Below are 57671 nucleotides of genomic sequence, written 5' to 3' on the forward strand. Positions count from 1 at the left end.
GATGCCGATATCTGCGCGCGCCGCCACTTCTTCCCGCCGCAATCCCGGCGTACGTATCCGGCCGACGCGGCCAATTCCGAGACGCTTGGGGTCGAGCGCCTCCCGTTTCCGGCGCAGCATCTCGCCAAGTTCCTGCGCCCGTGACGGCAGATGATTGGCGGATATATCGAGCGTACCGTGCATTTCCAGTCTCCAGCCTGACACTGCTTATACCAGTCTAAATAGAGGGCTTGTACCAGTTTAGCATAGGTATAGAAGCCTGTGGACTCTGTTTCAGAAACGCTTTGAGGTCTCCATGTCATCCGCACCAATCCGGCTCGGCCAAGTCGGCCTGATGATCCTGCTCGCCGGGCAATTGCTGCTGCAGCTCGATTTTTCCATCATCAACGTGGGCCTGGCAGCGATCGCCGTGTCGCTGAAGGCCGGTGAAACCGAACTCGAACTCTTTGTTTCAGCCTATGGCGTCGCCTTCGCGATTTGCCTGGCGATGGGCGCCCGTCTCGGTGACAATTTCGGCCGCCGGCGCATGTTCGGCGTGGCTGTCCTGATGTTCTGCCTCGCCTCGTTGCTCTGCGGCGTGGCGACATCCGTTACCTTCCTCATCATCGCGCGTGCGCTGCAGGGATTTGCCGCCGCGCTCATGGTGCCGCAGGTGCTGGCGACGATCCATGTCAGCCTGAGCGGTCGTGATCATGCCCGCGCCGTCGCGCTTTATGGCGCAATCGGCGGCATTGCCTTCATTATCGGCCAGGTTCTCGGCGGCTTCCTGATATCGGCCGATATTGCCGGTTCCGGCTGGCGCAGCATCTTCCTCATCAACCTGCCGATCTGCATCCTGATCCTGGTAAGCATGTGGCGTTACGTCCCCGAAACGCGCGGCCACCGCAAGGTGCCGGTTGACTGGTCGGGCATGGTGACATTGGCGCTGCTGACGCTCTCCGTGCTGGTGCCGACGGCGCTCGGCCCCTCCCTCCATTGGAACTGGCTCTGCCTGCTCGGCTTCGTGCCGACCCTGCCGCTGGCAGCGCTTCTATGGCGCATCCAGCGGGTCAAGGAGGAGCGTAGTGCCTTCCCAATTCTGCCGCCCTCCCTCACCCGCATCTCCAGCATGCGCTTCGGCGGTCTGATCGCGATCATCTTCTTCACCTCGTGGAGCGGCTTCATGTTCGTCATAGCGCTGACGCTGCAGGCAGGCGCCGGGTTGACGCCGCTGCAGTCTGGCAATGCCTTGATCGCGCTCGGCGGGTCCTATTTCGTCTCCGCCGTCTTCGTTACGCGCAAGCTTGCCGGCATGCGCCGCGAGGCGATGCTCGTCACCGGCTGCCTGATCCAGATGACGGGGCTTGTCCTGCTCATCGTGACACTGGACCTGGTGTGGCCACAGCCGAGCATCATCAACCTCATCCCATCAACCGTTCTGATCGGCTTCGGCCAGGCATTGATCGTCAATTGCTTCTACCGGCTCGGACTTGCGGATGTACCGCATGAGCATGCCGGCGCCGGTAGCGCCATGCTCGCCACCATGCAGCAGGTTTCGCTGGGTCTGGGACCGGCGATCCTGGGCGCCGTGTTCGCGCAGGTCCTGCAATATTCGAACCACTACCAGGCAGCTGGCATGACCGCGATTGCCGTCGAACTCGTGCTGATGACCATCCTGCTCGCAGCCACGCTCCGGCGGCTCGCCCGCGAACGTGCCCCGGCCGAAGAGATCGACGAGGCATTGATCGTGGCACCCGACTGAAAGCACCGATAGAATCGTAAAGGCCGGAGCATGGCGAGGCGCCCTGCTCCGGCCTTTCTTCATTCGCCTCGCCATTGGACGTTCAATGGCTCACACTCATCAATTTCCGCTCGCGTCTCCGTTGCGGGCAATAGTGTGCTGAACGGCCAGAACCAGCACCGCCGTAATTGCCAGGCACAGTGCCAGGAAGAACATCGGCGCGGTGGCACTCCCCGTCGCATCGCGGATCCACGGCACGACATTCTGGGCAATGAATCCACCCAGGTTGCCGACCGAATTGATCGCTGCCAATCCGGCAGCAGCGCCGGCGCCCTTTAGAAACTTGGACGGAAGGTTCCAGAAGACGGGCTGCCCCGCAAAGATGCCTGCGGCAGCCAGGCAAAGGAATGCGAATTGCAGGGCATGATTGGTCAGGACGGCGGACGCGACGAGGCAGACAATTCCCACCACGGCAGGACCGATAATATAGGCCGTCTGCGATTTGGCTCGCGCCGCGGCGGCCGGAACCAAATAGAGGCCGATGGCAACCAGCACCCAGGGGATGATGTTCAGGAACCCGTTCGACAGGCTGTCGACACCGAAGCTCTTGACGATGGTCGGCAGCCAGTAGCTCAGCCCGTATGCCGACAGGGGGAATCCGATAAAACAGACGGACATGAGGATCACTCTGGCATCCAGCAGCGCCATCAGCGGATTTCGGCCGTGAGTATCGATCCCGGCATCTTCCGATGCCAAGCGCTGCGCCAGCCATTTCCTTTCGGGTTCGTTGAGAAAAGCCGCTTGCTCGGGTCTATCCGGCAATAGAAACAGTGTCGCAATTCCAGCAAGCACGGCAGGAATTCCAGTCGCGAGAAACACCCACTCCCATCCGGCAAAGCCGAACAGACCGTCGAGGCTGAGAAGCGTCCCACCCAGCGGCGCGCCAACCGCATTGGCAACGGCACTGAAGATCATAAACAATCCGACCATCCTGCCTCTATGTTCGGAAGGATACCAGAGCGTCAGCAGATAGAGGACGCCGGGAAAGAAGCCTGCCTCGCACGCACCCAGCAGGAAGCGCAGGATATAGAACATGGTCGCGTTCGCGGTGAAGGCGAGCGCGATGGTGACGATCCCCCATGACACCAGGATGCGCGCAAACCATTTGCTGGCGCCGAACCGCGTCAACAGGAGGTTGCTCGGCACCTCGAAAATGAAATAACCGATGAAGAAAAGAGAGGCGCCCAGCCCATAGGCATATTCACTGAGGCCGAGAGCGTCGACCATCTGAAGCTTGGCGAAACTGACATTCTGCCGGTCGATATAGGCAATGAGATAAAGAAAGCCCAGCCAGGGCATCAGCCGCCAAGTAATCTTGGCGACCAGTTCGTTTTCGGAAACCATCGATCTCCTCCTTCTTATGGTTTTCAATGCGGATGAATTAGTGACTTTCGCGCGGCACCTTTGCGCCGCGTCCTCCAACCAGAAAGTCGAGGTCAGAACCGGTATCTGCCTGCATGACCGTCCTCACGTAGAGGCTCTGGTATCCGGAAGTCATCGCCGGCGCCGGCTCGCTCCAGACAGAACGCCTTCGTGCAAGCTCTTCTTCCGGCACCTCGAGAATGAGCGTGCGGGCATCAACATCGAGCGCAATGAAATCGCCCTGCTGGACGAGAGCCAATGGGCCGCCGGCGGCCGCTTCGGGGGAGACGTGAAGTACCACGGTCCCATAGGCCGTACCGCTCATTCTGCCGTCTGAGACACGCACCATGTCGCGGACCCCCTTCTCGAGCAGCTTGCTTGGCAACGCCATGTTGCCGACTTCGGCCATGCCCGGATAGCCACGCGGGCCGGCGCCCTTCAGCACCAGAACAGAGTTCTCGTCGACATCAAGATTGGGATCGTCGATCCTGGCATGGAAGTCCTCGATGTTTTCGAAGACCACGGCCCTTCCGCGATGACGCATCAGATGCGGTGACGCGGCGGAAGGTTTCAGCACCGCGCCATCCGGGGCGAGATTGCCCTTGAGCACGGCAATGCCGCCGCTCTCGACGAGAGGGGTCGCTCGGGATCGGATAACGTCGGGATTGTGATTGACGACGTCAGCAATATTCTCGCCGACGGTCATGCCTGAAACGGTGAGCACGTCGAGGTTCAAAAGATCCTTGATCTCGGACATCACGACGGGGATGCCTCCGGCGTAACAGAAATCTTCCATCAGGTATTTTCCCGACGGCATCAGATCGACGATCGTCGGAACGTCGCGCCCGAGCCTGTCCCAATCCTGAAGCGAGAGATCGACGCCGATCCGTCCGGCGATGGCGAGCAGATGGACGACGGCATTGGTCGAACCGCCGACCGCACCGTTGATCTTGATGGCATTTTCGAACGCCGCTTTTGTGAGGATCTTCGAGAGACGCATGTTCTCCTTGACCATGGCGACAGCGCGGCGGCCCGTCATTCGGGCAAGCCGCGCGCGCCGGGCATCGACAGCAGGCCAGGCCGCGTTGGTGGGCAGCGCGACACCAAGGGCTTCCACCATCGACGCCATGGTCGAGGCCGTTCCCATGGTCATACAGTGACCGGGAGAGCGTGACATGGCGCTTTCGGCCTCCATGAACTCCTGCCGGCTCATCGTGCCTGCCCGCACCTCCTCGGAGAATTTCCACACGTCCGTCCCGGAGCCGATCGGCTTGCCACGGAAATTGCCGTTCAGCATCGGCCCGCCGGAGATGACGATCGTCGGCAGGTCGCAGCTTGCGGCCCCCATCAGCAGCGACGGCGTGGTCTTGTCGCATCCTGCCATCAGGATAACGCCATCCATCGGGTTGGCGCGGATCGCCTCCTCGACATCCATCGACGCCAGGTTGCGAAACAGCATGGCGGTCGGGCGGAGATTGGATTCGCCGCAGGAAAACACCGGAAACTCCAAAGGCAGGCCACCGGCTTCCAGAACACCCGCCTTGATGTGGGTAACAAGCTCGCGGAAATGCGCGTTGCACGGCGTGAATTCCGAGAAGGTATTGCAGATGCCGATGACGGGCCGGCCATCGAAGACGTCATCGGGCAGACCGCCATTCTTCATCCAGGACCGGTGTATGAACCCGTCCTTGTCCACCCCGCCAAACCAGGCCTGCGACCTGCGCTTCGGATCCTCGGACATGATAGCTCCTATTTGTATAATGATTTATATTTTTGTTATACAAATGAGCTGGACCCGTCAAGCGGCGCGGAACTTGTGACCACAGACTGAAGAAGCTAGAGATGTCCTGATTTGGGGAGAACGAATGGCTGGCATGAATTCAGGCGCCGACGAAACGAGCCTTGGCACGAGAGAGCGGTTCCACGACGCTGTGGTGCAGGCTCTTGGCGAGCGAATCGTCGGAGGTTCGCTTGCGGCCGGCGCCTCCATCGGCACCGAGCAGGAGCTGTGCGACCAGTTTGGAACGTCGCGCACCGTCATTCGCGAAGCCATCAAGATCCTGTCGGCCAAGGGCCTTCTCGACAGCCGTCCCAGAAGCGGTACAAGGGTCACCGATCATTCCGAATGGCATCTGCTGGACCCCCAGGTTCTCGCATGGCGGCTTGGGGCGATCGATGGCAGCGAAAGAGCGCGTCTCGATCTTTACGAGCTGCGCCAATCCTTCGAGCCGGCCGCCGCCGAGCTCGCCGCCGCGCGGGCGACTCCGCAAACATTGCAGAGGATGAAGCATGCTTTGCTGGGCATGACGCTCGCCTCCAGCGCCGATGAGAAAATCGAGCATGATCTCGCATTTCATACCGCCATTCTGGCGGCCACCGGCAATGCTTTCTATCTCGCGCTGGGCTCGTTGATTTCAGCCGGGCTGAAACATGTTTTCAAGGTTAGCCTCGAGCAAACCGCGAAAGAGGACGAGCGTTGGATCCGCCGTCATCAGAATGTCTATGAAGCCATTGCCGAGGGCAACGGTCAGGCTGCGGCGGAACAGATGAAAAACCTCCTGCGCGAAGCCCAGGAGGTCCAGAAGCTGGAGCCGCCGAAATCCGGCAGTTAAGCGCTACCGTATTTGCAACATGCCGAGCGCCCTGGCATGCTGGGCAATGAGGCTTTGGCCGAACTCCGTTGGGCGCATGGCGGGTGCGCGATCATGGACCACCAGGCCGGCCCTTTCCGCGAAGAGGCGCTTGCCGTAGCACATCAGATGCTCGATCCCCTGCATGACGGTAACGGCGGATGGCAACATGGCCCGGTAGACCTCCTCGGCGCGGCTTTCGTCGTCAACATGAAAGGCATTGTATGCCCTGACCGCGTAGTCGATGAGATCGGGTGCGAGAATATAGCCGGCGCAACCGGCTCGCAGCCCGTCCAGCAACTCCAACCCTCCCCTGCCGTTGAAGACCGGTACATCTCCGCCGACAGCATCCATCAAGGCCTTAACCTCCACCGCTGATCCTTCCGCCTTGAGCACGCGCACATTGGGATGCGCGTTGCGCAGTGCGGCAAGGTCCGGGCCTGTCAGTCCCCGCCCGAGAAAGGCTGGCGCGTTCTGGATTGCCACCGGCAGGGCCGTCGCATCTGCAACGCGGCCGAAGAAGTCGATATATTCCTTAGCCCCGAAAGAACCGACCGGCGGCGGCTGAAGTATGACCCAGTCCGCCCCTGCCCGCTCCGCATGACGGACCTGTTCGATCTGTTCAGCAACCGATGTGCCGAAGATTGTGAAGGCGAGCGGCAGACGCCCGGCATTGTCCTCGGCAAGCCAATCCATCACGATGCGCCGCTCATTGCCCGCCAGCTTGGATACCTCGGTGGCAAGGCCGAGCGCCGCAAGACCATGAACGCCTTGGGCAATGCAGATGTCCGTCTGCCGTTTCATCGCCGCCCGATCCAGTTTCTCGTCTCCGTCGAAGAAGGCGTAGAGGATTGCGTGAATGCCGTGCAGTTTCTCAGGTTCGAATGTCATTCTAGATAACCTCACTGTCTTGAAAGCCGAAGAGCCGGTGTCCCTGTCCGGACGATCGCAATGCCGAGCACACCGCCCACAATCAGCGCCGATGCCACCAGGGTCAGCGCGATGTCATATGTTCCGGTCGAGTCCTTGATCCAGCCGATCACCGGAGGCAGCGCCAGGCCGGCAACATTCGCCAAAGCATTGATCAGCGCGATCGATATGGCGGCCGCGATACCGGAGACGAGTTCGGTCGTGACGGCCCAGAAGATCGGAATAACAGCCCAATTGAGCGCGACGGAAAGCACCAGCAACAGGTAGGAGAGGCGCGCGTCGCCGGCATAGGTCGCACCCAGAAGGCATGCCCCCGCCAGCGCGAGCGGAAGTCCCAAATGGAAGGCCCGCTCGCCGGTCCGGTCGGAATGCCGGCTATTGAAGAACATGAAGACGCAGGCGGCAAGGAACGGCACGGCTGAAAGCAGGCTCACCGCCAAATTGCCGCCGCCGGAGAGGTTCTTGACGATCAGCGGCATGAACAGGGTGATGCCGATCGTGCCAAAGGCCTGCAACAGCCAGAAGAAGGCGAGAAGCCAGACACGAATACTCGAGAAGGCAACACTCCAGGATGCGTGGTGGGATACCGGCGCCTCGGCTTCCTCGGCCGCGATCGTGCGCTCGAGACTATCCTGCTGCGCCGCCGTAAGCCAAGCCGCATCCTTTGGACGATCCGGCAGGAACTTCAGCACTGCAAAGCCCAGGAGAACGGCCGGAATACCTTCGATCAGGAACACCCAGCGCCATCCCGAAAGACCGAGAATACCATGCGCATTGAGCAGCAGGCCCGAAAGCGGCAGGCCGATGACCGATGCGAGCGCGGCTCCGATATAGAAGAAGGACATGGCGTTGGCGCGATCGCGCGACGGATACCATTTCGCAAGATAGTAGATGATCCCAGGCGTAAAGCCGGCTTCCGCCGCGCCGAGAAGAAGTCGCATGCCGTAGAGCTGGTGGGCGCTCGAAACAAACGCCATGCCCGCTGCGACGATCCCCCACGTGATCATGATGCGCGCAATCCAGCGGCGCGCGCCGAAGCGGGTCAGGAGCACATTGCTCGGTATTTCGAAGACGATATAGGTCGCAAAGAATATGCCGGCCGCGAGCCCATACATCTGGCTCGTCAATCCAAGTTCGGCGTTCATGCCGAGAGCGGCCACCGAAATGTTGGATCGGTCGATATAGGCAACGAGATAGAGCAGCATCAGAAACGGCAGAATGCGCAGATTGATGCGGCGAACCGCTTCCGTGTTGGTATCGAGATTCATTTTCCCCTCCCCGCCACCTCCGTGGCGTCCATCAAACATCATACCTTTAACATATGATGTTTGATGAGCAACATGCCATTTGCATTTATTCGCGCATTCTGATTGGTCTGCGTGGCGACTGAGGCGAGGAATCCGCATGACAAAACCGAACAGGACGATGGCACTTGTGGAGGCCCTTGGCGTCCGCATCGCCTCCGGGCAGATCGCTCCGGGCAGCTATCTTCCGTCGGAAACCGAGCTGGAGCATGAGTTCGGCGTCAGCCGCACGGTCGTGCGCGAGGCGGCGAAGATATTGTCGGCCAAAGGCCTGGTGACCGTCAGGCAGCGGACCGGCACGAGGGTCGAACCACGCGAAAAGTGGCAGTGGCTTGATGCCGAGTTGATCGGGTGGCTGTCGAACGGACGCATCTCCCATGCCGAACTGCTGGCATTTGCGGAAGTGCGTGAGATCGTCGAACCCGGCGCCGTGGCATTGGCGGCCCTACGTGCCAGCACTGCTGAACGGGAAACCATCGTGGGCGCATACCGACGCATGGAGGAAAGCCAGGACGATCCGGTCGCAGCCGTTGCCGCGGACAAGGAATTTCACCTCTCCATATTGGCGGCCACGCATAATCCGGTACTGCAAAGTCTGCGCCAGGCGATTGAATCGATACTCGATGCCGTGTTTCCCCATACTGTCGGGGCTTTCTCTTTCAACCTCGAAAACCACCATGCCGTGGCCCATGCCATCATGGCGAAAGACGCGGCCGCCGCCCGTGTCGCGATGGAAAATCTGCTGGGCGAAACCACTAGGTTTCTGGAGAACCTGCCGAAATCGCCGATCAAGGATGCTACAATAGGCTGATATTGCCAGCGATCGCCATGACCTTCCCGATGACCTGTCGCAGTCAATGAAGCTTCCGCTCGGATGGGAATGTGCGCTGCAGGCTGTCACGTCAGAACCACCGTGCTGCGATGAAGGATAGGCTGGCTTGGTCACCTAGAACGGCAGCCGGGCATTTTCCTTGACTTCCTTCATCACGAAAAAGGTTCGTGTCTGGCGCACACCAGGAAGCGCAATCAATTTCTGTCCATGCAGCTTGTTGAAATCCGCCATGTCGCGCACGCGGATCTTCAGGAGGTAATCGAAGTCGCCGGCAACCAGATTGCAGTCGAGCACTTCCTTCATCTCCATCACGGCGCCTTCGAAAGTCGCAAAACTCTCCGGTGTCGAACGATCGAGCACCACGCCGACCATCACGAGCGCCCCCAGCCCGACAGTTGCCGGCACAACTTCGGCGCGGACGCCGGCTATGTAGCCCTCGTCGAAAAGCCGCTGCGTCCGCCTGTGGCAGGTCGCGGCGCTGACATTTACCCGCTCGGCCAGATCGGCATTGGTCAGCCGGCCCTCAGATTGCAGCGCACGCAGGATCTTAAGGTCGATTTTGTCGAGAGCCTGCATGGAAGATTCTTTCATTTTTCTGCCAATCACCTGAAGGAAATCATCATATTGTACGAATTTACCCGAAATTCGGCAATAATTCAGGCAAACTTAGAGAGCACCTTTCGCACACTTTCTCCTATCCTCCCACCATCACCGGCACGGAGGTCATGATCGATGTCATTGCTTGAAAAATTCGAACGCTATCCCCTCACCTTCGGCCCGACGCCGATCGAGCACCTGCCGCGGCTGACCGCCGCGCTGGGCGGCAAGGTCCAGATCTATGCCAAGCGGGACGACTGCAATTCCGGTCTCGCCATGGGCGGCAACAAGCTCAGGAAGCTCGAATATATCGTTCCGGATGCGATTGCCTCGGGTGCCGATACGCTCGTGTCGATCGGCGGCGTGCAGTCGAACCATACCCGCATGGTCGCCGCCACCGCCGCCAAGATCGGCATGAAGTGCGTGGTCATCCAGGAGAAATGGGTGCCGCATTATGACTCGGTCTATGACCGCGTGGGCAATATCCTGATGACGCGTCTTATGGGCGCCGACAGCCGCCTCGTCGATGATGGTTTCGACATCGGCATCCGCAAGAGCTGGGAAGATGCGATCCAATCCGTAAAAGATGCCGGCGGCAAGCCCTACCCGATCCCGGCCGGCGCTTCCGTGCACAAATATGGAGCGCTTGGCTATGTCGGCTTTGCCGAAGAGGTCGCGGCGCAGGAAAAGGAACTCGGCTTCACCTTCGACTATATCGTCCTCTGTGTCGTCACAGGCTCGACGCAGGGCGGCATGATCGTCGGCTTCGCCGCGCAGAACCGGGCGGAAAGCGTGATCGGCATCGATGCCTCGGGCACGCTCGACCAGACCCGTGCGCAGGTCCGCAAGATCGTCGATTCCACGGCAGAGCTTGTGGACCTCGGTCGACCGATCCGCGAAAGCGAGATCGTCATCAACCCGGACTACGCCTATCCGGCTTATGGCGTCCCGTCAGAGGAGACCAACGACGCGATCCGGCTTGCGGCACGCACGGAGGCGATGATCACCGACCCTGTCTACGAGGGCAAATCCATGCAGGGCATGATCGATCTCACCCGCAAGGGCTTCTTCCCGGAGGGTTCCAAGGTCCTATACGCCCATCTCGGCGGCGCACCGGCTCTTAACGGCTACAGCTATTACTACAAGGACGGCTGAGATCGATCAGCGCGACAGACGCTCGCCGACAAAAGGCGAGCGCCTGAGATTACACTCTAGCGAAGTTCGATGATGGCACAGCCATAGGCTTCCAGCGACAGGGCGCCGGATACCGCCTTGCCATTGTCGAGAAGATTGATCCCCGCCGGGACTTCCCTCAGCTCTGCACGCTGATCGAGGTAGTTTTGCAGGAACAGAAGCTGCCGATCGTCGTTCTGGCGCATCGTCACCTCGACACCATCAGGCAGATCGCCGACGAGCGGCGCGATGCCGGCCTCTGCGAAGGTCCTGTCAGCCAGCGCGTCGGTCAGCTCCGGCGTCAGATAGGTGCCGAGATAGAGCACGCGGCCCTTGCCAACCCGACGCAAGGTCGCCATCGGCTGGCCTTCGGCATAACGGTTCGACCATGTCGCCACCGCCTCGACATCATCTGTAACGGCCAGGTTCTCATAGAAATGGGCTGCCTCGATCTCGCGATTGCCGATGGTGAAGCGGCGAACACGCCGATGGGATTCGGCCGGGCGATTGGGGGGGATGACAAGGCCGCCCGACCGGGACATGACGTCGAAAAGGCCCTTGGCGCCGGGTGCCGCCAGCCGGCCGAAATCCTCGACCTTGACGCCGGTCAGCCGGGTCAGTGACGATCCGGGTGCCGCCTCGCGGATGACGTGATTGTTCTCGTCACGCGTGCCGGTGCGCGCGCCGATAATCACCGTACCGCCGTCTCTGGCAAAGGCTTCGAGCTTCTCGGTCCAGCTATCCTTCCACATCACCCAGTGCGGCACATAGAGCAGCTTCAGCCGCGAAAGATCGTCCTCCGGATGGATGAAGCCGCAGGCGATGCCGCGATCGTAGCAATATTGGTGCAGCTGAACGGCGTCATCCTGCGGGCTTGGCAGGCCAATCGAATAGGTCTTGTGCGCTTCCTGATTGTCGAAATCCGAGCCGGCGATACCGACATCCATACGCACATAAGTGCCGAGGATCTTGTCCTTCAAAGCTGTCATCTCGGTGGCAAACTGCTTTGCCTCATCATAGCGATGGCGCGGCACATCATCATGGTCAATGACACCCATCCAGTAGATCTCAGCGCCGAAATGCGCCGGCCGCCAGCGGAAGAACATCAGCCCATCGGCGCCGCGAGCGACCGAGGACATGGCCATGCGCCGCATCTCGCCGGGCTCCGGCGTCAGCGTGCAGAAACCAGGCTGGCTGCCAAAACCGGATTGCTGCTCGGGGACAATGTAATTGCCGGAGAAACCGCGGCAGATATCGAGATGAAGCGCCTGCACCTTGGCGTGGTTGCCGATGCGCTGGAACTCGTCATAGAGCATCGGATAGATGTCATAGCCGACGAAATCGAGGTCGGTGGAGAACTGGCCGCGGAAGTCGATATCGCGAAGGCCGCCGAGATTGTGGAAGATGAACCATTCCGCCTTGGTGGCACGCAGGATTTCCACCTGATCATGCTGAAAGCGTGCCGTCGCGAAGGCGAGAAAGCGGTGATAGTCCTGCAGATGTCCTGGGCTTGGGAAGGTCGGCCCGAACTCGATGGGAAGGACGACCTGGCTGAAATCGTCATAGGCTGTCGCCCAGAAATCACCGCCCCAGGCGAAATTGAGCTTGTCGATCGTCCCGTATTTATCAGCGAGAAAGAGCTGGAATTCCGAAAGCGTCGCGGCCGAGAAGGATTCCGGCATGCTGGTGTTAAGCTCGTTGTCTGTCTGCCAGCCGACAACATGCGGATTGTCCCGATAGTGCTCGGCCATGGCCTTGGTGATGCGCTTGCTATGCTCGCGAAACACCGGGCTTGCGGTGTCGGCATGCTGGCGTGAACCGTGGCTCATCTTACGGCCATTGCCGTCGACGCGAAGGATGTCGGGATGGGCAACCGTCAGCCAGCGCGGCGGTGTTGCCGTCGGCGTGCACATGATAATATCGATGCCGTGGCGCGCCAGTACCTCGATGGCACGGTCGAACAGATCGAAATCGAACGTGCCGAGCTTCGGTTCAAACAGATGCCAGGCGAATTCGCCGAGACGGACGATATTGAAGCCGGCTTCGGCCATGCGCTTGGCATCACGCTCCCAATAGCTCTCATCGACATGTTCCGGATAATGCGGTGCGCCGACGAGGAACCTGTCGGTCTTGATGGTTCGCCATACGGAAAGGTCGGTCTTGCTGCTGCTTGCTGACACGGTATCAGGCTCCTGAACTGTTATTTGTCGAGTATTGGCTTGCGAACCGTGATGGTCCGCTCGTCCTGGGTTGAAAACAGATAGATCTCGCGCGGATCGATGCTGAGGCCGACCGGCGCATCGGCATTGATGCCGGCGACATGACCGACCTGCACGGTTATGTTGCCGGTGCCGCTTTCGGAGCTGACGCATTGCAGCTCGCCGGCATCGACATAGAGGATGGTCTCGCGGCCCAGATGCTCGACGAGGCGCACGCGGCCGGCAATCGCTGCACCGGCCGATGGGGTATCGGCAACCGCGATGCTTTCCGGCCGGATGCCGAGCGTCAGCCTCGCACCCTTATCGACCGAGAAGCCGGCCGCCAATTCGACAGCGACGGGCGCCAGACCCGGAGCGGAAACCGTAACCGAGTTTCCGGAGACCTGGTCGACCGTGACAGGAAAGAAATTCATCCGCGGCGCGCCAAGGAAGCCGGCGACGAAGAGATTGACCGGATTGCGGTAGAGTTCGAGCGGTGAGCCGATCTGCTCGATGATGCCGCGATTGAGAACGACGATGCGGCTTGCCATGGTCATGGCTTCGATCTGGTCATGCGTCACATAGACCATGGTCGCGCCGAGTTCGGCGTGCAGGCCGCTCAGTTCGACGCGCATCTGCGTGCGAAGTGCCGCATCCAGATTGGACAGCGGCTCGTCGAACAGAAAGACATCCGGGGAGCGAGTGATGGCGCGACCGATCGCAACGCGCTGGCGCTGGCCGCCGGAAAGCTGCTTCGGTCGCTTGTCGAGCTGGTCCGTTATCCGGAGGATCTTGGCGGCGCGGGCCACCGCCTGATCAATCTCTGCCTTCGGCCTCTTCGCCATGCGCAGGCCGAAGCCCATATTCTCGGCAACCGTCATGTGCGGATAAAGAGCATAGGACTGGAACACCATGGCAATGCCGCGATCGCCAGGCTCGGCCGTGCTGACATCGCGGCCATTGATCATGATCTGGCCGGAAGAGATCGTTTCCAATCCGGCGATCGATTTCAGCAGCGTGGACTTGCCGCAGCCAGACGGTCCGACCATGACGATGAACTCGCCCTGCTCGACGGAGAGATCGATGCCGCGCAGCGCATGATAGGCGCCGTAATTCTTGTTGACGTGACGAAGTTCGAGACTGGTCATGCTTCAAGGCTCTCAAGGAAAGGATTGGCACGAAGGGCGGCGGAGACGATGACGAAGCTGCTCATCCTTTCACCGCGCCCATGGTGAGACCGGCGATGAAATGCCGTTGCATGAGGAAGAACATCACGACGGGAGGGACGGCGACGACGATCGTGCCGGCCGAAATCAGGTTCCAGGCGGAAACCCATTCGCCGCGCAGATTGGCAAGCCCAGCGGTGACCGGCTTCACCGTGTCGCTCACCGTCAGCACCACAGCCCAGAAATAGTCGTTCCAGACGAAGGTGAAGATCAGGATCGCCAGCGCCGCCAGAGCCGGCCGCACCAGGGGCACGACCACATGAATGAGCGTCTGGAAGGGCGTCGCGCCCTCGGCCCTTGCCGCCTGGAACAGCTCGTCCGGCAAGGCGGCGATGAAGTTGCGCATGAACAGCGTCGCAAAGCCGGTCTGGAAGGCGATATGGAAAATGACCAGCGCCGCGGTGGTATCGTAAAGGCCGATGCGCACCATCAGATCGCGCACGGGGATCATCATGATCTGATAGGGCAGGAAATTGCCGCCGACGAACAGGGCGAAGACCAGCATATTGCCGCGGAAACGATAGCGCGCCAGCACGAAGCCGGCGAGCGTGCTCAAGGTCAGCACGCCGATGACGGCGGGTATGGTGATCGTCAGGCTATTCAGGAAATAGCGCGCCATCGGCGTCTGGGTGAAGACGGAGGTGTAGTTATCCACCAGGCCGAATTGCGTCGGCCAGCCCCAGAGGTTTCCGCCCATCACGTCCTGCGTCGAGCGGAACGAGGTCAGGATGATGGCGAAGAGCGGGCATAGCCAGAGGATCAGGATGGCGAGCACGACGATGAAATAGAAGCGGCGACGCCAGATGGCATCCTCGGGGATCGGGCGCGGATACATCAGGCCCCTCTTTCTTCGATGCGAATGATGCGCGTGAGATACCAGACGATGAATACCGCCATGATCACGAACAGGACCGAGGCGATCGCAGCGCCATAGCCGAAGCGATAGGAGAAGATCGATTGCTCGAACATCTGGTAGGCAAGCACTTCGGAGGAGCCGAACGGGCCGCCCTGCGTCATCACGGAGACCATGTCGAAGGACCGGAGCGCGCCGACGACGGTGACCGCAATGGCGATGAAGGTAACCTGCGTCAGCTGCGGCAGGACGATATGGCGCAGCATGTTCCAGCCTCTCGCCCCATCGACACGGCCAGCACCGATCAGCTCCTCGCTGAGGCTGTTGAGGCCGGCGAGATAGAGCACCATGCAGAAGGCAATCTGTGGCCAGAGCGCCGCAATAACGATTGCGAAGGTGACGAAATGTTCGTCTGAAAGCACGGCCGGTGCCATCGAGCCGAAGAAACCGAAGATCAGGGCGAGCAATCCGAGTTGCGGCGTATAGACCCAGGTGAAGACGACGCCGACGGCGACCGAAGCCAGCACCAGCGGGATGAAGAAGAGCGACTTCATCAGCCGCATGCCGCGGATCTTCTGATTGACCAACAGAGCAATCGCCAGCCCGATGGGCGGTGCCGCCATGAACATGACCAGCCAGATCACATTGTTCTTCAGCGAGACATAGAATTGCGGGTCGTTGAGCAGCTCGACGTAATTGCCGAAGCCGATCCAGACCATCGGGCTGAAACCATCCCAATCATGCAGGCTGATCCAGAGGCTTTCCACCGCCGACCACAGGATGACGACAGAGAAGAGAATGGCCGCAGGCAAGATCAGCAAGGTCGGGGTGAGCCACCAACGATGATGGCGCCAGAATGTCGTCATTTGATCCTCGTTCGGTTTGGAGAGGCGGAGCAGCAGCCCCGCCCCCCGGTCGCTGGGAGGAGAATCAGAGCTTGTAGATACGCTTGCGCGTACCCTCGAGCCGCTTCAGGATCGCGTCACGCCGCTCGGGCTTTGCCATGAATTCCTGGAAGCCGACGAGGCCGGCCTGGGCCATGTCGGGATCGCTGTCGCGGTCGTAATATTGCGACGTGCCCTGCACTGTCTTCAGCGCCTCGACGGCTGCATTGACGAGCGGATCCTGGCTCGGCGGCAGGTCGTTGCGCGGCGGCACGTTGCCGCCGGGCACCAGATAGGGACCGAGATTTTCCGGGCGATAGAAATAGGCGAGGAACTCGCGCGCGCCCTGCTTGTTCTTGGCATTAGTCGGAATATGCACCGAATTCAGCGAGAACTCCTCGAAACGGCCGATCTTCGCATCGATCGTCGGGAAGGGTGCGAATGCGAGCTGATCGAGCTCTTCCTTCGGGAAGGTGGAGCGGACGAAGGCGCCGAGATTCATCATACCGGCCTTCTTCTGCGAGAGAAGCGCACCCGCCTCCTGCCAGCCGAAGGATGTGTTGTTCGGCGTGAAGAAATCTTGCTTGATCAGCGTTTCCCAATTGTCGAAGACCGACTTGAGTGCCGGGTCGAGATAGCTCATCTCGCCGTTCATCAAGGCCATATGCTTGTCGAGACCGTTGATGCGCAGGCTCATCTGGTCGAACCAGCCGGCGGCCGGCCACAGCTCCTTGGTGCCCATGGCGATCGGCGTGAGGTTTGCGGCCTTACATTTGGCGCCGAAGGCGAGGAAATCGTCCCAGCTCGCCGGAACCGTCGTGGCGAGCTGGCTGAAGACATCCTTGCGATAGAACATGCCCCAGAGCGTGCCACCTGTCGGCAGCCCATATTGCTTGCCGTCGACGGTGACAGAGCCGGCGGCTGCGCCGAGCACATCCTTGTATTTCTCCTTCTCGAAAAGATCGGAAATGTCATCGAAGAGACCACGCTTGACGAAGGCGCGCATGCGGTTTCCCGAAAACCAGAAGCAGATGTCGGGTGCACCGGCGACCAGATAGTTGCGGATCGCCGTCTTGTGCGCTTCGTGATCCATGTTGTTGACCACGACCTTGACGCCGGCCTGCTTGCCGAAATCGTCGGCGATCTTGCGCAGGATCCCCAGTGCCTCGGCGTTGCTTTCGTCGGAAATGATGTTGATGTCCTGGGCCTGCGCGATCGCAGGCATCGGAAAACCTGTCAGTGCGGCGACGGAAGCCGCCCCTGCACCCTTCAAGAAGACACGCCGGCTCGCCGGCCTTCCAAGCAAATTGAAAGTCATCTGAAACTCCTCCCGTTGTGACGTCTGTCCGCATCCTTGGCCAGCCAGCCGGACGAAAGCGTGGTGGGCGCCCCTCTTGCCCTTCCACGCATGGTCGCAACAAACCCGCCGCGGCAGCGCGTGTGCTCTGCCCGGGACATTGGGTTCGAGAAACCTTGTCTTACCGCTGACTTCTTCGTGCTTATGCACGAGCCGGATGTTGATCGACGAGTGAAGTTATGCATAAGTCTGAAACGGACGCAATAATTAATTTACAAAATTAAGAAAGAGAAATCGTGAAGCTGAAAGGCGACCAGAGCACGTCGCGAGCCCTGAACCGGCGGCTCATCCTCAATCTCCTGCGGCAGGAGGGACCGAGAAGCCGTGCCGAAATAGCGACGATTACCGGCCTCAGCCCGGCCGCCGTCACCTTCGTCATCGCCGATCTGATCGAGGAAGGACATGTCAGCGAAGGCAAGGCTGTGGCCGGGCTTTCAGGCCGGCGCCCCATACCCGTGGAGATCAACTACACCAATGGATTGGCGATCGGCTTCAAACTGATGGTCGGCTCCGTCGAATGCGTCGTCACCGATCTGGCAACCAATCCTCTCGCCTCCTCCCGGCTAATCCTTACCGACAACGAGCCGGAGAATGTTGCCAGGGCTTTGGCTGACGCAGTACCCATGCTCGTCGAGGCAGCGGGACGACCGCACGCACGGCTGGCGGGGGTCGGCATTTCCGTGCCTGGCGTCATCGACAACGCCCAAGCCGTCTGCGTGCGCAGCTTCCGGTTCAAATGGAACAACGTGCCTTTCGCATCGATGGTGGCGCAAAGGGTCAAGGTGCCCGTCTGGCTCGAAGACGACACCAATGCCTATGCCATTGCCCAGCAGCTCTTCGGCCCGGGACGGCAGTATCGCAACATGGCGGTCCTTGCCATCGGCGTCGGCATCAGCTGCGCCCTTATCGTCGATGGAAAGCTCTATCGAGGCGCCCACGGTGCGGCCGGCAAATTCGGCCATACCCTGCACGAGGAGAATGGCCGGCTTTGCGAATGCGGCAAGCGCGGATGCCTGATGGCCTATTATTCCGAGCCTGCGATGCTGCGCACCTGGCGTGAGGCAACCGAACGTGACGACGGTCATAACCTCACAGATATGCTGGCGGCAGCAAAAGCCGGTGACCCGGAGACCGTCAGGATCTTGAGCGAGGCCGGCAATGGAATTGGAAAGGCGCTCGCCAATCTTGTCAACATCACCGACCCCGAGGTCATCGTCGTCGGAGGCGAAGCGGTTTCATTCGGCGATGCTCTTTTCGGCCCGCTGAAATCCAGCATGGCGACCCGCACCTTCTTTGCCTCGCCACCTCTGTTGCCCGATTGGGAAGACAATTCCTGGGCACGGGGTGCCGCCGCCCTCGTCACCCAGAAATTCTTCGATTTCGAGACGGCTGATGGGACGACCAGTGCCAGCGAACCCATTGCGCGAGCCTATTCCGCATCATCCACATAGGCCTGAGAGGGTCCGGCCCAGACGCATCCTCGCCATGGCTCCGATAAATTCGCTACACCGAATGTTAGATTGACTCTATTCTACGTCCTGCATAGATTTCTGTGACATTCCTGACTTGCGCCTGTGTTGAAGTGTGACGCAAACCGGTTGACGAGGCATCTTGATGGACACGACTGACCCGTCTCGCGATGACTGTCCTGAGGAATTCAATCTCACACGTCGGAAACTGATGGTGGGCGGCGCTTTGTTCGTCGGAGGCGTGTTGTTGTCTCCGGAGATTTCGGCCCAAACTTTGGGTACGGCCGCACCGGAAGTTTCGACGAGCTTCATGGAAGTATCGTCTCTGCTGATCGATCACCGTCTGGATCCCGAGGTCGGGGCACGCATGGCTGCGGCCATGTTGCGGATATACCCGACGATCGAACGGGATATCTCTGCCGTTGTCCAAATTGCCAAGCAGAAGAACGCCAAGGTCGTCGAGGAATTCTTTGCCGATATTCCTGAAGGGAACCTGAAGGATACCGCCCTGGCCATTATTTCGGCCTGGTATACGGGCGTAGTGGAAAATTCGAGCACTGCGGAGGTCTTCGCCTTCGAGACGGCGCTCATGTACCAGCCGACCCATGACGTCATGACAATCCCGACCTACGCAATATCCGGTCCGAATGGATGGAATGCGGAGGCCCCGCCTCTCGGCAATATGCCGACATTCTGACGAGAGCCGCCGGGTGTGCGAATGCACGTTGCCGGCAGCTTAAAACAAATCGAGCGAGATGCCCTGAGCAAGACTGTATCAGAGGATCGGCTCGCAGCGGCTTTTGACGTGCCTACTCGAGTCTTCGGATAATGGAATCGCAAGATGGCAAACGACTACAGTGCCGATGTTATCGTTGTCGGGACAGGCGTCATCGGCTGCATCGTCGCCGAGCAAGCGCTGGATGCAGGCTTGTCCGTTCTCATGCTGGAAGCCGGCCCGCGTGTAGAACGCTGGCAGATCGTTGAGAATTATCGCAACGTACCGCCGCGGTTCAAACAGAACTGGAATGCGCCCTATCCGGCCAAGCCCTGGGCGCCACATATCGAATCTGAACTACCGGACGCCACGACCGACTATCTGCAGCTGGAAGGCCCGAACGGGCGCGCATACCGCCAGGGTTATGTGCGTTATGCCGGCGGCGCCACCTGGCATTGGGCTGGCATCTGTTGGCGGCTGCATCCCGATGATATGCGGCTGAAAAGCCTTTACGGCGTCGGCCGGGACTGGGCCTTCGATTACAACACGCTTGAGCCATATTACACTCGGGCCGAATATGCGTTGGGAGTCTGTGGTCCGTCCGAGGTCGAGCTGCAATGGCCGCCATTGCCGCGCTCCAGGCCCTATCCGATGGGACGCATTCCCTTAGGCCCGGGTGAGCAACGTTTCACAGACGCCGCCGCACGCGTCGGCATCACCAATCTTCCCGCGCCTCAAGCCCGCAATAGCGGCGTGTCCTACGACGGGCGACCGCCCTGTTGCGGCAACAACAATTGCTTCCCCGTCTGTCCGATTTCGGCGAAATATGATGCCGCATCGGCGCTGCCACGGATCGAATCGAAGGGCGGCAGGATTCTTGCCAATGCCGTCGTCTACCGGGTGGAAACGGATGCGAAGCAGAACATCCAGGCGGTGCATTTCTTCAATCCCAACAAGGAAACGCAAAGGGTCGTCGGCCGGCTTTTTGCCATTGCCTGCAATGCCATAGAGACGCCGAAACTGCTGTTGATGTCCAAGGACGAGCGCAATCCGAATGGCGTTGCCAACCATTCGGATCAGGTTGGGCGCAATCTGATGGATCAGCCTAAGATCAGCGCGCAGATGCTGCTCGCAGAGCCGATGTGGACGGGCGTCGGTCCGGTGCAGGGCAGCAGCATCATGATGACGGGGCAAGGCGCATTCCGAAGCGAACACGCCGGCGCCATGCTTCGCTGCGAAAATGCCGCTCTCAGCGCCATAGGCGGGCAGGCAGCACTCGCGAAAGGCCTGGTCGGCAAGGCGCTGGACACCGAGATTCGCCGGCTCTCGGCCTGCACGGCGCGACTGACGATCGAGCACGAGATCCTGCCGGATGCCAACAACCGCCTGACCTTGTCCGACAAGAAGGACTGGCTCGGCCTCAGCAAGCCGAACATCTACTACGATGTCGGCGATTATGTCCGCCGTAGCCACCAAGAATACACCCTGCCATTGCTGAAGAAACTGATCGCCGAGCTTGGCGCCGTCGAAAGCACCATTGCCACGACCTTCACCAACAGCGACCACATGATGGGGAGCTGCATCATGGGGACCGATCCCACAGACTCCGTCGTCGATGTCGACTGTCGCGCGCATGATCATCCAAACCTTTTCTTACCCGGCGGCGCGGCAATGACGACGGGAGGATGCGGCAACAGCACCATCACCATGGCGGCTTTGGCCATGAAGGCCAGTGACGCCATCGTTGACCAGTTGAAGCGGGGCTGAACGTGGACACTTTCCTCAAGTTCCTTAGCTTCAGGTTTTTAGGCGCTGCAATCTGTCTGATGTCCGCGAGCTCGGCCGCCTTGGCCGCAGGAGATGATGCGCAGGCAGCCTCGATCAAGCGCGGCGCCTATGTCGCCATCGCATCGGATTGCGTTGCCTGTCACACGGCACCGGGTGGCAAGCCGTTCGCAGGCGGACTGGCCATCGCTTCGCCGGTAGGCACGATCTACTCGACCAACATCACACCCTCTAAGACGGCGGGCATTGGGCAATACACGGAGGAGCAGTTTTCTCGCGCCGTGCGCCGTGGCGTTCGGGCCGACGGCGCGAACCTCTATCCGGCGATGCCGTACACATCCTACAATGTGTTGACGGACGCGGATATCCACGACCTCTATACCTACCTGCAGCACGGCATCGACCCCGTCGATACCGTGCCGAAGCCCACGGCGCTGCCGTTTCCGATGAATATCCGCCTATCAATGATGGCATGGAACCTGCTGTTCCTCGGCAGCGGCAACAGCGAGGCCGATGCCACGCAATCAGCCGAGTGGAATCGCGGCAAATATCTTGCTGATGGGGCTGCGCATTGCAGCACTTGCCATACGCCGCGCGGCTTCCTGATGCAGGAATTGTCCAGTCACTATCTTGGCGGCGGCCAGGTCGGCCCATGGTATGCGCCAAACATCACCTCCGATGCCACCAGCGGCATCGGAAGCTGGAGCAAGGATGAACTGGCCCGCTATCTGGCAACCGGCTCGCTGCCCGGCAAGGCGCAGGCGGCAGGCAGCATGGGAGAGGCCGTCGAGCACAGTTTTTCTCGCCTCACGCCGGACGATATATCGGCGATCGCGACCTACATCAAAACCGTCGCGCCGCTGCATGATGAATCCGACGACCAGTCGCGGTTTGGCTATGGCCAACCCTTCACCCAGCTTGCAAGCCTACGCGGGGCAAACCCGATCCGGTCGGATACGGATGAGCAAGCCAGTGGCGCAGTGCTGTTTTACGGCAACTGCGCGTCCTGCCATCAGGCTTCCGGCCAGGGGAGCAAGGATACCTATTATCCGAGCCTGTTTCACAATTCGGCGACAGGCGGAACCAATCACACCAATCTGATTTCCACGATTCTGAATGGCGTTAGCCGGACCACGCCCAATGGCCAGGCCTTCATGCCCGGCTTCGGCGGCAAGGCCAACGACATCAATGCGCTCAATGACAACCAGGTCGCCACTTTGGCAAACTTCGTGATCGAACACTACGGCCGACCCGGCACCCCGGTCACCCCTGCCAATGTGGCCGAGGTGCGGGCGGGTGGTCCTGCGTCTTCGCTGCTGCTTCTGGCGCGCATCGGCATTGCCGTGGCGGTTGTTGTGGGCCTGGCGATCATAGCCCTGCTTATTGTTTGGCGGCAGAGGCGAGCCAGGACGGCTTGATCTCGTCCCGGCAGCTACTCACTGAGGATATTGCGCCAAGGGCCGCGCGTGCTAATCCACCTGCCCCGGCAGGCCATCGCGCTTCACCCGCCGCTGAACCCAGCTATATCTGAATATGCTCCAGAAGGAGCTTCCCTCGACCTTGTCTAACAGACCCTCCAGGAACTCCTGATCTGGATTGGCAAGGCGAGCAGCTTCGATCCAGCGCACCGCCTCCTGATGATTGTAGCTTTTCAGTTCCTTGTCGGCATACCACCAGCCAAGCGCGACCATGCAGCCGGCGTCGCCGTTCCCGGCAAATTCGAGCACCGGCTGCAAGACGTGTTGGCGTGCGGATAGCGGGAAGGCTTCGCTGCGCAAAAGCCAGGCATGCGCACCCCTGATGCGCCGCCAGATATCCAGGTTGATCGAGTTGGGATCCTCTTCAAGCAAGATCGGGAAAAAGTCCCGCGCCTTGTCGAGATGAAAAAGCGCATCCCTGACTGCCTCGTCCGCCTCCGAACCGGTAATCTCCTCATCGCATACGGCAAGGAGCTGAGTATAGGCGAGATTGTAGATCGCCGTCGGATGGTTGCTGGCCGCCGCCTGGCGATAAAAGCCGAGCGAGCGCTGCCTGTCCTTGCCGTGAAAATGGAAGCCGCTGAGGAATTGCGAGGAGGCATCGCCATACTCGGCGGCCTTGGCCCACATCGGCACGAGCACCTCGTCGCCTTCGAATTCCGCGAACTTGGACAGGCTGTTGAATGGCGAGGCCGTAACATCGGTGAGATCGGGGGTCATTTCGGCTGCCCGCCTGTACCAGCCATCCGCCACCTCCGGACGCTTCTCGACCCCGGCCCAGCCCTGAGAGCACAGGAAACCGTAGAGGGAGGCGCCTCGCGCGCTGGCAAGGCAATTACGATCGGCGACCTGCCCCAGCCACGGCCCTTTATCCTTGCTTGCCATCCAGACCTCGACGGCGCGAGTGATCTGCCAGTCCTCGAAAAAATTATGCGGCGCGCTCTGTGCATAGTGCTTGCAAGCCTCCTCGACGCGGTCGAGCTTGGCGAAGAGATAGGCGACATATTTATGGACTCGGCCGCGCAGGTTCTCCGGCAACGGGCGTTTCAGCAGACGCTCGCCAATGCGCAGCTGGTTTTGCACCACGCGCGGGTCTTCGAACATATAGCCATCGAGCTCAAGCTCGTCGAACCAGGCAAAATAGCGCAGCACATTGCGATCGATCTCGCTGAAACGCTCGCACAGGGGCGAGTCAGCGAAAGCGAGCATCTCCTCGATGCTGCCGCCCCAACGAGGCATTCGAAGAGATACGTAGCTGCAGGCCACCTCGAGCGCGAAAGGATCCATGGCGAAGGCGACGCGCAGCCAGTACTGCAGGGGCGCCACCGGATCACGCCGCTGCTCGCGCCGCCAGGACAGCGCTTCGCCGGTCAGGACCGCAGGCAGATGCTCCGGCAGCTCTGTGGCGCTGATTTCAGCAATCAACTCGCCACCCGAACGGGCAAACATCTGTTCGATTTCATCCGACGTCCCATGGGCAGGCATGCGGCTCGGGCGCTCGCCACCGAGAAGCCATTTCGCCCACCAGTCCGGCTCCCCGACGGCCGCGACCGAATGAAGGATGCCGGGGATCACGAGCCAGGCCCGCTGGTCTCGCACCAGAAGCCTGATCAGCGCACGGAACATGGTATCCTGCGCTCTGTGGGCGCAGGCCCACATGGCCGGGGTCACCTCATCGGCCATGTCGGTGCCGCGATATTCCCCGAACCAGGCCGACCAATAGGCCACCTCGAGAATCGCCGGAAATTGACTGAGCGGGCGAGCCTGCTGCCATAGGCGCAGGGCGTCCAGAATAGCCGGGCCGCCCTGCACCGCGCAGGCATGGAAATCGTGCAGCGCATCGTAGTAATCGCCCTGGCTCGGGCGATCGACGGCCGCATCGCGCAGCGGAGTCAGGAGCCGTTCGGTTTCGTCCCACAGATGGGCCGGCAGCAAGACTGCGAAGTTCACCGGAATGTCGCGTGCTGTTGCTTCCTCGACCGACAGGGCCGCTATCTGGGTCATCAGTGATTCCTATTGCGCTGCTGTGAAGAGGGATGCGGGGCGAGCCCCGACATGACGAGATCGAAGGACGACCATTCCAGTCGCTTCCAGATGTATTCGGGAGACGTATGGAAATCCTGCCATTCGTTCTCCGTGGCTTTGCTGGGATGGGTGCTCTGACCGTGGTGCGGTTCACGCGACAGCCACGCAGCCCGCAGTGCCCTGCCGCGCGCGGCCGCAAGACCGAATTCATCCCAGCCGAGGAAACAATCGCGCACGCGCTGGGCATTGAGAAAGAGCAGCGCCCAACCAAGCGTCTCATCGATCAGGCCCCAGGCGGCCAGAAGGCGAAGAATATAGCTCTGCCGCATGGCGTGTGCGGCGAGAAGCTGGCGCGCCAGACCCTTTTGACGGCCAGCGGAAGCGCCGAGCCGCTCGAATTCGGGAGCGCGGAAAAACTGCTGGTGAAACCGGGCCACGACCTCCTCATCCCGGCCTTGGTCGAAACCGAGCTCGGTTCGAATGAGGGATTGTTGGCGCTGCGGCACGGCTGATGGCGCGCTGAGCCGAAGACCACGCGTCATGCCGGTGACTGCGTGGCGGTGAAACAGCGGCTCGGTCATGGCAAGCGCCCATTTGCGGTGGGTGTCAGGCTCTCCGATGGGCGGGGAGGTTTTCGCCGGCGCCAGGAGACGGCTGAGCCAACCGCCGCCCCCTCGCTCGGAAGAAGGTGCATCCTTGGCCGAGAGGGTGCCTTGCCAGTTCGGAAAGTGATTGGCGAAAATCTCTGCGAGCCTCTCTCCGGCCGGCGTGGCGGATCTATCAAGAGCCGTTACCGCCAAGGCAGCCATGATCGCGGCACCCGGCTCTCTCGTCGTGGCGGAAACATCGCCGCCCGCACCCAGTGCCAGCCATTGGAGCTGGACATCCGGATCAGGATGCAGGGCCAGCAAATGCGGGAGGGTGGCAACGAGATCATGCTGAAGATCGGCGGAGGTAAGCTCGGCGAAAGACTGATAACTGAACCCCATCGTACGGCCAAGGACAGTGGGTAATTCATGGGCGATAAGGCCAAGCAGCACCAGGTCGGTACTGTCGTTTGGCCGAGGGCGCAGGTTGTTCAACAATAGCAGCACGTCCGGCATGTAGCGGGCGGCCGGGACGGAGTTCTGCTTGCCTTTGATCTGATCGACACTCCAGTCACCGAGATCATCGGCAAGGCTGATCGTCACATGCGGATGATTGTTCGCGTCGCGCAGGCTGAACAGGCGCATGCGCCCTTCCTCGCAGCCCCTGGCATATTGTTCGCCATAGCCTCCCTCAAGCCGGTCGTGGTTGGCGAACTGACCGAGGCAATGCTGCATGTGAAACGACTCATAGGCCATTTCGGCACGCAGGAGGTCCCCCGAGCCGCGCAGCTCGACAAAGCGCCCATTGGGTGTGGTGATGATTTCGGTCAGGACCTGCCTGTGGCTGGGCCACCATCCGCGCGTGCGCTTGCGGCGCATACGCTCATGATCCTTTCGCCAGGCTTCGTCGGCAGCGGCAAAGGAGATGCGCTGAAAGCGCCCGGCCAAGCGCGTGTCGAGCCGCGAGTGCAGGAATTCCACCAGCCGCGCTTCCTGCTCGCGCAACAGATTATGCTCGGCATCGATATAGATCATGCCCTGGACGCCGGCGGCCAACTTGGCCTGGAACCAGTTGGGAATGGGTTGGGCGCCGACGCAAATATGCCACGCCTTGGCATCGGTCACGGGCAAGGCATGCTCAAAGCAGCCGATCACCCAGCGAAAGAAATGGGTCTCAAGCCAGCGCCGGATATCCGGATGGTCGCGACGAGCACGGCTTCGAGTGACGATCGCGTCCCGGATAAGGCCGGCATTGATCACGTCGCGTGGGGCGATAACCCTGACATTCATGCAGCACGTCCGCACAACGATGGAGCCGAACGGAGCCTTGGCCGAGCAATGAATGGGGATTTCATTGGACTGATGGGGAAATCCTATCGCCTATTCGGATGCCTGCACCTGCGGCCACTCTCCCAGCGGAAAATATTGATTTGAAGATGGATTGCAACCGCTTGGATTGATTTTACAGGAATACACCCTTTGGTCCTGTATTTTCAATTCGAGGATCAGGCGCTCCATTGCCGGTCGGTACCTCGCAACCGCGCACGAAATCCCGGCCTTTCGACCGGGAGCGCCAAGACAGTTATGGGCATGAATTGCGGCACGCGGAGCTGACGGTTTTCTCTAAATTTCCTCGAACAACGGCGCGATCGTCATCTCCGGCACGAGCACGAGACCCTTGTCGGTGATGCGGATTTCCGGGATGACGGAGAGCGGGATGAGGTTGAAGCCCATATAGGCGATGGTGCAGCCGGCCTTTTCCCATTCGACCTTCAGCGCCTTCACCTCTTCCGCCACCTCATGCACGCGCTTGTCGGAGAGCAGCCCGGCGATCGGCAGCGGCACCATGGCCGTCACCTTGCCGTCCATGACCACGCAGACGCCACCCTGCACGGCCTCGATCGCATCGAGCGCGACCTTCATATCTGCCTCGTTGGTGCCGGCGATGATGATGTTGTGGCTGTCATGGCCGACGGAGGAGGCAACAGCGCCCTTCTTCAAATTGAAGTTGTTCAGAAGGCCATAGGCGACATTGCCCGAAGACTTGCCGTGACGCTCGACGACGGTCACGAAGCAGAGGCCATGGCGGTCGAAATGCGTCTGCCAATCATTTGCCGGCTCAAGTTCGACCGTGACATGTCCAAGAATGATGCCCGGCAGCTCGGTCTTGATGGTGTGGGCGATCACCGCTCCGGTCGGCAGCTCCGGCGTCAGCTTCAACGCCTTCGGCAGCTTCACGGTATGATAGGCAGCTTCCGGATAGCGATAGGGACTGGACAGCGCGGCATCGAGGACCGAAGTAATCTTGCGGTCTTCGACCACCAGCTCGCCGCCATACCAGGTGCTGACCGGCTTCAAGTCGTCAGTCAGCAGCACCAGATCGGCGCGACGACCGCCGCCGAGACCACCGATCTCGTTCTCCATGCCGAAGCGGGTCGCACCGTGAAGCGAACCCATGGCCCAGGCCTGCTCCGGCGTCATGCCGGCCTTGACGGCTTCGCGCGTCACCCAGTCGAGCCCGAAGAGCAGAAGGTCTTCGGCATCGCGGTCGTCGGTGCAGACGGCGATACGCTTGTGCGACGCGCCGAGCTCGGTGATCGTCTTGATGGCGTGCGGCAGGCTATGCCAGGGTGTCGTCGGCGGACCGCCGCGCAGGAACAGCCAGATGCCGGCTTCCAGTAGGTCATCGGCGATCTCGCGGTCGATGGCCTCGTGCGTATCGGTGACGCCAGATGCCGCATAGGCGGCAACGAATTCACGGCCGTAGACATGGCCCGAGACCGGCCGCCCGCGCTCCAGCGCAGCGGCCAGGATCGCGTGGCTGCGCTCGTCGCCCATCGCCACCTGCACGAAATCCATCTTTTCGCCGAGCGCCAAGGCTTCCGGCCATTTGTCGAAAAGATCGGCAATTTTCTGCGGCGTCAGATCGCCACCGGCCGTCTCGAGCTGCGGCGAGGTTGCCGGCACCGTGCTCGGCACCGTCAGGAAGATCGACAGCGGCGCGTGGCGCGCATCCTCGAGCATGGCCTCGACGCCGGCGACATCCATGACATTGCCGATCTCGTGGCTGTCGCAGAAGATAGTCGTCGTTCCGTTGAGGAGAGCGGCCTCGGCATAGGCGCAGGCCGTCACCATGCTGGATTCGATATGGATGTGCGGGTCGACGAGGCCGGGCGCTATGATCCCTCCCCTGGCGTCATAGAGCTTGGCGCCGCTGCCTCGGTAGCTGCCCGCCGGCTTGACGGCGGCGATACGGCCGCCCGAAACCCAGACTTCCTTGTCAGGCAGAATCCGCTCCGAATAGGTCGACAGCACGCGCGCGCCCTTGATCACCAGATCCGGCTCGCGACGCGCCGAGGCAACATCGGCGAGCGTGCGCGTCATGGTCGAGAGCGGCTTGACGGAAAAGCGTGTGAGCGTCATCGAATCCCCCATTCGAAATCAGTGATAGTCGGGTATTCCCGGCATGGTGCGGAAACCCTCGATCGTCCGGAAGCGCCGCGCCCAACGGCGCAGCGCCGGATAGTCGTCGTGATCGATACCATAGTCACGGCTGAGCGCGAAAGACGGAAACAGCGTCAGATCGGCAAGCGTGGGGCCATCGCCGACGAACCATTCCCGACCATCGAACTGGCGCAGCGTCATATGGTCGTCCATGATGCGGAAAGCCTTGCGTGCGCCCGCATAAAGGGCAGCCTCATCGCCAGGTGTATCGAACAGGGATTTCAGCCGCGCCGCCACGGCAGGCGCAAGTGCTGTGGCCGAAAAATGCAGCCACATCATCGTCGCGCCGAAGGCAGGCGCATCCTCCGGTAGCCAGAGGCGCGCGGGATCGTGGGCCTTGGCAAGATAGGCAAGGATCGCTTCCGTGCCATACAGCACAAGGTCGCCGTCGCTCAGGACAGGCATCGTTCCCAGTGGATTAAGCGCCAGCATGGCCGGCTTCATCTCTTCGTGCCCGGGAAACACATCGACGGCGATCGTCGTATGGCTCAGCTTCAGCATCGAAAGCAACAGACGGACGCGATAGCTTCCCTCGTCCATCTCGTAATTATAGAGTGTGATGCCGGCCATCAGGCGACCTCCGCTTTCTGCTCGAGGTCAAAACGAAGCCTCTCGGCCCAGGCTGCATAGTGCTTCTGCTTGGCGCCGGCATGGACGGCAGGCGTGCCGGCAATGACGATATGCAAAGCGGCTTTGTTCGGCGAGATGCTTTGCAGCGCCATCAGAAGACGATCGTCGCCCATCTGGAGCAGACCGAGATCGGTAGCGCCGCTCTTGCGCAGCGCGACAGCGACATCCCCCACGCTGCGATCGATGTAAAGACTGCGTACCGGGGTCACCTCGGTTATGCCGTCGATATCAGGCAGCGACGCCTCGCCTGCGGCCGTCGCCCAGATGATCCCGTATTTTTCCTCAGCCACATAGGTCGGCACCTTGATGGTCTGCGGTACCTCAAGGGCCGGATGTGCCGGAATATAGCGACATTGCCCGGCGGTATCATACTGCCAACCATGATAGAGGCAGGCGATGTGATCGCCGCGAACGAAGCCGAAGCTCATGCGCATGCCACGATGCGGACAGCGATCCTCCCAGACATGCGCCTTGCCGCTATTGTCGCGCCAGACGACGATCTCGTTGCCATCGACCACAGCGCCCGCCGAGGCTCCAGCTTCGATCGACGCCGAAAGTGCCACCGGCACCCATCCTGCTTCCAGTTTCATAAGCTACTCCGCTCGATATCGAGGATAACGCAATCATAGGGGCCGAGGCTGCAGGCCATTTCGAAGGCGTCGACGAGGTCATTCTGGCCGCTGACATCAATCGTTGCCGATCGCGCGTCGCAGGCGCCGACCTCGATATTCAGGTCCAGCCGGCGCGCGCGATGCCGGGCAAACTCGACGAAACTGGCGCACACCATCTGCCCGCGAAAGACAAAACGTGCTGCCTCGATCATGCCGCTCGTTCCGTTCATGCCCAGCCCGCGCATCAAAAACGTCCAATTTGCATAAAAAATAACCATGCTTCACTTTTAGGCATTCTAGCAATGCTGCCTTTTGAAATTCAAGAGGCTTTGCAACGCGGATCGATATCGACCAACAGGCATCCGGCCGATCTAGCCGCGGCAACTGGCATAATTGTTGCGTCGTTTACCCTCGGGCGCTGCTGGCGCACCTAATCAAAAGAGGGGTTCCATGATTGACTTGCGTTCGCTGTCCCGTCGCGGATTTCTAAATATGAGCGCTGCCGGTGCGGCGTCGCTGATGCTGCCGGCCGGCCTTGCCAGCCGAGCCTACGCCGCGGCTTCCTTTCCGGCCATCAAGGAAGAGGATGCCGTCGTCGGCTTCGGGCATGTCGGTCCGATCTCCGACGAGGGCTGGACCTGGGCGCACCATCAGGGCCTGCTTGCCGTGAAGGCTGCCTATCCGAAGCTGAAGAAGGTTCTCGAGGTCGAGAATATCCCCTATTCCGCCGACGCGACACGCACCTATCGCCAGTTCGTCAGCGAAGGCGCCAACATCATCTTCGACACCTCCTCGAACGGCGACTTCCTGCACGCCGTCGTCAAGCAGGCACCCGATGTCGCCTTCCTTGAGTGCGACGGCCGCGTCGATATGGACAATCTCGGCTGGTACTATCTGGCCCATTGGTATCCGACCTACGTCATCGGTGTCGCGGCCGGCCACCTGTCGAAATCCGGCAAGCTCGGCTATGTCGCCTCCTTCCCGGTCGCCTCGGTGTTTGCCTCGACCAACGCCTTTCTGATGGGCGCCCGTTCCGTCAATCCGAATGCGACGCTGCAAACCATCGCCATCAATTCCTGGTTCGACCCGCAGGCGGCAACGCAGGCCGGCACGGCGCTGATCGACAATGGCTGCGATTTCCTCTTCGGCATCATGGATGAAGCCGGCTATCTGCAGGTTGCTGAAAAGCGCGGCGTCTGGGCGGCCATGTGGAACACCGACATCCGTCGCTACGGCCCGAACTCCTATGTCTCGTCCGTGCTCATCGACTTCAGCAAGTATTATGTCGATCAGGTCGGCAAGCGCCTGGCCGGCACTTGGGCACCGAGCAATGCGCTTTTTGCCATGGGCGCCGGTGTCGACCGCGACAGATGGGGCGAAAAGGTCCCGGCCGATGTCGCGGCGGCGGCCGATGCTGTGCGCGACAAGATCATTGGCGGCTGGTCGCCCTTTGCCGGTGAAATCAAGGATTCGACCGGCAAGGTCCGCGTCGCCGCCGGCCAGGCGATGACCGACAATGATCTCTATAGCTGGGACTGGTCCGTCGAAGGCGTCACCGGGCTCAGCGCCTGAGCACGCCAATTGAGAATCGCGCCTCGGCCGATCTGTGCCGAGGCCTGTCCCATGACTGTCTGGTATGCATTCGATGACCGAAACCGCGACACCCTTCTCCGCTCCTCCCGGGACGCCACCATTGGTGCAGCTCAAGGGCATCGCCAAGTATTTTCCGGGCGTCATTGCCAATGAGAATGTAGATCTCGAAGTTTTGCCTGGCGAGATCCACGCCCTGCTCGGCGAAAACGGCGCCGGCAAATCGACCTTGATGAACATCCTCACGGGCATCTATCAGCCCGATGCCGGCGAGATCATCATCGATGGCTATGCCAAGCAATTTGCCACACCGCTTCAGGCGATCGCCGCCGGCATCGGCATGGTGCATCAGCATTTCAAACTGGTGCAGGCCTTCACCGTTGCCGAAAACATCCATCTCGGCTGGTCGGAGACGCCAAGGCGTGCCTCCGCACAGGTGCTGGAAGCGCGTACGGCCTCCCTTGCCGAAAAATTCAATCTTCAGACCCGCCCCGGCGCGCGCATCAGCGATCTTTCGACGGGTGAGCAGCAGCGTGTCGAGATCCTGCGGGTGCTGGCGCGCCAGGCCCGCGTCCTCATCCTCGATGAGCCCACAGCCGTACTGACACCGGCGGAGGCCCGCGAGCTTTTCAGGGCACTGCGCGACTTCGTCTCGCGCGGCAATGCCGTCATCTTCATCAGCCACAAGCTCGATGAAGTCTTGGAGATTTCCGACCGCGTCAGCATCCTGCGCGGCGGACGCAAGATCGCCACCGAAAAGACCGTCGATTGCAACGCCCGCATGCTCGCCAAGCTGATGGTCGGCCGCGATATCGTGCTCGCCGACATGCGCCAGCGTTCCACCGGCGCCGCGCCGATTTCCGCGAAGCCGGTGCTGAGCCTGGAAGGCGTGTCGGCAAAGAACGACACCGGCACCGAGGCGCTGCATGATATCTCGCTTGCGGTTCATGCCGGCGAAATCCTCGGCATTGCTGGTGTTGCCGGAAACGGCCAGCGCGAATTGAGCCAGGTGTTGTCAGGCATGCGTCAGATCAGCGGCGGGCGCATCCTTATCGACGGACATCCCGTCGAGCACAGCAATGCGGCTGCCTTCGCTGACAATGGCATAGGCCATATACCGGAAGACCGGCTGCATAGTGGCCTTGCTCCGGCGCTTAGCATCACCATCAATGCCGTGTTGCGCGAATACAAGACGCCATCGATTTCGGCGGGGGGTGCCTACCGGCCGGGAGCCGCAGCCGCACTTGCCAAGGAGATCGCGGCAGCAGCGGAGGTGGCCATTCCGGATTTCAACATGCCGATCCGCAATCTGTCCGGCGGCAACCAGCAGCGCCTCGTCGCCCGGCGCGAGATGCGCATCGCCAGCAAGGTCCTGATCGCCGCCTATCCCAGCCGTGGCCTCGATGTCGGGGCCATCAACACCATGCTGCGTTATATCGTCGAGCTGCGCGACGCCGGCGCGGGCATTGTGCTGATCTCGGAGGAGCTGGAAGAACTCCTCAATCTCTCCGACCGCATCGCCGTGCTCTACGAAGGCCGGATCATGGGAATAATCGACAACGATCGGGCGGACATCGATCAGATCGGCCTGTTGATGGGCGGGCGCGCCCTTGCGCCCGAGGTCGCTTGAGATGAGTGCATCTTGGCGTCTTCATCGCTTGCCATCAGCTTCGCCCAGCAAGGCATTTGCCGCTCGCATCCTGGCTATCCTGCTGGCACTTGTGTTTGCCGGTCTGGTTCTCGCTGCGACCGGCGCCAGTCCACTCGAATTGGCCTCCGAGGTGGTCAGCTCAAGCCTCGGCTCCAGTTTCGGTCTTCAGGATCTCGGTGTGCTGCTGGTTCCGCTCATCTTGACAGGACTGTCCGTCGCCATCGGCCAGCAGATCGGCGTCTGGAATATCGGTGCCGAGGGACAATTCTATGCCGGTGCCTTCGGTGCCGCCGTGGTCGGCCTTTTCGTGCCTGGCCCGCCCGTGGTGATCCTGCCGTTGATGTTTTTCGGCGGGTTGATCGGCGGCGCCGTCTGGATCCTCATCCCGACGCTGGCGCGCGCCTATGCCGGCGTCAATGAGCTGATCACCACGCTGCTGCTCAATTTCGTCGCCGTGCTTCTCGTGTTCTACGTCTCGACCAGTGCCTGGCGCGACCGCACGGCGAATTCGGCGACGGCGCGATTGTCGGCGGAGATACCGGAGCTTTGGGGCTCGATCCATTGGGGTCTTCCCGTCGCCATCCTTGCCGCCATCGTCGTCGCCTGTCTGCTCGCCTTCTCGCGCTGGGGCTATGAAGTCCGTCTCGTCGGCTCCAATCCGGCGGCGGCTCGCTATGCCGGCATACCGGCGCGCCGCCATCTGATCACCGTCATGCTTCTGTCCGGCGCCATTGCCGGGCTTGCCGGCATGCTGGAGATCGCCGGCACGGTGCATCGCCTGCAGGGCGGCATTTCCAACAATTACGGCTATCTCGGCATCATGGTGGCGGTGCTGGCACGCAACTCCGCCATCGGCGTCATCTTCTCGGCTGCCCTGATGGCCTTCATCCTGAATTCCGGCATCATCCTGCAAACGCAGGGGCTGACGACATCGGCCGTGCTCGCGATCACCGGGCTCATCCTCTTCCTGACAGCGATCGGTGATGAGCTCGCTCATTATCACATCGGCCGTGACAAGGCCTGATAAGGACAAGACCATGGATCTTCTCACCGGCCTCCTGACCACTGCCTTTCTCGCCGGCGGTGTCCTCGCGCTTGCTGCGCTCGGCGAGGTGCTGGCTGAACGGGTCGGCGTCGTCAATCTCGGCGTCGAAGGCCTGATGGCGATGGGAGCATTGACGGGCATTGCCGCAACCACGATCTATCCCTCGCCGACGCTCGGTTTCCTCGCAGCCTTGCTGGTCGGGGCGTTCTTCGGCGCGATCTTTGCAGCAGCCACCGTTCTCCTGCGCGCCAATCAGGTGTTGTGCGGCCTGGCACTGACCTTGATGGGCAATGGCATCGCCTCCAGCATCGGCCGCGCCTATTCCGGCATGCCGGCGCGCGCCACTTTTTCCGGCATCGAAATCCCGCTGCTCAGCGATCTTCCGATCCTCGGCAAGGCCTTCTTCTCGCAGAATATCCTCGTCTATCTGATCTATATCATCCTGCCTGTCGTGCTGAGCTACGTCATGTTCCGCACCCGCCACGGCCTCAATCTGCGCGCCGTCGGCGAAAACCCGGCGGCGGCGGATGCGGCCGGCATTTCGGTCAATCTCATCCGCTTTGCCTATGTTACGGCCGGCTCAGCCCTTGCCGCCGGCGCAGGCGCCTACTTGACGCTCGCCTTCGTGCCGTCCTGGTCGGATGGTGTGGTCGCCGGCCGCGGCTGGATCGCAGTCGCATTGGTGATCTTTGCCGGCTACCGGCCAATCGCGGCCGTGCTGTCCGGGTTGCTGTTCGGCCTCATCACCGCGATTGGCTTTGTCGGCCAGGCGCGCGGCTGGCCGATCGCGCCCGCCTTCCTGTCGATGCTGCCCTATCTCGGCACGATGGCCTTCATCATCGTGCCAGTGCTGGCATGGCAGCGCATGCGCCGCATCATGGCGGCGCCTGCCGCCATTGGGCTGCCCTATTATCGCGATGTCCGCTAAGGTGGATCGCCCGACAAGACAAAGGAGTCATCCATGAGCCAATGTTTGGACAAGGCAGCCCTTGATCAATGGTATGCGCTGGAAACGGAAAACGAGATTCCGTTCGGAAGCTCCGCCAATCGTCTTCTCAGCACCGATCTTACCGTAGAGCGATCAAGGGATGGCACCATCGTCGTGAAGGCCGATGGGCGCAGCGAGCCATTGCCGCTACTCCATCGTTTCGGCCTCGTCTGGACGACGCTCGGCACGCCGGCCGGTGGACTGTTCGAACTGCCCGAAGCCGATGAGCCGGATCGCCGCGTCGTCAATTGCGGCACGGTCACCGTGCGCGCTTCCGGGCTCCGGATTGTGGAGAATTTCCTTGATCTGGCGCATTTCCCCTTCGTCCACACCGATATTCTTGGCGCAGAGCCACATACCGAAGTGGCGCAGTACAATGTCGAAATCCGCCGCGACGTCGACGAGGTCTGGGCGACCAATTGCCAGTTCTTCCAGCCGCAGGCAGCACTTTCGGCCAGCGAAGGCATCATGACGGATTACATCTATCGTGTGATGACGCCCTTTGCGACGCTGCTCTACAAGACCTGTCCGAACGCCGCCAATCGCTGGGACGTTATCTGCCTCTTCGTGCAGCCGCTCGACCCTGATCGTTGCCGCGCCCATCCCGTGATGTTCCTGATCGACGATATCTCGACGACGACGGAGCTGGTGCATTTCCAGCAGCTCATCTTCCTGCAGGACCGCATCATCCTTGAAAACCAGCGCCCGGTACTGCTACCGCTGGAGCCGCGGGCCGAAATCCCCACTCGCGCGGACGCCACCTCGATTGCCTATCGGCGTTGGTTGAAGGAAAAAGGCATTACCTACGGCACCACCATCATGGCTGCCTGAAACAGAGAATAGCAATGGATTTGCGTGGCAAGACCCTGAGCGCATCGGGCTTTCATTCGCCGGTGCGCGGCAAGATTGACAGTCTCGATGACGTGCTGATCGAGATCGATGCTGGCGGTGCGATCAAGGCGGTCCGTCGCCATGGCGACCCCAATTATCGCACCATTCGCGATGCCCGCGAAGCAACGGGCGAATTGGTGACGCTTCCCGCCGGCTCCTATCTTCTGCCCGGGTTTGTCGACCTGCATGTGCATGCGCCGCAATATCCGCAACTCGGCGATGCGCTCGACGTGCCGCTGGAAGTTTGGCTGCAGAAACATACGTTTCCGCTGGAAGCGCGCTATCAGGATGTGGCCTTCGCGCGCCATGTCTACGGTCTGCTGGTCGACGACCTCCTCGCTAATGGCACGACGACCGCGCTCTATTTCGCCACCATCCATCAGGAAGCGACGCGGGCACTGGTCGATATCTGCCTCGAAAAGGGCCAACGCGCCCTGATCGGCAAGGTGGCGATGGACAATCCGCAGGAATGCCCGGACTACTATCGGGATGCCTCGGCCGAGTCCGCGTTGGACGGCACCCGCGCCCTCATCGATTATGTCCGCGGTCATTCCGACAATGGCGAAGGCCGCGTCCTGCCTGTGGTCACGCCGCGCTTCATTCCCTCCTGCACGGATGCCACCCTCGAAGGGCTCGGCGCGATTGCCCGGGAATGCGGCTGCCATGTCCAGACCCATTGTTCGGAAAGCGATTGGGAGCATGGTTATGTGCTTACCCGCCACGGCATGACGGATGCGGAGAGCCTCGATCGCTTCGGCCTGCTCCGTCGCGGCACGGTGCTCGCCCATGCAAACTTCCTGACCGCTCGGGATATGCATGTGATCAAGGCGCGTGAGGCGGCTGTCGCCCATTGTCCGCTTTCGAACGCCTATTTCGCCAATGCGGTTTTTCCGCTGCGCGCAGCGCTGGAGAAAGGCCTGCATGTCGGCCTCGGCACGGATATTTCAGGCGGGCCGAGCGCCTCGATGCTGGAGAATGCCCGTGGCGCGATCCTCGCCTCGAGGATGCTGCAAAGCGGTGTCGATCCGAACGTACCGGCAGAAACGCGCTCGACATTCGGGCCGGCGCAGATCGACTTCCGCGATGCCTTTCACATCGCAACAGCCGGCGGCGGCGCGGCGCTCAACTTGCCGATCGGACAATTTGTACCCGGCTATCAATTCGACGCCATCGTTATCGACACCGCCAACGCCAAGGGCACGGTGCGGCTTTTCGAGGATCGGGACGAAGGCGAAGGCATATTGCAGAAGATCATCTACACGGCCTCGCGGCCGAACATCGCGGCCACCTGGGTCGGCGGCCGCGGCGTCTGACTGGTTTCCGGGAGTTGTTAAGCTCGCATCACGCGATGAAACTCTCTTGCACGCCTCAAAGCCTCCGCCAATGGCGGAGGCTTCTGTTGCAGACCAATATCATGTTTCCCAGTAGTTCAATTTGACGCCCCTAGCGTTGTAGAGGACGTGCATGTATGAACTATTGACCCCGTTGTGGCCCGAACATATCGGATAGATATAAACGGGATCACCCTTCTCCATCTCGGAAGCCTGTGTCCCGGGGATCACGTGCCCCCCGACAAAAACGCCGCTGCATTGACGCTGAGGCTGACTGCTGAACCAGTTGCGAGACGTGCAATATGTGGGCGCATTTCCATTGTTGCATTTACCCTGCCACAAGCCGATCCATGAATTATATCCCGTGACTTTCGGGTCCAGCGTGCTGCCAATGACATTTGCGAAATCGGTATTTCCTGCCCAGGTGACGGTTCCAACATAGGTGGAGCGCAGGATGTCCTGAAGCTCGGCGACCTCCGAAGCCCTGTCGACTGAAGCCTCGGCCTCTATCGGCCTGCCGAACATGCGCTTGAAGTCGTCGAGATTATCAAGGGTGACGGTCGGTGCAGTGCCGATCTCAACGACGCTACCGATGCCGGCCCTTATGGCTGCGTCAACCAGTGTTTCATTGCAGCGCCGGGCCGTATCCATCAGGCGTGCGTGGAACGCCGTATGCGTCCCGACGTAATCGGCCCACACCTTGGTGACGGGACTATTGCTGCCGACATTGTTCGGCGTTGCGCGGAATTCGATGCGCTGTTCGGATAGCTGCCTGGGCGCATCCTGCAGGAATATGGTGATGCGGAGTTGATCCTCCGTCTGGTCGTCGTTTCCGTGAATGGTGAGTTCGTCACTATCCACGTTATAGTCATACTGAAAGCTGATCTGGGCCATGACTGGCACGCCGTCAAAGGAGCCAACCGGCATGGGGTCGCTCTGAATCTCCTTCGGTCCGCCGCTGAGATCGAGGCTGACCGGGACAGTGTGCTCACCTATCTTCAGCTGCACACTGTAGTCATTGAATAGCGTCGTCAGCGGCAACTCTACGTCAAGAGACTGCGGCGGCTGGGTTGGAACGGTCATGTCAGTAACCTCCGCCGGATTGGTTCGCCGCGACGAAGCCATCGATGACATTGAGCCTGGTGTTTTCGGGCATCCTCATGAATATGACCTCCAAGTATGTTGAGACCTCTGGCCATCGCCAACGAATAGACACTAGCTTTTTCAGTCTTGGCTTGCCTTTGCGTGGGTAACTAAATTCTTTGCGGCCCGCATTTTTTCCAGATGGCAGCGAAGCAGATGGCCGCTCTAAACGAGAGGCACGGAAGGGAGCCTGAGGCGTCTCGCATCATCTCCACGCAATTCGAAGTAGCTAGCTGGTGGCGCGATCAAAACTCGTCCACCGGCTTCGCGCAGGACCTGCAAGCGAAAGAAAATTTTCTTCGCCGGGGATATCTGCCCTATAACGTCCGCTCAAAGAATATGAGATGGTGGAGCGTGCCAATTGGCTCAAGCATGATTTTCGAAATGGGATTTGTATTTTTCAATATGCAATTTTAAAATTGGATCCGAGGCCACCTTAAGCCGCCGAAACGCCCGGTGACGCGAGATTTTTCGTGCCCATGCAATGTCGATCGTTGACAGCGGACTTTTTCATTGAGCGTCTCGCAGCAAATAAATGACCCCGACGAGTGTGGAACGACACGTGACTGATATTGGTCAACTCCTCAGTTGCCCCCTGTTCGCCGATGTAGCGCGAGAGAGCCTCACATTCGACGCGCGTGATTTGCGGACCCGCTTCTATGCGCCGGGACAGATCGTCTTCAACCAGGACGATACGAGCGGCGATGTGTATTTCCTTCGTTCCGGCTTGCTGCTGGCGCTCTATCTCGATCAGGATGGCAGGGAACTGATCTTCACGAGGCTCAACGCTCTTGACTATTTCGGAGAGCTCTCGGCCATCGACGGCGGCAACCGTTCCCTTTCGGTCTATTCAAAAACCGACTCCTGCCTGATCATCATGAAAAAGCAGGCATTTCTCGATCTGCTCGAAACGATACCGCTGGTGCGGCAGCGGATCATGATAGATATGGCGGAGCGGATCCGCAGGCTGACAAGGCATAGCTATCAGCTGACCAGCCAAAGCGTGGATAAGCGCCTGAAAGCCTATCTGGCCCGGGTGGCGCTGGAAAAGGGCGTATTCAAGCCGAACGGCCAGCTGGAAAAATTTCCAACCCATGCGGAAATCGCCGGATCCATCGGTGCCAGCCGCGAAGAGGTCAGCCGCTCCATTTCCGCCTTGAAGCGAAACGGGATTCTCGAGGCCGGCCGGCAGAAGCTGACGATCCTCCAGCCGAATGCCTTGCTCAGCGAATAGCGGTAACGGATCGGGATCGCATCACCCTATTTTGTCTTGATCAGCCAGTTCACCGCGATGTTGACGGCGCGGGTTTCCGTCTCGCTGACGCGCACGTCCCCCTGGTGATAGATGGTGCCGGTTTGTGACGATGGCGGCACGGGCGGAGCCGCTTCGAGATTGAGCGGCGGTCCTTCTCCCAGCGTAACGGATTGAGCGGTCATTTTCAGATTGTGCGTATGATCCTGCAAAGCATCCATCTGGGTCGAGCCAACGCCGCGTGGATTGACGGCCGGGCCGGGGGGTGGAGTGCGGTCATCCTTGTCCAGGGACTTCTTCAAATCCACGCCGCGCAGAAAATAACCCTGATAGTCAGGCAATTTGAACTTGTCGCTTCCATCGGCTCCGTAAAGCTCACCGATCACGCGATAGAGCTCAGGATACTCGGTCTTCAGCAGGCTGGAGCCGTCGCAGATCATCCAGGGCATGTAACGCAGATCCGTCATGGCCGAGGTCAGGGTTTGCGTCTGCTGCAGGATTTCACCGGGAAAGATAATGATCGCGCCAACGGGAATGCCGTCCTGAACGCCCGACTGCGGATGCGGGAAGAATTGATGGCGTGGTTCCTGCCCGGGAAAATTTCCGGGGAAGACTGGCGGAATAAACAAAGGCGGCAGCATTCGGCACTCCTGCGATCATGTGAAGGGATTGTCGGTAGACAGTGCGACCATAGCAGTGGGAACAGTGATCGACCAATTGTCCTGGATGGTTTTGCCGGCTTCGTCCGGCTGTTCCAAAAGAAGATCGACCGCACTCATATCCGCGGCCATGCATGGGGTCAGGTCTTCGGCGCAGGGCCAGATCTGGCCTGTGCGAAATGCTAGTAAAGCCATTCTTGCCGCCTCCGGCTTGACGGAGAGCAGGAGATTGGCGCGCTTGGCGCGAAGCAGGTCTCGCAGATAACGGCTTGGCGAAAACAGCGAGATCAACGCGCTTTGCCCCGCGGTCAGATACGGGTCCGCGCCGGGATCCTGGACCAGCTCCACCGCCATCCCATCCCAGTCGAATATGTTGCGCAGGAACTGGAAATAGCGCGGTTCGAAATTGATCGAAACCGCCGTATCCGGCGATTTGGCAAGCGTCGCGCCGGCAAAGAGCGCGATGGCAGCCTGGACAATCTGCTCCTGCACGATCTGCTTCAGAAGCGTCGGATTGGCAGTCTCCAGTGCCTTTTGCTGCTCCGTCAGGGCAGTCTGATAGCTTGTCACCGAAGCCTGATAGGCGGCCTGGATCTTCTGATAGGTCGCCATCTGCCAGTTGGCGAGCGTTGCGGCACTCCGGGCGCATTGAACCTCTATGCTGGCTGCATAGTAATTGTTGAATTCCGTTGCCCCCTCCGCTGGCGACGTATCGGGCGCTGGTGCCGCACTCTCCGCCGAACCGCTTCCCGCGCCGGCGGTTGCTTCTGCCGTAGACGATGTCTTCGGCGGCACGCTGCAGAGGATGGATGCCCGCAGCCGGTCGGCATATTGCGCCGGGCTTGCCGTGAGATATCCCTTGAAGGTTGAAATCGTGCCGGTCTGATCCGCCGTCAGGATCACGCCGCTCATCGTCACCTGCACCGTTGGATTGGTAACAAAGCTGCTGACACTCGCGGTCGCCAGAACAGGCGTGTAACCTTCAGGCACATCCATTTCCGCATCCGACAACGGATTTCGGGATTTGAAGCCGCAACTGATGACGCGAAGAGCCGGCGGCGGCGGCCCATCCGGAGCAATCCCATAGGCCTGGAAAGCATCGAGATAATAGACAGACGCCGGCGCCCCACCAGGTTTGACCGGCTCCGGCGACAGGCTGGCGTAGGAGGTTATCCCCATGGCGGCCGGGGACAGCGGCGCGACGGGCCTGAGATCGTGATATTGCGAAATCGCCTCGGCCAGATTTGCGCCCGGACGATCGACGAACATCTCGAACACCAACCTGTCCTGGCTGGCCCGGGTCTGAAGCTGGTATACCCGGTTCACCCAGCGAAACACCGCCTGATGATTGCCGTTGTTGCCGGCGTTCGACAGGGTTCGCGTTTGTGTGATTTCCAGTTCCTCGAATATGCGGCTGCTCCGGCGCAGCATCGATTCCCGGCGAAGGGCCTTCACCGACCGGTCGATGACATCACGGGCGAATTTCGAGATATCCTTCAGGTAACCGCCGGCCGGTTGATCCTGAACCCACCAATTGCCGGTGACCTTCATGGAATTGGTACTCGGCTGGCCATAATCGGTTTGATAATTGTCGATCGTCGTCGTCGAGACGCGGTCCGACAATGTTTTCTGGACCTGATTGATCAAGTCGGCGGTCGTGGTATCCCGCCCGAAATTGCTGGTGCTGTCGCTGACGCTCTGGTCGTCTTCGGCCGTGTCCGTCCGGCGCAAGTTGCGATGGACGTCTTGCCGGGTTTCTCCCGCGATCACGGATTCGATGCGCTCTATATCTCCGAGCACATAACGGCCAGGCCGGTAGTGCACGGTGCGGATGGCGCCGACAGCATAAGGCTGCACCGCAGGGGGATCGGCAGGCGCCGGAGGCGGATCGACCGGGAAAATATCATCAGGCAGGACCATCACCGCGCTGAGTGCGCGAGAAAGCGCCGCGTCGGGCGGCACTGGCGCGGGATCTTCGCCGACCTTCGGATGTGCAGCCTGAAAGGCCAATACCCAGTTGACCGAATGCGTGACCTGCAGCAGCCGTATCAGATCGGAAAGCCACGCATGGTCATAGCCCAGCGTGATCATCAGCGCGATTGCCGAATTCCATATATTGACAAGCGCCGCCTGGGCATCGGCCGACTGCAGCTCCGTGGCCAGGTTTTCCCATCCGCCGAAGCCCTCGATTACCCAGCTATCGAGCAACGCGTAGGTGCAGTCTTTCCTCAATTGACGGGGAAAATGACGCAAGCCGGCATAAGGTTGCGGTAGCGGCTGCGTCGGCGTCACGAACGGCTCGCCTGGAGTTTGGCCCGTTGCCGGCGATATCGTGTCATCGATGAAGGCGACGGCCGCTTCACGCTTGGCGGCGGGGTCGGCACCCTTCAATTTCGTATAGAAGGCGCTTGCGGCTGCCGCTGCGGGCACCGCCATGAAGCGTTGGCCGGCAACGTCGCTCGCCAGCTTCGGCCATGGCTTGATATAGACAAAGGGGAAGAGCTCTCCCGCCTCCAGATGCGCATCGGCGATCGCCATGCCATCAGCCGGATCCGGAATGGGCAGGGGTCCCGGCACCGGCGGATCATCATCCGGCGGTGGAACGGGCGGAATTGGCGGCACCGGGCGCGTGCTGCCAAAGCAGATCATGAAACCGATATAGTTCCAGTAATCGACGTCGTCGGTCTCCTCGATTTCCACCCGGCCCATGATCTGCTGCGAATACTGCACATCCAGCCCGGTTCGCCAGCGCAGCCAGCCATGCACCTTGCGCCCACCCGTGAAAGCGACGCGGAACGGAGTTTCCTGCTCGAAGCGCAAGCCTTCGACGACATATGTCTCGAGCGGCAAAACCGCGCGAAAAATCTCGGCCGCGACATTCAACACAGAGCGGCGCCCCGCATCCTCATAGCAAACGCGAAACCGGATCACGATTTCTTCGTTCTGGTTCTTATGCGGGGTATCGCGCCATTCCTGAATCTCGGTGTGGCCGGTCATGGACATCCCTCAAGCACCGATGGTTTCAAGACCCTTGATAATCTGGGCGAACCAATCGGTATCGGGATCTTTGGATAGAGCCTCGATCAGCGGATCGTTGTTAAAGCCACCCTGCGCAATCTGGCGTATCGGCGGATCCACCAAATTCACTTCGTCATCCATCGGAGCTAATGGAAATGCCTGCGCTAACTTCGCATAGTCGCCGGCTCCCCATTCCTGCTTCGTAATTTTCTGGACTGCCTGATCACGTTGATTGAAGCAGGCGCCGATGTAATCAGCGACCAGCTGAAGCTGGTTATCCGCTACCTGGATGTACATCGCCGCATAGCCCTTGATACGGCCCATATTCACACCCCAGCGCTGCAAATAGGCGACCGCATTGATCACCTCGTCATCGTCCTCGACGACTCCGCTGACGACATCATCATGCGTGACGAAGCTGATCTGCCGCCCACATTCCTCGGTGAATTCCTTCTGGCATTGGGCAAAAACAGCGTCGTTATCGTCCCAGGTGTTATCGGCACCTTCGAAGCCTCCGCCCGGCAAGGCAAATTTTGCCGCACCTTTCAAAGGTTGACCATTGGGAACAATCGCACCTCCTTTGCCGGAGAAGAAATATCCCTTGGCCCGCTTCTGGAAGCCGATAAACCGGGTGGCGTTCTGCGGGGTACGGGAAAACACGATGGTGTAGACGAAATAGCTATTGGGCATTGCACAATCCTTTCTATCCTTTTCAACAGCGGATCGGATCAGGCCGGTTCCGCACGATATGAGACGAAGGTGAGAGGCGTAGCCCGCGGTCCGGGCGCTCCTCCACGAAGCTGAACTGTCAGGGCCTGCAGCCCGCTTAGAGCAAAGGGGGTTCCGTAGGCGTCAGTGATCCGGCCGCGCAATGCGGCGCGGCAATCGATCTGGAATTTCAGGCGATCCGGCATGAACACGGCCCATGCACCAACGCGATCGAGCGGCAATTCGGCGATGGGCCGATTGTCCCGGCAGATGCACAGCGACAAATCGGGACGCGGCGTACTTTGGCTCAAGAGAAGCCCCGACTTTAATCCATATCCGTGCGGACCCTCTATCCGGGTTCCGGTATCGCAATTGTCCCGGCCCGGCTGCAGCGGGCATTCATTCCCAAAGCTGTCGCGGATCAGGAAGGCCGGCTCCCAGCTGACATGGAGGGGATGATGCCAGCCGTAACGGCACCGTTCGATCGCCGCCCACAGAACCGGCATGGTGCCCGGTAGCATCCCGGAGACATCCCAGAAGATACCCACGCGGCTGACATGCGGATTGAGAGAGACATTCTCGTACGTCAACCAGGTTTGCATGGCGGCTACGACGACGGTTCGCTCTGCGAAACGTCGGTGAATTTCGTGTTCTCCGGAATATCCAGCACGAAAATATAACCGATGTCCGAAAGCTGGCTTGCCGTGTTCACATGGAACCGCACCCGCATCATCTTGCCCGACGTTTGAACGTCGATCTTCACGTTGCCCCTCACCTCGAACTTCTCGGCATCGCCGGCGTCGGCGGGTAAAGGAATTTCGGTCCACTCGGTGTTGGAAAAGAGATAGGGATTGATGGTCGAGCTGACGCCGGTGTTCAGATCGGTCACCGTCAGCTTGAAGCTGTCTGCGCCAAGGCTAATCGCGCCGGTCTTGGTATTCTTGGTGGCCGGATAGGTTGCTTCGATGGTGACCCTGTCCCTGCCTGTCCCGGCAACGCCGCCCGAGGTCCAGCTCTTGACGATCGTGGCCTGCGCGGTGGAACTCTGGTCATTGCTGCCGGCCGTAACCCCCGTGCTGACACTCGCCGCGCCCTCAGTGCCCTGCACCGAGGCAGAGGGTGTTTGAGGCGTGCTGCTCTGTTGAGCTGTCGAGGTCAAAGCGGATTTTGCACCGGTGAGCCTCAAGCTGGTTTCCGTTTTCATGGCTATACTGTCCTCTGTTCATGAAAGGGAAAACGGGATACCCGCTGATTACTCGTGTGGTATCCCGGATCGGCCATCATCTCGGAGAGATGACGGAGTCCTACTGGTTGATGTTTTCCAGATGGAACTGGAAGGGCGTCGAATTCGGGCCGGGGCCGCCGCCGGTCATGACGACGTCGGCGCTGGTGATCCCGAAAAGGTTAATCTCGGTGTTGACCTGGCTGATGATCGCGGAATTGATCACCTGACCTTCGGCGACCTGGCTGACGACGCCGATGTAAATGCGCGGCTGGAACTGGAACACAGCCTTCTGCCCAGGCGCCATGTTGGTCTTGGTCGCCAGCAGCTTGCCGTCCTTGAAGATGCAGGCGCTGATCGCGCCTTGCGTCAGCTGGTTGCGCACTTCGACTTCGTTGGGGGACGTGGCATTCACTTTCGACAGCGCCAGCACATCGCCGGATGTGTCCAGCGTCATGTCGAAGCCCTGGCCGTCATAGGCAGTCAACTGAGGGGTGTAGTTGCCCCAGCTGTCCTTGGCCGAAACCTGAAATTGCAGAGGGAAGTTGAAGGGATGGCGGTCGAGCCGACCGCAATTCTTGATCACTTTCCACGCAACGGCGATTTCGCCGAATGACTCGGCAACGTTCTGCTGGAAAATAAGAACGCTGGAATTGTTCGTATCGCCGGAGCGATTGATGAAGTTCAGGCTGATGTTCTCGGTTGCCATTGTCGATTTGTCCTCTCGTGGTTCAATAAAGCGGTGGCCCTCGCCAACAATTCGATACTAGCCAGCATCACCACGGCCTGCCTTTGAGGCCGTGTCTAAATTCTTTGCGCCTGACATTTTTTGCGAAACTCCAGCGGCCCCTGGTTGTAGTGCCTGCGAAACGCGGTCGAAAAATTGTTAGGGTCGCCATAGCCGACCGTCAGCGCAATATTGAGAACACTTTCGGAACTATCGCGCAAGAGTTGTGCTGCGATATCGCAGCGACGCTGACGCAGCCACGTTATCGGCCCGACGCCGAAGACCTGATTGAATGCCCTGTTCAACGTGTTGCGATTGGTCCCGAGGGTAGCGGCCAGCTCATCGACCGTAACCGTAGCGGCGATATTGGTTTCGAGCGCTTCGCATGCCGCCCGCACCATCGGATCGCTACCGAGCCCGGCTGAGAAGGTAACGTCATGGATTGATGTCGGGGCCCCAGAGAGGCGCCGTTGAATTTCCGGAGAGCAGAAAGGATAGGTGATGTAGTCGGCAAATCCGTATTCAAACAGACGATCGATATCCGGCAAACCGCGCCCGACGATGGCAATTGCGGGAAAAGCGGGTGCAGCGTAACCGGACATGTCGAGCGGCAGGCTTTCACCAATATAGACGAAGCTTATGGTAGCCGACTGGCATGTATCACCTGTGTCGCAGGCGATACGGTCCGCATCCTCCATTCTTTCGAGAATCGCCCTCAATTCCCGCGCCTTGGCTTCCGGCAAGCCCAGAAACCGAAAACGACGCGGAAGGGTCAACTCGACAAGGGTATCGGCGCTCTCCTGCAGCCAGGGCATGCCAAGGCTCGGCGGAGCCGGGCTGATGTCGCGTGTAACGTGCTCAAACATGCTGAAATCCAATGAAGCTTGGATGCCATGACGGCATCGATTGACTTCATCAGAAGAGCTCGATCGATTATTTTACTCTGTGTGGCGTCTCACATAGACGGCTCAGAACACGCCTTTGCCGAGATTTTTCATTAAAAATGAACAACCCTGAATATCAAGCCGAAAGTAGATCGCGGAAAAATCGAGCGCGCTTGCGGGTATGGAACCGCCCCAGCTCGACAATAGTTTAGCCGGCGTCAAATCATTGTGGAAACTGTCACCTGATTCGCTGGGACATTGTTCTGCGCGATCGTGTCAGCAAGCATCGCTTGTCGGATACCGTTCAAGTCATCCTGGGGCGCGAGGTGTGAAATCGCGCTTCTCGCACGCATCTCCCACAATACAGCCGATTGCTTGCCCGCCGTCTGCGCCGCCAGATGATAGAAGTGCAGCGCCTTGTCCACGCGCCCTGCCCGCTCATGCACGAAGCCCGCCAGCCTTTGCCGCTCCGCTCGCCATACGCCTTCCGATGTGCCGGGCGAGCCAGACAGCGCTTCCGCGATGCATTCCAGCGCGCGCCGGTCGTCGCCATTCATGGCATAGGCAGCTGCCAATTTTGCCGACCAATAGGGGATGCCGATACCGACGCCCATGAGTTTCTGGAGCGCGAGTGCTTGTTCGATCTTTGGCTGGCAGGAGGAATCGCCGGTGGCTTCGAATTCCGCAATTGCCTGCCACATCCTGCCGGTTGCCGACCAGAATGCCGCACCCTGCCTGTCGGCCAGCGCGATGCCTCTTTCCATCCGAGCCAATGCCAGATCGAAATCACCCAGATAACTCAACGCAACGCCACCCCAGATGTCGATGAAAGGCAGCATGAGGGGAATGTCGAGCACGGCCTGATGTGCATCGGCCTCGACGACCAACTCGCGTGCGAGCGAGAACTGGCCGGTAATGGCTGCGGAGTGAGGCGAAAACGCATGCGCGGTCGCCAGCAGATCCATTCCGTATTTGGCGGCCAGAGGCGCATGAAGCTCGACTTCATAATGCGTCTTGATCTTGTCCAGGGTCGCAAGCTGCGCGTGAAACTGCCCCGAATAAAATTGGATCCCGTTTCTGGTGCCAAGCACGGACAGCGTATGCTCCGCAAGCCTCTCCCTTTGCGGCAGACGGCGAAGCACGGCCTCCATTCTCGATACGGTCATTGCCGCATCCCGCGTATGGCCGATCAGAACCTGGTAGGTGAAGATGCCCCAGAAAATGGACAGGCTGTCGCCATCAACCTGATTGATTCTCTCAAGGTGCGACAGGCTTTTCACATAGGTCTCAAACACTTCTTGGCCGGTAAAGCCGCGCGTCTGCATGAGGTTTGCGGCGAGATCGACAAGCATGTTCGCCTGCTGATGCTCGACATCGATGCGGTTTTGGGCCGCGAGCGCAAGCAGATCCAGCGCATGCCGCAACTGGCTTTCACCCTCGGCAAAAGCGCCAAGAGCAGTCGTGTACCTGCCGATCCTGTGCCTGTATTGCGCCGCGAGAGAGTGCTCTCCGGCCGCCTCGTGATGATAGGCGATTTCCGCCATCACCTTGTCGCCGACATGGGGATTGCTTTGCGTATGAACCCAGGCAACCCGCTTGTGGAGACCCTCCCGCCGCTTGCGCAACAGGGTGCTGTAGGCAGCATCCCGGATCAGGTCATGCCGAAAGCTCAAGGCGGAGCCGCTATCGCGCTGGAAGATCTCTGCCTTGCAGAGACGTTCGATATCCGAGGTCAAACTCTGGCGGGAAAAGCCGGAGACCTGCGCAAGCATCTCCTCGTCAAAATAGCGGCCGATCACCGAGGCGCATTGGGCGACACGTCGCGCCGGCCCCGTGCTGTCGATCCACGCGACCAACGCCCCGACGAGCGTTTCTGGAACGGTCTCCCGGCCGGATATGCGTCCTTCGTTGAGTTCGCGAAGGAGATGCTCGAGGAAAAGAGGCACGCCCTCGGACTTGCCGACGATTTCCTCCGCCAAGGCGGATGCGATCCCCTCCCCGCAGCAATTGACAACAGCCTCGTGGCATTCGGCCGCGTTCAGCTCTCCAATGGCCAGCACTGTACTCTGGAGCTCGCCGATATTGTCTGTGAACTCCGGCCGACCACTGGCCAGCCACTGGACAGGGCAGTCCTCCAGGTCGGTCAACAATCTGGCGACCAATTGAAGCGTACTGTGATCCAGCCATTGCAGATCTTCGATGATGATCTGTATCGGACCAGCCTGCGCAATCCTGCGAAACGAGGCCGAGAGCGCATCGAAGGTTCCCTGGCGAATGGCCCCGGGCGTCTCTCTCAGATGTAGCCCGACGGCCGTTTCGGGCTGGCAAAGCGCGCGCAGATAATCGGCATCGTCGGTTCCGAGAGAAACCCGGTCGTCAAGCTTGAGCCATTCGACGACAGGATAGAGTGCCGTGTTGCTTTGTCGCTCCGCCGCCTGCAGCACGATGCTTTTCTGCTCGGCCGGATAGCGCAGGCAATGTTCCCGCAATATGCGGCTCTTGCCGATGCCCGGCCGGCCCGAAAGAATGTAGAGCGGGCTGGCTCGGCCGCTTTGCCGGACCATCTCCCATGCCAGCGCCAGTTTCGATAGCTCCGTGTCTCGTCCAAAGAACGGGAAGCCGTCGCCTCCCATTCGTTTTGCATCGTCCAGATCGAGGCACCAGACGGGTTCAGGCTCGGAAAAGCCCTTGAGAGACATGTTGCCGACGAAACGAACTTCCGTCTCGCGCCGCAGGAGCCGACGCGTCAGATCAGAAATATGGATCGATCCGGGTTCGGCGGATGCCTGCAAGCGTGCGGCAAGAACGCCGCTCGCTCCGGTAATCTTGGAATTCGTGCCATCGAACTCGGCGACGACAAGCCCTGTCGCCACCCCTACCCGAACGGAAAGCCTGTAATCCGCGCCCTGTATCTCGCCGGCTTTGCCGATGATGCGCCTAGCCGCCTGCACAGCGCGGTCGGCCGCATCCTGGTAGGCGACGGGCACCCCGAAATGAGCCACTATTCCATCGGCGAGGTATTCCGCGACGATACCGCCCGACGCCTCGATCTCCGTTTTTGCCAGAATGTAGTAGCTCTGAAGCAGATCCCGCAGATCCTCCGGGTCGAAACGCAGGGCAAGACCTGTGTAATCGACAATATCCGCAAAGAGGATGGTGACCTGGCGACGCTCTCGCAGATCATCATCCATCGTTAGATGCGGTATTTCCTCCGGCGACAACATGGGTCTCATTCTCTCATGTTTGCTGCCAATTGAAGTCAAAATTTTTCTGGGCAGCAGCAACGGCTTTCACTCGAGATGAATCGAAAGGATTGCTGAGCGTCCAGTCGGTCCAGCACCGGAACGCACCGGGCAGGCCATTCTCCTCGGACTGAGCCCTGAACGCAGGCGATATGAACCGTCCCGCCGGCAAGCCGATGCCATTCGTTGCAAAGACATCGAGTTCGGTCGCGACCGGGACGGCGAATGCCGACCCCACAGAGAAATCGAATGCCATCGCCTGCCAGGTTCCCTTGCCCCGGGGGGTCAGGATCGGTGTATCCAGAAGCGCGCGGACGAGCCCGATATTGCCGAGATCGACGAGCCGGGAAATCGGCGCATAGTCGAAATACCGCATAGACCAGACCGGCACGTTTTCCTCGGTCGCCGTGGTGTAGGTGGAGTTTTCAAGCGTATTCTTTGCCAGGCGCTTGGCAAGGCCATAGAATAGCTGGCCGGAATAGGTAGCCAGGCTATTATCGAGAAACAATGCCGGCAGGAAGCTGAAGACCGTGCCATCGCCGCCGGCGATCTCCACGCAATTGATGGCAACGATGTTCTCCAGATAGGTCTTGAACCCGAATATCTGCGGCAGGAAACTTGCCCGCACATTCGTCTGCTGATTGAACAGGAATGTGACCGGATGGGTGTTTGCAGGCGTCACGGATTGCCGTGACAGCACCAGACCTTGCGGCAGCATCTGTTTTACCTGTTCCACCGGCAGAGCGTGAAAGCTGAAAACGCCTTCCATCGAGCCGCGCAGGAAGGCTGGCGTCAGCGGCCAATTCGCATGCGGGGCCGTGATCGAGGACAGCAAAGCCGGCGTCGGCAATGCGTCCAGTATCAGATCATATTCCCCGTAGATCGGCTCGGTCGAGCCCGTGAATACTCTGGCGGCCGCGAGACCGGAGATCGTTGCTGCCTCGACGCAGCCGGCATTGATGCCGCAACGCGTCCAGTCGCCGGTTATCACGAGATTTGTGAATCCCGATTCATCCGGCGCCAGCCGATAGTTCACGGAACCGGGCACCGAGAGAACATATCGCTCGGAACCATAGAAATTCTGGCGGAAATACTGATTGGCGAAGCGCTCGCTCTCGGATTGGCCGTTGAGGGAAACAAGCAGGTTTCTGTCGAACTTGCCTTCGGCATTCCGGGTATCCGGCCAGATCGCCGTCAGATAGTCATCCGCCCATTTCGCCGCCTGATCCTGCATTGACGGTGCAGGCACGTCGGCATCCCTCGACGGCGAACAAAAATAGGCGATGGCCTGCGGAGCCGGATCGGGCCAGGTCTCGCGGACCAGCAGATGGCTCATATCCGCCCAGGTATCGAGCGGCTCGGCAAAGCCGGTCAAGACCGTCTGCAACGTATTGGGATCAAACGGGCTGTATTGATTGTGCTCCTTGATAAGGCCCGGCCAGCCAGTCTCGGTCGTTGGCTTGTTGAGCCAGAATTGCACGGCGCAGGTTGCGACGGTCTCGACATTCTGAAGCATCTGCTTCCAGCAGGGAGATGCAGCGGCGAGCTCAGCGGTCATGGGTGGAAGCGACGCGAGCGACGCACCGAGAATGACATCATCGAAATCGACACCCAGATGGAGGCTTTTCGGGACGCCGGCGGGCACAGGCGTTTTCTCCGATTCGAAATCTATCCCGCTTTCGCGCAATTTTTCGCCATCGACCAGCTGCGCCCAATCGGGTTCCGAAGGCCAGCAGGGCAGGCCGGCGACGTCGAAAAGCGGCTCATAGGTGCCGGAGACAAACTGCGCCTGTTCTACAAGGTCGATCCGGGCGACGGCGTCCCGAGATGCCGACAGAGCAAGATTGGTGATGGCATTGAAGAAGCTGAATTTGACGCCGCGCTGCTTGAGGACTTGATAGTACGGCGCGAATATCGTGTCGCCCATGCCGGCCTGCATCTTGAAAAACAGCGCTTGCTTGTAGGTAAAGGCCAGACGCAACAGCCCTCGCATCGCGGTGCCTGCGCCGACGCCACGATCAGTGCATATGCCGCCCGGATATCCGAAAACATAGTCGTAGCAGCTGCGAAACACCGAGGACGCCACCGCCTGCTCCGATGCATCGTGCTTCAAAAGCCAGGCCGAGCATTCCATGCCGTCGATGGAATCGAAACCGCGCATGAAGACCTGATCGGCCACCATGCCCATGGCAAAGGCCACGCCAAGATCCAGCATGAAATAGACCCGGCGAGCCGTATCGTCATTGATCCACTCCCCTGGCTTGATGCCCTGGAGCCAGATCCGGATGCCTTCCAGAATCTCTTTCAGCTCGTTGCCATTCTGCGCGGTATGCAAGCGCGCATCCGCCGGCATCCCCTTGGCATATGCCACGAGTTGATGAACCGGAGACCGGTAGCCGCCGACACCTGTTCCCTGTGACGGCAACGGTAAGGCATCCCCGACCTTTTCGATCTGACCCGCCAGGAATTCAGCCACCATCTTGAAATAATCAAAAGGTTGCGGCAGCACCCCTCCAGAGCCGGGAACCAGATTGTTGCCGGGGAACTCGATGTACCACGGCCGCCACATCTGCCTGGGGTCTCCTACCCCCTCCTCGCTGAGAATGAATGTATTGAGCGGCTTTAGCGCCTTCTCCACCGTGCCAAGCGGATCTTCCGGAGACCTCAGCTTCAGGGCGACAAGCTCATCGTAGCAGGAGCGGATCAGGCGGAAGGCATTGTCGTAGAACCCCGCCCAGATATGCAGACCGTGTTCTTCTATGCGATTGCCTATTTCGCGATTGCGACCGCTTGCGCATTTGCCGCCAAGCCGCCATCCGCGCTGATAGACCGTGATGTCATATTTCGCCTGCCATCCCGGCTCCTCGGTCAAGGCGTAAGCGGCGGTCATGGAGGCCACCCCGCCTCCGATGATTGCGATCTTCTTTCTCTCCTGCGACGCCATGAATGTAAGCTCCCCCTTAAACGCTCCAGCGCGATTTGAACAATTGTGGCTGCATCGCCTCTCAGAGTGAAGACATCTGCGAACGAAGAGCTAGCTGCGATTATATTGAGTGCGCCATGATCGAATTCTTCATTCGTTCACAGGCGTCAGAATGGTCTCAGGCAATTTTCTCGATAGCTCGGAGCAGCGGCTCTGCGCAGAACCGATGAGAGCGTTCGTTTATAAAAGGAGTACCCAGCCGCCGCGGCCCCTTCTCTCCCGATCTGCAATAAAATTCAATTTTAGGTGGCACACGTCTTGACAATGCATGCGGCAGGCTTGGCGCTGGTATTCCGATATCGCCGGAAACCCAACCGCACCAGCGAATAACTGGCGCACGCATTAGGCTATATGCTGCGCCAGATTGCTAGAAAAATCAGCGCTCAATTTATGCTGAGGTGGATAAATTTTGGTAGCGCGGGGGCGACTATGCAATGCCTGCGCACGCCCTTATCGGCAGCAGATAGCCGTGGGTATTCGAGCCCCGGGGTACGCACCTCTCCGCCAGAGGAGCTAAAAATACAATCTTGGGGAGTGGCGGGAGCGCCATTTGCAGATTTTCGCGTTGCGCCTGAGGGGAATGATGGAATGACCTGGGCTTTTGGGCGCTATTCCATAGATTTTGATGGGACCGGCCAGACCGTTCAAGCCGTGCCTAGCGTGGGCGAACCTCTATGCCGGCGATGATGATATCGACCATGCGCTTTGCGGCGTCTTTCCAATCCGGACCATTGTTGCTGGCAAGGCCACTCACCGCACGCAGGAGATCGAGTGGCGGAATATCAAGCCTGATTTCGCCGCCTTCGACAGCACGTTTCGTCAGCATTTCCATGGAGCTGCCGATCAATGGGCCGGAGGCTGCATAAAGCGTCGACGTGCCGCCAACGAGGGAATTCAAGGCCGGATACATGCCTTGCTTTGTGGCGATGTATTCGATGAATACCACCATCCATTGCCGGAGAGCCTCTTTCGGCGGTAAGCGCTGGCCAAGGTCGATCGCGGCCTTGGCGAGTTGTTCGGTCTCGTTGCGGTAGACGTCACCGATTAAAGCATCTCGCGTCGGGAAATGGCGATAGAGCGTACCGATGCCAACCCCTGCGACACGCGCGATTTCTTCCAGGCTGGCGTCTGCACCCTTTTCAGCAAAAGCGGCCTTGGCCACTTCCATGAGCCGGATACGATTGCGCTCCGCATCGGCGCGCGGTTTGCGGACAGCACCGCGCTCGCTTTTTATCGTCACGTCTGCGAACTACCCCTTGATAAACGGAGGGTGCCTCCGTATCTATTGCGGAGGCACCCTCCTCTTAATCCATTCGAGGGCAGCGGGCAATGGCTCGCTGCGATGGCGTGCCTATGTGTCCACGGTTGAAGGAGATTTTCATGACCGGACCTTTTGGAGCGACCTCCACCACTGATGAGGTGCTTGCCGGAGTAGACCTCAGCGGCAAACGCGTGCTGGTTACCGGCGCTTCGGCCGGCCTTGGTGTCGAAACGGCGAGAGCCCTCGCCGCCCGCGGAGCACAGGTCGTCGGCGCAGCCCGCGATCTTGCCAAAGCAGAAAGGGCCACAGCGGCAGTTCGCGCTGATGCCAGAAACGGCGGGGGTCTAGAGCTCATCGAGCTCGACCTTGCTTCTCTTGCCAGCGTTCGCAAGGCCAGCCATGCGCTTGTGTCCGATGGAAGGACCTTTGACATCGTCATCGCCAATGCCGGTGTCATGGCAACTCCCCTCGGCCATACCGCCGATGGCTTCGAGACCCAGTTCGGCACCAACCATCTGGGCCACTTCGTCTTCGTCAATCGGATCGCTTCGTTGATTTCTCCCGGCGGTCGACTTGTCAATGTCTCCTCCTCCGGCCATCGCTTCGCCGATGTCGATCTCGAAGACCCCAATTTCGAGCACACGGACTACGAACCCTGGCTGGCTTATGGACGCTCGAAAACGGCCAACATCCTCTTTGCCGTCGAATTCGACCGGCGCCACAAATCGCGGGGCGTCCGGGCGACCGCTCTGCATCCGGGCGGCATTCAGACCGAACTCGGCCGCCATCTTCCGGCGGATGCGCTGGAGCAGATGCTCACTCGGATTAATGCCGAACTTGCCGCGGAGGGGAAGCCGCCCTTTCAGTTCAAGACGGTACCGCAAGGTGCCGCAACCTCCGTCTGGGCCGGCGTCGTTGCAGCGGCAGACGAGGTGGGCGGCAAATATTGCGAGAACTGCCATGTTTCGGTGATAACGGAAGGGGTGATCAATCCGATCAGCGAAGGCGTGCGTTCCTACGCGCTCGATCCCGAGCATGCGAAGGCGCTCTGGGCCAGAAGCGAGGAAATGGTCGGTGAGGTGTTCGCCCACTAGGCGGCAAGCGGAATGACAGGTGTACCCTGGCAGCCGGTATCATCTCGCCGGCATGTGAAGATGATAAATCTGTCACAGCATATGACAGGCGGATCGCGGGCCTCCCCGCGATCTCGCTGACCAAAACTTCGCTTTCCTCCCCCGGGGCGTAAAGTTTCAGCCGGAGGCAGACACCTTTGGCATTGTCTACGAAGACGGGATCAGGTTAAAGATCGCAACTTCCGAGTGCCACTCACCTCCCGGGGGAAAATCAAATGCACATTGAACCGCAGCGACGGATCTATATCTGCTTCCTTCTGTTCGCGATATCGATGGGTGCATTGCTCTCGCGCTTGCCCGATCTGCAGGACGCACTCGGCATCAACAAGTCGGAACTCGGCCTGACCCTCATCGGCGCAGCCATTGGAGCGCTGATATCGCTTACTTTTTCGGCGCCGATCATTGCCCGGTTGGGTGCGCGGACGACGGCCTTCATAACAGTGCTTGGAACCTCTGCCTTCATCGCCCTCGTTCCCTGGGTCGGCGCCGCCCCGCTGGTATTCGCCGTACTCTTTTGCGAAGGGTTGCTCGCCGGCGCGCTGGAAATCAATCTCAACGTCGAGATTGATAGAATCGAAGCCCAGCTTGGCCGTGGGGTGATGAACCGTGCCCATGGGTTCTGGAGCCTTGGCTTTTTTCTGACGGCACTGGTCTCGTCGGCGGTTCGCCAAGCCGGCATTTCCGTTCAGCTCCACCTGGCCTTGACGCTTGCATTTGTGGTCATCGTCGGCGCGGTTGCAATTGCCGGCATGCGAAATGCCCCGGCGCGAAGCCAGGTGCAGCATAGCGATGAGCCACGGATTGCCTTGCCGACGGCCGGTCTCCTCCCGCTTTGCGTGATTGGAATTGCAGCCTTTCTTGTCGAAGGCGCCGGAATCGACTGGTCCGCCATCTACATGAGAGACGTATTCGCGGTCGAACCTTTGATCGGTGGACTGGGACTGACCGCATTCACCTTTTTCATGGCCGTAACGCGACTGTTCGCCGACCCCCTCGTGGATAACTTCGGTGCTCGCGCAGTCGCCTTTGGATTGCTGCTTCTATCCGCGGCCGGTCTTGCGGCCGTTTGGCTTGCACCCCATCCCTATGTGGCACTTGTCGGCTTCGCCTGCATGGGCGCCGGCTGCAGCGCGATCTATCCGCTCGCCGTCTCGGCCGCAGCTCAACGAAGCGACCGCGCGGCACACCTGAATGTCGCCGCCCTGGCGCAGATGTCCTTTGTCGTGTTCTTTCTCGCGCCGCCTCTGCTCGGTTTTATCGCTGAGAACGCCGGTATCAGAATGTCCTACCTGATCTGCCTGCCCATCATAATCGCTGCATTGTGCCTGGTCGGCGCATTGGCACCGCGACGGGGGAAGGCACCGCAAGTGCCCTGCAGCCAGTCCTAGCCGAATTATGCGCCGCTCGCGCGCGCCCTTGTGTCCGTATTTTGCCGACTAAACAAGGATGCGCTTGCGCGCCCGATTGCTGAGTTCGGCCGAGGTAGATTGAAGGATACAGCGGTGCCCCGCGGGAAAATCCTCCCGATCCTTGACATCATCCGCCCGCTGATGTCGAACGGAGCAGACACTGTCAACAAATCCAGGGAGGCAGAACATGCGCGCACCTAGACGACCGACCAACCCGCTCGACGCGGCCGAGGCAATCTTCAAGCCTGCGAAAAAGCCTGCAGCGCCCACGATCGAACGTCCAGCGATACCCAACACAAAAGAACTAGTCTCCCTGAAGCTCGATAGTGAGATCCTCGCCTATTTTCAGGCGGATGGACCTGGCTGGCAGGACCGGATCAACGACGCGCTCCGTGCCGCAATGAAGGCCAACGACTAGGCTGTCTTCCGCAAACGCAATCAGAGGCAAGCACCCCAATGGTGATGTACAGCTAGCGGAAGCAAATCCTATCTTAAGTTCCATCTTGAATTAAAGCATCCACAAAACAGATGGATAGGCGCCGCCGAATTTTCGCACTGTTAAACCAAAATCGGTAAATTGGTCAGACTTGGAGGCACCAACGCG

46 protein-coding genes (1 of these 46 running past the window's edge) are annotated in these 57671 nt (G+C 60.0%); 18 read left to right on the top strand and 28 right to left on the bottom strand.

Annotated features, from left to right (window positions below; genetic code table 11):
- A protein-coding gene (locus tag ACQZ6F_RS31480) for a helix-turn-helix transcriptional regulator (protein ID WP_077472088.1) crosses the window boundary here: on the bottom strand, positions 1-183 show its 5' end (the start). It extends 693 nt beyond the left edge of the window; the window shows 183 of its 876 coding nt (coding positions 1-183); it begins with the start codon at positions 181-183; its stop codon lies off the left edge, out of view.
- A 112-nt stretch (positions 184-295) separates the two neighbouring features.
- Here ACQZ6F_RS31480 and ACQZ6F_RS31485 point away from each other — a divergent pair, with 112 nt between their 5' ends.
- On the top strand, positions 296-1741 hold the full coding sequence (locus ACQZ6F_RS31485) for an MFS transporter (protein WP_449095937.1): 1446 nt from the start codon (positions 296-298) through the stop codon (positions 1739-1741).
- Between the two features lie 99 nt (positions 1742-1840).
- On the opposite strand, the gene ACQZ6F_RS31490 is transcribed toward ACQZ6F_RS31485, so the two are convergent.
- Entirely contained in the window at positions 1841-3124 is a 1284-nt protein-coding gene (locus tag ACQZ6F_RS31490; protein ID WP_449095938.1) for an MFS transporter, read from the bottom strand.
- Positions 3125-3161: 37 nt separating this feature from the next.
- Positions 3162-4883 (bottom strand): IlvD/Edd family dehydratase, encoded by a 1722-nt coding sequence (locus ACQZ6F_RS31495; RefSeq protein ID WP_449095939.1) that lies wholly within the window; start codon positions 4881-4883, stop codon positions 3162-3164.
- Positions 4884-5007: 124 nt separating this feature from the next.
- Here ACQZ6F_RS31495 and ACQZ6F_RS31500 point away from each other — a divergent pair, with 124 nt between their 5' ends.
- Positions 5008-5754: a FadR/GntR family transcriptional regulator gene (locus ACQZ6F_RS31500; protein ID WP_449095940.1), complete on the top strand. Its 747-nt coding sequence runs from the start codon at positions 5008-5010 to the stop codon at positions 5752-5754.
- 3 nt (positions 5755-5757) lie between these two features.
- Here ACQZ6F_RS31500 and ACQZ6F_RS31505 read toward each other — a convergent pair whose 3' ends face one another.
- Together ACQZ6F_RS31505 and ACQZ6F_RS31510 are read right to left on the bottom strand one after the other, a co-directional pair.
- Positions 5758-6663, bottom strand: coding sequence for a dihydrodipicolinate synthase family protein (locus tag ACQZ6F_RS31505; RefSeq protein WP_077472093.1), 906 nt, complete (start codon positions 6661-6663; stop codon positions 5758-5760).
- An 11-nt stretch (positions 6664-6674) separates the two neighbouring features.
- Positions 6675-7970, bottom strand: a complete 1296-nt coding sequence (locus tag ACQZ6F_RS31510) for an MFS transporter (RefSeq protein ID WP_449095941.1) — start codon at positions 7968-7970, stop codon at positions 6675-6677.
- Positions 7971-8106: 136 nt separating this feature from the next.
- On the opposite strand from ACQZ6F_RS31510, the gene ACQZ6F_RS31515 reads away from it, so the two are divergent.
- Positions 8107-8817, top strand: a complete 711-nt coding sequence (locus tag ACQZ6F_RS31515) for a FadR/GntR family transcriptional regulator (RefSeq protein ID WP_449095942.1) — start codon at positions 8107-8109, stop codon at positions 8815-8817.
- 135 nt (positions 8818-8952) lie between these two features.
- On the opposite strand, the gene ACQZ6F_RS31520 is transcribed toward ACQZ6F_RS31515, so the two are convergent.
- The gene (locus ACQZ6F_RS31520) at positions 8953-9429 is read right to left on the bottom strand and encodes an Lrp/AsnC family transcriptional regulator (RefSeq protein ID WP_449095943.1); all 477 of its coding nucleotides are present in this window, start codon (positions 9427-9429) and stop codon (positions 8953-8955) included.
- A 141-nt stretch (positions 9430-9570) separates the two neighbouring features.
- On the opposite strand from ACQZ6F_RS31520, the gene ACQZ6F_RS31525 reads away from it, so the two are divergent.
- Complete coding sequence (locus ACQZ6F_RS31525; RefSeq protein ID WP_449095944.1) at positions 9571-10590, top strand: 1-aminocyclopropane-1-carboxylate deaminase; 1020 nt, start codon at positions 9571-9573, stop codon at positions 10588-10590.
- Between the two features lie 56 nt (positions 10591-10646).
- On the opposite strand, the gene ACQZ6F_RS31530 is transcribed toward ACQZ6F_RS31525, so the two are convergent.
- The 5 genes from ACQZ6F_RS31530 to ACQZ6F_RS31550 form a co-directional block, all read right to left on the bottom strand.
- Positions 10647-12788: a beta-galactosidase gene (locus tag ACQZ6F_RS31530; protein WP_449095945.1), complete on the bottom strand. Its 2142-nt coding sequence runs from the start codon at positions 12786-12788 to the stop codon at positions 10647-10649.
- A gap of 20 nt (positions 12789-12808) precedes the next feature.
- Positions 12809-13954, bottom strand: coding sequence for an ABC transporter ATP-binding protein (locus ACQZ6F_RS31535; RefSeq protein ID WP_449095946.1), 1146 nt, complete (start codon positions 13952-13954; stop codon positions 12809-12811).
- 61 nt (positions 13955-14015) lie between these two features.
- Positions 14016-14867 carry a carbohydrate ABC transporter permease gene (locus tag ACQZ6F_RS31540; RefSeq protein ID WP_077472099.1) on the bottom strand — a complete coding sequence of 284 codons (852 nt, stop codon included), beginning with the start codon at positions 14865-14867 and terminating at the stop codon, positions 14016-14018.
- Positions 14867-15751 (bottom strand): carbohydrate ABC transporter permease, encoded by an 885-nt coding sequence (locus tag ACQZ6F_RS31545; RefSeq protein ID WP_449095947.1) that lies wholly within the window; start codon positions 15749-15751, stop codon positions 14867-14869. The genes ACQZ6F_RS31540 and ACQZ6F_RS31545 overlap by 1 nt, the downstream gene beginning before the upstream one ends.
- Positions 15752-15815: 64 nt before the next feature.
- Complete coding sequence (locus ACQZ6F_RS31550; RefSeq protein ID WP_449095948.1) at positions 15816-17087, bottom strand: ABC transporter substrate-binding protein; 1272 nt, start codon at positions 17085-17087, stop codon at positions 15816-15818.
- A gap of 275 nt (positions 17088-17362) precedes the next feature.
- On the opposite strand from ACQZ6F_RS31550, the gene ACQZ6F_RS31555 reads away from it, so the two are divergent.
- The 4 genes from ACQZ6F_RS31555 (at position 17363) to ACQZ6F_RS31570 (ending at position 22513) form a co-directional block, all read left to right on the top strand.
- Entirely contained in the window at positions 17363-18577 is a 1215-nt protein-coding gene (locus ACQZ6F_RS31555; protein WP_449095949.1) for an ROK family transcriptional regulator, read from the top strand.
- A gap of 163 nt (positions 18578-18740) precedes the next feature.
- Positions 18741-19292 carry a sorbitol dehydrogenase family protein gene (locus ACQZ6F_RS31560; protein WP_449095950.1) on the top strand — a complete coding sequence of 184 codons (552 nt, stop codon included), beginning with the start codon at positions 18741-18743 and terminating at the stop codon, positions 19290-19292.
- 144 nt (positions 19293-19436) lie between these two features.
- On the top strand, positions 19437-21077 hold the full coding sequence (locus ACQZ6F_RS31565; protein WP_449095951.1) for a GMC family oxidoreductase: 1641 nt from the start codon (positions 19437-19439) through the stop codon (positions 21075-21077).
- A gap of 59 nt (positions 21078-21136) precedes the next feature.
- Positions 21137-22513, top strand: coding sequence for a c-type cytochrome (locus ACQZ6F_RS31570; RefSeq protein ID WP_449095952.1), 1377 nt, complete (start codon positions 21137-21139; stop codon positions 22511-22513).
- A gap of 51 nt (positions 22514-22564) precedes the next feature.
- On the opposite strand, the gene ACQZ6F_RS31575 is transcribed toward ACQZ6F_RS31570, so the two are convergent.
- The 6 genes from ACQZ6F_RS31575 to ACQZ6F_RS31600 all read right to left on the bottom strand — a co-directional run bounded on the left by ACQZ6F_RS31575 (position 22565) and on the right by ACQZ6F_RS31600 (position 30175).
- On the bottom strand, positions 22565-24577 hold the full coding sequence (locus tag ACQZ6F_RS31575; RefSeq protein WP_449095953.1) for a DUF4034 domain-containing protein: 2013 nt from the start codon (positions 24575-24577) through the stop codon (positions 22565-22567).
- Complete coding sequence (locus ACQZ6F_RS31580) at positions 24577-26475, bottom strand: hypothetical protein (RefSeq protein WP_449095954.1); 1899 nt, start codon at positions 26473-26475, stop codon at positions 24577-24579. The genes ACQZ6F_RS31575 and ACQZ6F_RS31580 overlap by 1 nt, the downstream gene beginning before the upstream one ends.
- Before the next feature lie 333 nt (positions 26476-26808).
- Positions 26809-28608 (bottom strand): adenine deaminase, encoded by a 1800-nt coding sequence (locus tag ACQZ6F_RS31585; RefSeq protein ID WP_449095955.1) that lies wholly within the window; start codon positions 28606-28608, stop codon positions 26809-26811.
- Between the two features lie 18 nt (positions 28609-28626).
- Complete coding sequence (locus tag ACQZ6F_RS31590; RefSeq protein WP_449095956.1) at positions 28627-29259, bottom strand: glutathione S-transferase family protein; 633 nt, start codon at positions 29257-29259, stop codon at positions 28627-28629.
- On the bottom strand, positions 29259-29909 hold the full coding sequence (locus ACQZ6F_RS31595) for a Rieske 2Fe-2S domain-containing protein (RefSeq protein WP_449095957.1): 651 nt from the start codon (positions 29907-29909) through the stop codon (positions 29259-29261). The genes ACQZ6F_RS31590 and ACQZ6F_RS31595 overlap by 1 nt, the downstream gene beginning before the upstream one ends.
- Positions 29906-30175, bottom strand: coding sequence for a hypothetical protein (locus ACQZ6F_RS31600; protein WP_449095958.1), 270 nt, complete (start codon positions 30173-30175; stop codon positions 29906-29908). The genes ACQZ6F_RS31595 and ACQZ6F_RS31600 overlap by 4 nt, the downstream gene beginning before the upstream one ends.
- 205 nt (positions 30176-30380) lie before the next feature.
- On the opposite strand from ACQZ6F_RS31600, the gene ACQZ6F_RS31605 reads away from it, so the two are divergent.
- The 6 genes from ACQZ6F_RS31605 to guaD all read left to right on the top strand — a co-directional run bounded on the left by ACQZ6F_RS31605 (position 30381) and on the right by guaD (position 37408).
- Complete coding sequence (locus ACQZ6F_RS31605; protein ID WP_449095959.1) at positions 30381-31502, top strand: BMP family ABC transporter substrate-binding protein; 1122 nt, start codon at positions 30381-30383, stop codon at positions 31500-31502.
- A gap of 73 nt (positions 31503-31575) precedes the next feature.
- Positions 31576-33150 carry an ABC transporter ATP-binding protein gene (locus ACQZ6F_RS31610; protein ID WP_449095960.1) on the top strand — a complete coding sequence of 525 codons (1575 nt, stop codon included), beginning with the start codon at positions 31576-31578 and terminating at the stop codon, positions 33148-33150.
- Between the two features lies 1 nt (position 33151).
- Positions 33152-34195, top strand: coding sequence for an ABC transporter permease (locus ACQZ6F_RS31615; protein WP_449095961.1), 1044 nt, complete (start codon positions 33152-33154; stop codon positions 34193-34195).
- A 13-nt stretch (positions 34196-34208) separates the two neighbouring features.
- Positions 34209-35144, top strand: coding sequence for an ABC transporter permease (locus tag ACQZ6F_RS31620; protein ID WP_449095962.1), 936 nt, complete (start codon positions 34209-34211; stop codon positions 35142-35144).
- 33 nt (positions 35145-35177) lie between these two features.
- Positions 35178-36035, top strand: coding sequence for an aromatic ring-hydroxylating dioxygenase subunit alpha (locus tag ACQZ6F_RS31625; protein ID WP_449095963.1), 858 nt, complete (start codon positions 35178-35180; stop codon positions 36033-36035).
- Positions 36036-36049: 14 nt separating this feature from the next.
- On the top strand, positions 36050-37408 hold the full coding sequence (gene guaD / locus ACQZ6F_RS31630) for a guanine deaminase (RefSeq protein WP_449095964.1): 1359 nt from the start codon (positions 36050-36052) through the stop codon (positions 37406-37408).
- Positions 37409-37507: 99 nt separating this feature from the next.
- Here guaD and ACQZ6F_RS31635 read toward each other — a convergent pair whose 3' ends face one another.
- Positions 37508-38509, bottom strand: a complete 1002-nt coding sequence (locus ACQZ6F_RS31635; protein WP_449095965.1) for a hypothetical protein — start codon at positions 38507-38509, stop codon at positions 37508-37510.
- A 622-nt stretch (positions 38510-39131) separates the two neighbouring features.
- On the opposite strand from ACQZ6F_RS31635, the gene ACQZ6F_RS31640 reads away from it, so the two are divergent.
- Positions 39132-39803, top strand: a complete 672-nt coding sequence (locus ACQZ6F_RS31640; RefSeq protein WP_158008771.1) for a Crp/Fnr family transcriptional regulator — start codon at positions 39132-39134, stop codon at positions 39801-39803.
- A 26-nt stretch (positions 39804-39829) separates the two neighbouring features.
- Here the strand turns inward: ACQZ6F_RS31640 and ACQZ6F_RS31645 are convergent, their stop codons facing one another.
- The 10 genes from ACQZ6F_RS31645 to ACQZ6F_RS31690 all read right to left on the bottom strand — a co-directional run bounded on the left by ACQZ6F_RS31645 (position 39830) and on the right by ACQZ6F_RS31690 (position 54504).
- Positions 39830-40462 (bottom strand): tail fiber protein, encoded by a 633-nt coding sequence (locus ACQZ6F_RS31645; protein ID WP_077472115.1) that lies wholly within the window; start codon positions 40460-40462, stop codon positions 39830-39832.
- 15 nt (positions 40463-40477) lie between these two features.
- A complete protein-coding gene (locus ACQZ6F_RS31650; RefSeq protein WP_449095966.1) occupies positions 40478-43477 on the bottom strand; it encodes a hypothetical protein in 3000 nt (999 codons plus the stop codon).
- Between the two features lie 9 nt (positions 43478-43486).
- Positions 43487-44188, bottom strand: a complete 702-nt coding sequence (locus ACQZ6F_RS31655) for a hypothetical protein (RefSeq protein WP_449095967.1) — start codon at positions 44186-44188, stop codon at positions 43487-43489.
- A 38-nt stretch (positions 44189-44226) separates the two neighbouring features.
- Positions 44227-44808: a hypothetical protein gene (locus ACQZ6F_RS31660; protein WP_449095968.1), complete on the bottom strand. Its 582-nt coding sequence runs from the start codon at positions 44806-44808 to the stop codon at positions 44227-44229.
- A gap of 5 nt (positions 44809-44813) precedes the next feature.
- Positions 44814-45410 carry a hypothetical protein gene (locus ACQZ6F_RS31665; RefSeq protein WP_449095969.1) on the bottom strand — a complete coding sequence of 199 codons (597 nt, stop codon included), beginning with the start codon at positions 45408-45410 and terminating at the stop codon, positions 44814-44816.
- 100 nt (positions 45411-45510) lie between these two features.
- A complete protein-coding gene (locus ACQZ6F_RS31670) occupies positions 45511-46137 on the bottom strand; it encodes a hypothetical protein (RefSeq protein ID WP_068394866.1) in 627 nt (208 codons plus the stop codon).
- Positions 46138-46232: 95 nt separating this feature from the next.
- Positions 46233-47021, bottom strand: coding sequence for a helix-turn-helix domain-containing protein (locus ACQZ6F_RS31675; protein WP_449095970.1), 789 nt, complete (start codon positions 47019-47021; stop codon positions 46233-46235).
- A gap of 236 nt (positions 47022-47257) precedes the next feature.
- On the bottom strand, positions 47258-50230 hold the full coding sequence (locus ACQZ6F_RS31680) for an AAA family ATPase (RefSeq protein WP_449095971.1): 2973 nt from the start codon (positions 50228-50230) through the stop codon (positions 47258-47260).
- Positions 50231-50276: 46 nt separating this feature from the next.
- Positions 50277-53225 (bottom strand): NAD(P)-binding protein, encoded by a 2949-nt coding sequence (locus ACQZ6F_RS31685; RefSeq protein ID WP_449095972.1) that lies wholly within the window; start codon positions 53223-53225, stop codon positions 50277-50279.
- 694 nt (positions 53226-53919) lie between these two features.
- Complete coding sequence (locus ACQZ6F_RS31690) at positions 53920-54504, bottom strand: TetR/AcrR family transcriptional regulator (protein ID WP_449095973.1); 585 nt, start codon at positions 54502-54504, stop codon at positions 53920-53922.
- Positions 54505-54644: 140 nt separating this feature from the next.
- Between ACQZ6F_RS31690 and ACQZ6F_RS31695 the strand changes: the two genes are divergently transcribed.
- The 3 genes from ACQZ6F_RS31695 to ACQZ6F_RS31705 all read left to right on the top strand — a co-directional run bounded on the left by ACQZ6F_RS31695 (position 54645) and on the right by ACQZ6F_RS31705 (position 57485).
- Entirely contained in the window at positions 54645-55619 is a 975-nt protein-coding gene (locus ACQZ6F_RS31695) for an SDR family NAD(P)-dependent oxidoreductase (protein ID WP_449095974.1), read from the top strand.
- Between the two features lie 254 nt (positions 55620-55873).
- On the top strand, positions 55874-57046 hold the full coding sequence (locus tag ACQZ6F_RS31700) for an MFS transporter (RefSeq protein ID WP_449095975.1): 1173 nt from the start codon (positions 55874-55876) through the stop codon (positions 57044-57046).
- Positions 57047-57254: 208 nt separating this feature from the next.
- A complete protein-coding gene (locus ACQZ6F_RS31705; RefSeq protein WP_449095976.1) occupies positions 57255-57485 on the top strand; it encodes a BrnA antitoxin family protein in 231 nt (76 codons plus the stop codon).
- Positions 57486-57671 lie beyond the last annotated feature (186 nt).

The sequence above is a fragment of the Rhizobium sp. A22-96 genome, assembly GCF_053521805.1.

Excerpts from the sequence above, each read along its gene's own strand:
- ACQZ6F_RS31485 (WP_449095937.1), top strand. The coding sequence starts at position 296 with ATGTCATCCGCACCAATCCGGCTCGGCCAAGTCGGCCTGATGATCCTG.
- ACQZ6F_RS31490 (WP_449095938.1), bottom strand. The coding sequence starts at position 3,124 with ATGGTTTCCGAAAACGAACTGGTCGCCAAGATTACTTGGCGGCTGATG.
- ACQZ6F_RS31495 (WP_449095939.1), bottom strand. The coding sequence starts at position 4,883 with ATGTCCGAGGATCCGAAGCGCAGGTCGCAGGCCTGGTTTGGCGGGGTG.
- ACQZ6F_RS31500 (WP_449095940.1), top strand. The coding sequence starts at position 5,008 with ATGGCTGGCATGAATTCAGGCGCCGACGAAACGAGCCTTGGCACGAGA.
- ACQZ6F_RS31505 (WP_077472093.1), bottom strand. The coding sequence starts at position 6,663 with ATGACATTCGAACCTGAGAAACTGCACGGCATTCACGCAATCCTCTAC.
- ACQZ6F_RS31510 (WP_449095941.1), bottom strand. The coding sequence starts at position 7,970 with ATGAATCTCGATACCAACACGGAAGCGGTTCGCCGCATCAATCTGCGC.
- ACQZ6F_RS31515 (WP_449095942.1), top strand. The coding sequence starts at position 8,107 with ATGACAAAACCGAACAGGACGATGGCACTTGTGGAGGCCCTTGGCGTC.
- ACQZ6F_RS31520 (WP_449095943.1), bottom strand. The coding sequence starts at position 9,429 with ATGAAAGAATCTTCCATGCAGGCTCTCGACAAAATCGACCTTAAGATC.
- ACQZ6F_RS31525 (WP_449095944.1), top strand. The coding sequence starts at position 9,571 with ATGTCATTGCTTGAAAAATTCGAACGCTATCCCCTCACCTTCGGCCCG.
- ACQZ6F_RS31535 (WP_449095946.1), bottom strand. The coding sequence starts at position 13,954 with ATGACCAGTCTCGAACTTCGTCACGTCAACAAGAATTACGGCGCCTAT.
- ACQZ6F_RS31540 (WP_077472099.1), bottom strand. The coding sequence starts at position 14,867 with ATGTATCCGCGCCCGATCCCCGAGGATGCCATCTGGCGTCGCCGCTTC.
- ACQZ6F_RS31545 (WP_449095947.1), bottom strand. The coding sequence starts at position 15,751 with ATGACGACATTCTGGCGCCATCATCGTTGGTGGCTCACCCCGACCTTG.
- ACQZ6F_RS31550 (WP_449095948.1), bottom strand. The coding sequence starts at position 17,087 with ATGACTTTCAATTTGCTTGGAAGGCCGGCGAGCCGGCGTGTCTTCTTG.
- ACQZ6F_RS31560 (WP_449095950.1), top strand. The coding sequence starts at position 18,741 with ATGGACACGACTGACCCGTCTCGCGATGACTGTCCTGAGGAATTCAAT.
- ACQZ6F_RS31565 (WP_449095951.1), top strand. The coding sequence starts at position 19,437 with ATGGCAAACGACTACAGTGCCGATGTTATCGTTGTCGGGACAGGCGTC.
- ACQZ6F_RS31570 (WP_449095952.1), top strand. The coding sequence starts at position 21,137 with ATGTCCGCGAGCTCGGCCGCCTTGGCCGCAGGAGATGATGCGCAGGCA.
- ACQZ6F_RS31575 (WP_449095953.1), bottom strand. The coding sequence starts at position 24,577 with ATGACCCAGATAGCGGCCCTGTCGGTCGAGGAAGCAACAGCACGCGAC.
- ACQZ6F_RS31580 (WP_449095954.1), bottom strand. The coding sequence starts at position 26,475 with ATGAATGTCAGGGTTATCGCCCCACGCGACGTGATCAATGCCGGCCTT.
- ACQZ6F_RS31585 (WP_449095955.1), bottom strand. The coding sequence starts at position 28,608 with ATGACGCTCACACGCTTTTCCGTCAAGCCGCTCTCGACCATGACGCGC.
- ACQZ6F_RS31590 (WP_449095956.1), bottom strand. The coding sequence starts at position 29,259 with ATGGCCGGCATCACACTCTATAATTACGAGATGGACGAGGGAAGCTAT.
- ACQZ6F_RS31595 (WP_449095957.1), bottom strand. The coding sequence starts at position 29,909 with ATGAAACTGGAAGCAGGATGGGTGCCGGTGGCACTTTCGGCGTCGATC.
- ACQZ6F_RS31600 (WP_449095958.1), bottom strand. The coding sequence starts at position 30,175 with ATGCGCGGGCTGGGCATGAACGGAACGAGCGGCATGATCGAGGCAGCA.
- ACQZ6F_RS31605 (WP_449095959.1), top strand. The coding sequence starts at position 30,381 with ATGATTGACTTGCGTTCGCTGTCCCGTCGCGGATTTCTAAATATGAGC.
- ACQZ6F_RS31610 (WP_449095960.1), top strand. The coding sequence starts at position 31,576 with ATGACCGAAACCGCGACACCCTTCTCCGCTCCTCCCGGGACGCCACCA.
- ACQZ6F_RS31615 (WP_449095961.1), top strand. The coding sequence starts at position 33,152 with ATGAGTGCATCTTGGCGTCTTCATCGCTTGCCATCAGCTTCGCCCAGC.
- ACQZ6F_RS31620 (WP_449095962.1), top strand. The coding sequence starts at position 34,209 with ATGGATCTTCTCACCGGCCTCCTGACCACTGCCTTTCTCGCCGGCGGT.
- ACQZ6F_RS31625 (WP_449095963.1), top strand. The coding sequence starts at position 35,178 with ATGAGCCAATGTTTGGACAAGGCAGCCCTTGATCAATGGTATGCGCTG.
- guaD (WP_449095964.1), top strand. The coding sequence starts at position 36,050 with ATGGATTTGCGTGGCAAGACCCTGAGCGCATCGGGCTTTCATTCGCCG.
- ACQZ6F_RS31635 (WP_449095965.1), bottom strand. The coding sequence starts at position 38,509 with ATGACCGTTCCAACCCAGCCGCCGCAGTCTCTTGACGTAGAGTTGCCG.
- ACQZ6F_RS31645 (WP_077472115.1), bottom strand. The coding sequence starts at position 40,462 with ATGCTGCCGCCTTTGTTTATTCCGCCAGTCTTCCCCGGAAATTTTCCC.
- ACQZ6F_RS31650 (WP_449095966.1), bottom strand. The coding sequence starts at position 43,477 with ATGACCGGCCACACCGAGATTCAGGAATGGCGCGATACCCCGCATAAG.
- ACQZ6F_RS31655 (WP_449095967.1), bottom strand. The coding sequence starts at position 44,188 with ATGCCCAATAGCTATTTCGTCTACACCATCGTGTTTTCCCGTACCCCG.
- ACQZ6F_RS31660 (WP_449095968.1), bottom strand. The coding sequence starts at position 44,808 with ATGCAAACCTGGTTGACGTACGAGAATGTCTCTCTCAATCCGCATGTC.
- ACQZ6F_RS31665 (WP_449095969.1), bottom strand. The coding sequence starts at position 45,410 with ATGAAAACGGAAACCAGCTTGAGGCTCACCGGTGCAAAATCCGCTTTG.
- ACQZ6F_RS31670 (WP_068394866.1), bottom strand. The coding sequence starts at position 46,137 with ATGGCAACCGAGAACATCAGCCTGAACTTCATCAATCGCTCCGGCGAT.
- ACQZ6F_RS31675 (WP_449095970.1), bottom strand. The coding sequence starts at position 47,021 with ATGTTTGAGCACGTTACACGCGACATCAGCCCGGCTCCGCCGAGCCTT.
- ACQZ6F_RS31680 (WP_449095971.1), bottom strand. The coding sequence starts at position 50,230 with ATGGATGATGATCTGCGAGAGCGTCGCCAGGTCACCATCCTCTTTGCG.
- ACQZ6F_RS31685 (WP_449095972.1), bottom strand. The coding sequence starts at position 53,225 with ATGGCGTCGCAGGAGAGAAAGAAGATCGCAATCATCGGAGGCGGGGTG.
- ACQZ6F_RS31695 (WP_449095974.1), top strand. The coding sequence starts at position 54,645 with ATGACCGGACCTTTTGGAGCGACCTCCACCACTGATGAGGTGCTTGCC.
- ACQZ6F_RS31700 (WP_449095975.1), top strand. The coding sequence starts at position 55,874 with ATGCACATTGAACCGCAGCGACGGATCTATATCTGCTTCCTTCTGTTC.
- ACQZ6F_RS31705 (WP_449095976.1), top strand. The coding sequence starts at position 57,255 with ATGCGCGCACCTAGACGACCGACCAACCCGCTCGACGCGGCCGAGGCA.